The sequence below is a fragment of the Pseudarthrobacter sp. SL88 genome, assembly GCF_026672455.1.
Taxonomy (GTDB): Bacteria; Actinomycetota; Actinomycetes; order Actinomycetales; family Micrococcaceae; genus Arthrobacter.
In genome coordinates, this window is record NZ_JAPPRD010000002.1 from 1 (window position 1) to 55816 (window position 55816).

The window sequence follows — 55816 nt, forward strand, 5'->3', positions numbered from 1 at the left end:
AGGCCGATGAACATGCGCCGGACGACTGTGGACTTCCCGAGTCCAGGTTTTCCCAGGATGAAGGCCGAGGGATTGGAAATGAGCCGCGCGCGTTGGAACCAGCTGATCGGGTCACAGCAGACCGTGGCTTGGGTTTCTTCGTGGCGTCCCAGCGGGACCCCGATCATGGGTGAGGACGCACCGGAGGAGAACGGCCACAGGCCGCAGACCTGAACGGTGGTTCCGCGGTATTCCTTCACGGAGGGGACGAGCTGGGCCATGCCACCGCCGCGGCCGGGCCAGCCACGGGCGCCGGGGCCGGCCTCACGGGGCTGCTTCTCAGCCTTCTTTGGTGCAGCCTTCACCGCAGTAGTGCTGTGCTTGGAGGAACGGGCGAAGAGCTTCATCTGGGCCATTACAGAGCATCCTTAATCTCGGACGGGACCATGCTGTGCTTCGGCAGCACCAGACCCAAGGGCAGGGACGCGGCGAACGCGGTGTCCTGGGAGCCATAGGCCCGGCGCAACAGCACTCTGGCGGTGCCGGAGGTCTGCTCCACAGCGGCGACGGCATCAGCGAGCCGTTCCCGATCCGTCACGGTGGCCGTGACGACCAGACCGAAGTTCACCAAGCCGGCACCTTGCGCTTCTTCCTGCGCGGTTTGGGCCGCCGAGCGGGCATCGACCAAGGCCCGGGCTGAGGGGCGGTTGCCTGAGGTGATGCGGACGTTGGCGTTGTTCTGATCCCGTTCGACCACAGCAGCAGCCCGGGCCGAATCCATCGGACGGTACAGCAACGAGACTCGTTTGCGGTCAATGTCCCCGTGAGGGGCCAGCAGCCGGGACAGGACCGAGGAGTTCACCGAGCCACGCGGGGCACCGGTCATGGTCCAGGAGGCCGAGAACGCGGAATCATGCCGGTAGTCATCCCAGCTAGCCTGCGTCGCGGTGGGGCCAACCTCGCCCCAGCTCAGGGACACCGGAGAGCCAGCGGCATGGGCTTCATCAATGATCAGCGCGGCGGGCGGATCATAAGCGATCCTCACGACCTCGCACAGCTCCTGTGCGGACATAGGCCGGGCAATCCCGGCCCCGGTGGACTGCAGCCGTGCGGACAGACCCGGGATCCTGGAGGCGAGGTCGCGGGCAACATCCTCCGGGGTCCGCTTCTTCGCCCCGGTGCGGATGGCTGAGTTGAACGTCAAGGACACCCAAGCCCGGACCGTTGCCGAGCCTTCCGGGTAGGTCTCCACCACCTCGTCCATTACATTCCTTGCGAACTCGGGTGCATCCGGATCAATGTTCATGAGCACTTCGTTCCGCAGCCGGTACCCCGAATCAGGGGCGGTCTCTACCGTCACCGCTGCGGCGTCCAGGCCAGCTTCATCGGCCAGCCCGGCGAGCCAGCCGCCCCAGTTCGCGACCCACGCATCAACCTGCTCGGGGTCAACCAAGGATGCCCCGTCAGGTTCGGTGGAGAAGATCACGGTGAAGTGGCTCGTCGTTGGGACGTGGAGCATGGCGAACGGGCGCTTGTAGGAGTCGGTGAACTCGTACAGGGTGGACTTCGCAGCCAAACCCGGGAGCTGGTACATGCCCCACTCTGTTACTCCCAGTGGACCGGAACGGTACAGGTTCGTGCCGGAGGACCGGGAGACCTTGAAGGCCATTCGGGTTCCGAAGCGGTCAACGATGGACTGGCCATGCTTGTCCTTGACTGTCAGCAGCAGAGCGCTGACACCGGCAAAGGCAAGAACGCCCAGGCCGACGAACAGGCCCCAAATAGCGAAGCTCACGATGCCGGCCAACAGCCCGGCGAACACGATAGCCGTGCCGATTGCTCCGAGGTTAGCCAGGCCGGCTGAGCGCGGTACGCGCCAGTTGCCATAGGACGGTTCTTTGTATTCGGTGCTAATTGCTGCCACTGGGTCCCTCCCCGGTTGAATCCTGCGCTGTCTTTTCGATTGCCTGTGACGTCCTGGACGCCAGCTGGGCTCCTGTAGCTACAGCCACGCCGGCCGGGCCAGCTGCTGCTGATCCCCCGCTAGCCGCTGCCCCTCCTGCGGTTCCTGCGCCGGCAGTACCTGCCTTGGCTGCTGCAACCGTGCCAGCAGCTCCACCCGGACCTGTAGTGCCTGGGGTGGGCTGTCCTCCTCCGCCTCGCGGACCGGACGTTCCATCGCTGCCCTTAGGAACATTGGTGGTCTGTGTGCTCTGGTTATTCGATGTGCTTGTTGAGGATGCGGGAGTGGGTGAAGCGTTACCCCTTCCGCTGCCCCCACGACCAAGGGACACCGCGCCTGTGGCAAGGGCCCCAACAGCTGCCCCAGCCCCGGCACCGCCTCCGGAGGCAACCGCACCAACCATTGGGGTTACGAATCGCATCAACGCCGGGAGCGCGAAGAGTGCCACAACCATCAAGGTGAAACCCGTGATCGAAGAAATCAGTGCGTCTTTATTTCCGCTCTTGCCCATGAGTAGAAAAGCAACGGAGTAGACGATGGCGGCGGCTGGCTTGTAGAGGATGAAAGCGATGGTCCAACCCACAGCTTTTTGAAACCACTGCCGGCCCATCTCGGTATTAGTGAACGCTGCCGTGGTGGGCAGAATGCCCGCCAGAATCACCAACATGCCGCTACGGACCACCATGAGCACGACTTGGACGAGGGACGCAATTAGACCGATTAGCCCCAGAACGATGAGGATAAAGACCCCTACGCCGGTCTGGTTCGCCACTACTAGAAGTTTGAGGGATTCTGCGAATCCCTTCCCGTCAGTGGATCGCTTGATGATCGCCTCTGAGAAGGCATCGGCTGCGATTACCAGAATGGAGATGACGCCCAGCCCTAAGCCCGACACCAAGGTCAGTGTCAGCAGTGAGCGGAGCAGGTCTTTCAGCGGTGCCCCGCGCTGCTCCCAGATCAGTCGGATACCGCCAATAATGACGGCCAGGACGGCCAGAGCTAGTGTCCACGGCATCAACTCGCTGTTGAGCGCGGAAACGACGGGGCTTGCCTTCGACCCGTCTGAGGTAGTCAGGTTTGCCGTGGGCATGGAGACCCAGAAGGTCGACAGCGTGGTCACCATCTGGCTCATGCCCTCCATGATGGCCTTGGCGAGGTTGTTGATGGCGTCATCCGTTATCCCGGCAACAACTTCACCGGCCCCTTCCTTGGCCTGGCAGGCTAGGTCCCATATTTCGCATGCCATGTCAGACCCCAGCCCAAGGGATGAATGAACTCAGGTCACTGACCTGTCGGACCGTTCCTCCGCCAGCAGCCGGCATGTCCAGTTTCCAATCGCCGTCCTCCCAGAGCAGTGATGTTGAGAGAGCGCCGTATCCGCCATCGGCGGTCTTGAAAGCCAACTCCACGACTGCGGCTGTTGGTGTGTACGAGTGCATGACGAACCCGGCGATTTGGAGCTTGGGCGAGCTTCCCCCGCCGACGTCCTTGCCTTCATTGATGGCTTTTACCGCTTTGTCCCGAGTTGGGCTGTCGGCAGCAAGATCCAGATAAACCTGTTTTGCGGAGCCGTTGAATGAAGCAGCCCAGATGTTCGCGGTGGCGTAGAGGGCCCCTGTAGGGGACTGCGCGAAGCACGACCTCAGGCCGTCCTTGCCCACAGTTCCCGGCCCGGCAGTTGTTGGATCAGTCGGAACGGCCATGGTTCCCACCAGCTCCCACTTGGACTTCGGCGCGGCGCCGAGCGCTGTTTCGTTGCTGGCAGGCAGCCCGCACACGCTCTTGCCAGTCCCGGCGGAGAGACTGGGACTGGCCGAGGCGAAAGTGTCCGGATTTGACGGGGCTGGTTGGGCATTTTCCTGTCCTTTGGGGATCAGGAAAATCACGACGGCTGCTGCGATCAACGCGACCACCAGCGCGGCCGCAATGATGAAACCGGGTTTGGTGAACGGATTGGCCTCGGTGGTGGTGCTATCTGTTGACTGGCTCAAGGTGAACCTCCCGTTGTTGGTGCTGGCTTAGACGAAAGCGCGGACGATACCGGCAGCGCCGGTGATGATGATGCAGCCGAGCAGGACCCAACCGAGCTTGGCGATTGACTGGGCGCCTTCGCCGCGCTGGAGCTGGATGACCATAGTGATGCCGACGATGATCACGCCCAAGACTCCGAGGACAAGGCCGATACCGGAAGCCCAGTTGAGGACGGTGAGCAGCCCCCCTGCTTGCGGGGGAACGACGGGCGTGGGGTTGGGGATGACGCTGGTAGTGATTGCGGTGATCGAGTTCATGGTGAGAGACCTTTCAGTGGGTGGTGCTTGGGTTGGTTTCGGTAGCCAGGGCGGCTACGTCGGTGATGAAGCGCTGGTATTCGCGGGCCGTAGGTGTCGTGGTTGAGTCTCCGTGACGCCATGCGTCGACCCAGGGAAGGGTCCAGAGCCGGGGCGCTCCCCCGCCGACGATGGTGGTGAAGTCGCGGAGTGCTTTGGGTGTCTTTCCCGGCGCGTCCGCGAGGATGGCGAGGCCAAGCAGATCGACAGCAGGTGCGGCTCCTGACGCCCATTGCGTCAGGGCGCTTTGAGCGGTGGTGAGCCCGCGCATGTCAGCCCGGCAGACCAGCAGTACGCGGGGTTTACTGCCGTCCCGCAGAACGGGCCAGCAGTGACCGGTGGGGCGTGCCCCGTCAAGCAGGTCAGCGGTGCGGCTTTCGCCGGCTCCACCATGGCTACCGACAACCCACAACGCTGCGGTGCCCGTCATGGTGCGGTTGGCCAGACGGTCTGCGGTGTCGGGTTCGACCATGCCCTTGAGCGGTGTGCTGATCACGGCCGCCGGCGGGACATGCACCTCGAGCGCTTCTTCTTCGGTGCTCTCGTCCGGGGTAGTGATCCAAGGGTTCAGGGACAGTTGCATGGTTCCTCCTTTCTTCGGTTCGGTGTGGATGGGTTAGAAGCCTTTGGCGACGGCGGCCGCCGCCGCGAGCCAGTCCCGCTGGGTAGCGGGCTGGAGGGCTTCGTAGCGGATGGGCCCGTTCACCAGGGCGGGGTCGTAAGGGATGCGGACGACGGCGCGGACAAACGGCTCGAAGCCGTCCGCGATCCGTTGCGCCTCGGCTTTGGCCCGTTTCAGGGCGTCGCCGGTCATGCTGCGCTTGGCGTCGGTGGATTCGGAGACGATCACGACGGCGTTGCGTGCCAGCTCGGCGTCGTGACCGCCACGGGATTCGAGGGTCTGCAGGGTCAGCCGGGCGGCTTCCGCGCGGTCTTCAATGGCGGTGACAGGGACGACGAGCTGGTTGGTGTGGTCGATCATCCGCCGCCAGTTGGCGGCCCGGGCGGTGTTGCCGGAGTCCATGACCACCAGCCGGTAGTACCGAGTGAGGACCTGGTGGGCGATGTCCACTTCCTCTGCGGTGACTTCGTGGTCGCCTTCTTCGTTTTCGTCCGAGCGCAGCACGTCGAACTTGTCGGCGGTCTGGTGGTGGACGAACTTGGCGATCTCGGCCGCGTTCGTGGATGGGGACAGCAGCTCGGTGGAGGAATCGATCAGGTCCAGGACGCTGCGGTCGTGGGCGCCCTTTTCGGTCCGCCATCCCAGGGTGCCCTGGGATTCGTTGTTGTCCCAGGCCACCGTTGCTGCCCCGCTGTAGCGGGCAAGGATCGCCGAGAGCATCACCACCGTGGGCGTCTTGTTGGCCCCGCCCTTGCGGTTGACCACCGCGATGGTCCGCGGGCCGGGCCAGTGCTGGCTGACGGTGCGGATGTCTTCACGCTCGGACAGTTCCTCTTCTGAGGGGTTCATCCGGAAGCCCAGGCGGGTAAGCGCCCCCCGCCAGCCCTGCGTAGCCGGCTCCAGCATCGGGGCGCTGACCAGGAAGGAGGTCTCCTTCAAACTGCGTCGGGTGGCCGGCGCATCGGCTGCAACAGCCTGCGGTGCCTCATCGTCGGCCGGAGCCACATCCTCTGCCAACGCCGTCTCCACGGCAAGGGGCGGCCAGGGCTGACGTTCCACCGCCGGCTGGGCGGCTTCAGGCTTCACCGCAGGCGTTGGCGCGGGAGTGGTGTCGCTGGCTACGACGACGGCCGCAGCAGGTGTGCTGGCGGGTGCGGCAGTTCTGCGGCGGGCGGGCCGGGGCTCGTAGGAGACGGATTCGACTTTGCCGTCCGGGTGGACGATCAATTCACCGTGGCCTTCGGGATCCTCGATGCGGACTCGAACGGGGCGCTGCAGCGTCTTGGCTTCTGCCACGACAAGTGCCAGGGCGTTGTCGCGCAGGTCCTGCAGCGTCTCCCCTGCCGGGACGACGCGGGAGTTGCCGGCAACGCTGACCTCGGCGGTGCCGTTCTCGCTGATGATGGCCTGGATGTTCGGGAAGGCCAGGACCTCTGTTGATGTGGTGCTCATGAAACCTGATTCCTTACGTTGACGGGGTTAGTGAGGCGCGCTTAGGACGCGGGCGGGGTGACCCGGTTGACCTTCCACGGGGCCTCCGGGCCGGTGCGTAGCAGTTGCAAGGTGTAAGTGCCGGCGTCGGTGGGCACGGCTGCCACGACGCCGTAGCCGTTGGCTTCATCGACCGTCAGCGTCGCGGGGCCGGTGACGCGGGTGGCGGGGATATTGGCGGGATCTACGGCTGAGTAATCGGCGGTGGCCTGGGGCGTGAGCCAGCGGGCGAGGTCGTTGGCCCACTGTTTGTCCTCCACGCCCGGGCGGGCGAAGTCCGCCATGGCCGTCTGGGCGGTGTCTACGGCGGCGTCCTTGCTGGCCTGGTCCCAGCTGATGCCAATGGTGGGCGGCACGGTGCCGTCGGGGGCCTGCGGGCCGCTGCCCGCGCTCAGGGAGACTGGTGCAGAGGCTGTGGCGGCCGTGCTGGTCGCCGGGGCCGGAGTGGTGTTCGCTGCCGGTGCGCACGCCGTGCACAGCAGGACCATCGCGGCCAGTGGCAGGGATTTTTTCACTTCTTCTCCTCTTGGGTGGGCAGGTACAGGAAGGCTGACGGCGCCGTGTTGCTGACCGTCCGGGTGTAGTAGTTGTGGTCATCTGGTGGCGGGTTGCCGTTGTAGCCCTCTTCGACGTAGGTCCCGTTGTCCTTGACTTCCTTGACGACGGCGACATGTCCAAAGGTCGGGTCCGCTCCCCCGGCACCGGGTGCGTACCAAACGACCGCACCAGCCCGGGGCGTGGTGCCGGTGGCCCAGCCCTTGGCATCCCAGCCGGCCTTCCAAGTCAGAGCGGACCCGAGTCCCTGTCCGTCGGGGCGGAAGGTGCCGTTGAGGAACTTGAACGGGGCGCTGGTGGACCCCATCTGCTGGTTGACCCGCCAGAGAGCGAAGTCCACGCATTCGCGGTAGAACATGCCCAACGGCGACGCCGCCGCCGGGCCCGTTCCTGCCTGCATCCAGGTCGGTGAGTTCTTCCATGGGTAGTCATCCCCGGCACCGGGCTGCCCAGGAATCGCGCAGCCGCTGCCCTCCAACGAGAACTTGCCGTCAGAGAGTGCCTGAACGAGCCTCACTGCCTCGGGCCAATACTTCTGATAGTGGTACGGGTCTGCGTTGCGCTGGACCTTGTTGCCGGCAATGGTCGGCTCCAGCAGTTCCCAGCCATCCACCTTCTGCAGGGCCTTGATGAAGTTGGTCGCGCTGATGGTCGGGTCCATCCGGTCCGAGTAGGAGCCCCAGGCGCCATTCCCGCGCTGCTGGAAGAGTCCCCGGGAATCCGGCCCGGCGGCGTCGCCGCGGTCGAGAACACGCAGCCCAGACTCTCCCAAGGCGACCATGACGCTGATCATCTGACCCTTCGCGGGCAACTTCAGTGCCTTGCCAGCACCCATGATCGCGGCAGCGTTCTTCAACTGATCCTGGGAGTAACCAGCGACCTTGGTGTTGGCATCAGCCGACACCGAAACTGCCGGGCCGCAATCGGCCGCGGCAGGTTTGGCCGGAGTGAGGAGCAACAGGATCGAGAAGACCGGGCCAAGGACGAGCGTAGGAACGATGACGGCCGCTCCAACCGTGGCGGTGTTTCGCTGCACCAGCCTGTCCCCCGTCCCCCAAGAAAGTGGGACGTCGATCCGTGTCCCGAAAGCATTACGGATCAAATTTACCACGGTACGGTGCAGATGCACCGCAATTAAAAAGATGCAGTGCGCTAGCATCCGTGCCATATTGATGCAAGTCACGAGCCGCACACAGGTTTTGGTCCGGAGGACGTGAAATCAGTGCGCGATAGAATGGCGCGAGGTCCAACGTCGATGCTAGGGAGCTATGTCCGAAGAAAAAGTGGCCCCCTCGGAGCTGCGATACCTGTTTCTCGCCCTCTCAAAGGAGTGGGAGCGGTCGATTTTGGAGCACGCTGAGGCTCATGATCTGACCAGTGCACAGGTAGAGATACTTCTGGTGCTCAACGAATCCGGCCCTTACTCCATGCAGGACTTGGGCCAGATGCTGCTCCTCAACCGAGACCCATTCAGGTCAGTCGATTCATTAGTCGCCAAGGGTTTGGTTGAGCGTGGATCGGGTGAAGACAAGCGGAAGGTACTTTGGTCCCTCACGGCCGCCGGCGCCGAAGCCGCGGCAGACATCGTCGCGGCGGATCTGTCCCTTCTGCAGAATTTCGTAGGAGACCTCCCTACGGAGAGCACTGCCAAATTGGTAAACCTACTCCGGTCACTCCAGGGAAAGGTGCCCACCTTGGGAGTCCTGGAACAACGTTTCTCTGCGCAGCAGAGCTCCATGCAAGAGGTCCTCGCTGCAGCATCCTCTACCGACCTTCAGATCAATCGTTCTCCTATTGTCGCTTCGCGCCTCCGCCAAACCCTCGAGCTGAAAAACGCAGGAGAGGCCAGTGCCGCCTTTGCTAAATACAGCCCGCATCTGGCCGAACGGGGCATCGAATTGCCGTTCCGGAACTGGGTTGGGCTCCTCGAAAATGGTGGTCCTGTAAGCCTTCACGTGCTCGGTGAACTTTCGGATGTCCTGACTGGTAATCGCGACTATTTGTCCACTGATGACGAGAAAGTGCTGAAGGACGTGGAGAACCATATGCGGGCTGAAAATGCCTTGCTTTTGGCTGGCGTTACGGGTTTTGGGGGACGAGGTGCTTTGGACGCCGGCGCACTGCACGCACTTGCCGAACTAGTCCAAAAAAGACTGAACGACGGTGCTTGAGCGAAGCTACGAGGGCATTCCAGTGCCCCTTTCCCGCAAATCCAGGGCGCTGACGACTCGGGCTTTGTCGGAACTTCAGCTGGAACCGGGAATGCTTGCCCAGGACGTGGTCGATGCCGTTGCGACCGTCCTAGGAAAACCTATCTTTCTTGAACAAACCGTAGACGAGAGGTTCAAGAAGACCACCGGAAGCTTCGCGCTGACTCCGGATTTTGCGCTCATTGTCTTCCGTGGGATCGACCCTCAGGCCTACCAGATGCACAGTCTCTTCCACGAGCTGGGTCACCTCCTTTGCCGCCATAGAGAGTGCAGCCGGCCCGGCACGCAGCTCGAAACAGAGACCCTGGAGTTAGTGCTCTGGAGCGACGCGGAACGAGAAGCGGAGTTCCTCGCTTTCAAAATCGCTTCTCTTATCAGCCGTAAGTCCCGGAGCCTTCAGGCCTTCGGATGATGAGGGAACTCGCAACTCTCATGCTCTACTTGACCGGGTTGATTCTCGTGCTCCGGGCGCCATACGCGCTAGGTGTCAGAGCATCCCGTCCTGGATGGCTTGCAGGTACGTGTGGACTGATCGCCATAATTTGCCTGGGATTCGTTGTTCCCGTCCCGACGCTTGATGCGGTCATGGGATCAATGGGCTACTGGAACCTGCTGGGGGCAACGTCTACGACACTGGCCTTCCACTTCATGTATCGAGCCATTCTCATCCACACGTCCAAGGATTCGCCACCCTACTATCGCAGGGTTCTCGGGCTTGGCATCATCACCTACTCCGTCGCGTTCACCATGATCGCAGGCGAGCAGAAACGCTTCACCTCCGTAGAGGCGTTCATCTCAGCGCTCATAAGGCAGCCGTGGACGGCCCTCTACCTGTCCGCATACCTATCGCTTGTGGCGATCATTGCTGCTCTTTCGCTCGCTGCAATTCTGAACTCTGCCAATCGATCGAAGATCTTCGTAATTGGCTTTTCTCTGGTCGTACTGGGGAACGCTGTAGACGTCGTCCTGCTCTGGATGCAGCATTTCAATGTTGTCAGCGTGGCACTCTCGACCCTGCTCTATTCGGTGTACGTGGGCGCCTTCTTCTCGGGCGCAATCCTGCTCTGCGTGGGCTTTCTAAGGGGCTCTGTGCGGTCTCTCCGTGAATTCTGCACATTCCTTGTTTACGCGCTGCGTCTCCGCCGGATCCTCGGACGAGCGGGTCAGGACAAACGTCCGCTCCTGGACGTGGCTAGACAGCCAAAAATTGCCTGCTACCAGATGCTCATCCACTTGCGGGATCTAGTGACACTCAAAGGCTTTGTACTGAACACCCTTGAGGTAAGCCTGACCCACAAGGCCGACGCACTTCTAATTGACTCCACGATCAAGTCTTCGACGTAAGGATCTCTGTACATGACTCCCAACCCTTGGCTGGTCTCTGCGGCATCCCTCGCCGCCCTTCTGCTTCCGATCGCCGCGACGGCAGCGCTTGGAAAAAAGATGACGGCATGGAAAGACCCGAAGGTACTAGACCTACGGATATCGGAGGACCGCAGCACCGTCGTGTTGAACGCGGATTCAAAAACGCTAGCGCCGGGCACCTATGGGATCGTCATGCCAGACACGCACCTCGTCGTCGGCGAGGTTTTGCGGCATGATGCAGGCCTTGGTGAGGTAACTAGGGAGATATTGCGCTGGACTGGCACCCTGGATACTGGAGCTGCTCGGGGAAGCTGGACCGGCCAGACATTCTCATCCCCCGAAGAACTGCACCTCAACTTTGAAGAAGTGCAGCTCGTTCCGCGGGGACTCCCCGCGTGGGTCTTCCATCCTGCCAACCCATCGCCTGACGCATGGGCTATTCACGTCCACGGCCTGCGATCATCCCGACAATCCATGCTTCGGAGCGTAGAGTCCGCCACGCGGCTGGGCCTAACCTCGATTGTCCCGTCCTACTACGGAGACGCAGAGAACCACGCCGAGGGCCAGGTGAGCCACTACGGTCGCATGGAGGCGGAAGATGTGGAAAAGGCACTCACCTACGCGGTGGAACGTGGGGCAAAAGCGGTCTATCTTTTTGGCTGGTCAATGGGAGCAACCATCTCGTTGCTACTTTCAGAAACGTCCGCCAACCAGCAGGTCATAGCCGGGTTGGTGCTGGTATCGCCGGGCCCGAACACAGAAGCTGTCATTTTCGAGAATGCCCGCACGGCAGGTCTCCCCCGGGCCGTCGCAAAGGTGGTGCCGCGCATCCTTTCAACACCCGCCGTCAGCCGGCTCGCCTCCCTGAACAAGCCGGTTAACTTCGAGACGCTTAACTGGACCAACCCCGTTGGACGCCTGCACGTCCCTGCCCTGGTACTCCACTCGCGAGGCGATACAGAGGTCCCCTTCGAGCTATCGGCCCAATTCGCCAAGAGCAACCCTGAAACCGTCACGCTCATAGAATTTCCACCAGTCCCCCACCAATGCGAGTGGAATTCAGCTCCGGCGCGATTCGAGGAGGAAATCGCCACGTGGATTATGGATCGCGAGGCGCAGCGTGCTGAGAGACTCAGAGAAGCATCGAGTGGGATGCAAGCGCACCCTACCGAATGTCGATAAAGTGCAGATGCACTACTATTGGCAATGTGCTGTACGTCATCGATCCAAGCTCTCGGAATCCAGCTAAAGGCCTAAGAGCGACACGCCGCAGAGGTTCCCACTTAATTCAATCTGATTCATGTTGGGTATGAGAAGTAACTTCGGTCCTGGGGAGGGAAAATGGCACAGCGAAGCAAGGGCGAACGCCACGTGATCACAGCACGGCTGCCTATCTCCGATGCAGAGAAACTCGCGGCCGTTGTGGACGCGACCAAGGAAAGTCGGAGCGATCTAATCGCAAGGCTTGTCCACGCTCATCTGAAGACCGTAGATCTCGACCAGCTTCGCCACCACCAGGAGGCTTTGCCTATCGCGAAGGCCAGTTAAGAGTTGAAGGCCCGCACAAGGCGGGCCTTCACTAAGAATCCGTTCAGATCTGCGTTTCCTGGCAGTTACTCGATCTGAACTTTTGAAGCTCCCTCTCGCGAGGAGGCTCCCTTTGTCACACCCTCCCAAAGAAAGGTATTGCCCCAATGGTACAGCCCTACCCATGGGCGTCAACAACGACGCGGCCGGAACGTGTTGGTGAACCGTCGCCGGTTGAGGCATGGGCGCTGGCACCCCTGATCGCTGGGCAGCCCACTTACCGGACTGGTCGGTGGATCGCTTCCAGGTTCCAGTACCCGCGGCCGGCAACTCCTCCCGCCATCACGAAATCGCTGCCCGAGCGGCCTGCAGCAGTGATGATTCACGGTGCGGATGGGTCGGTGGCCACGCTTTGCATCGACCTGGATACCTCCAAAGCACTGAAGAGCGTCGTGGACTCAGACGCCGCACGGCTCAGGAAGCTTCTTGACGACGCCAACGTCGTTTACGTGGAGGACTTCTCCCCCAGCGGCGGCAGGCACCTCTACATTCCCCTCCAACAACGGCTCACGGCCGGCAAGGCCCGCGAGCTCATCGAAGCCCTCGGCCTTCTCGCCGCAAGCCTTGACCCGAGCCCCCACCAGAACATCACCGACGGATGCATCCGCGTCCCTGGCTCACGGCATAAGACTGGCGGCCACCAGACCCTCGCCACTCCCCTGGCTAACGCCTACGCCACACTCCGCGTCCGCAACTCGCCAGGCGCCATAACAGCACTTCGCGCCGCCCTTGCCCCCGAATTGGCTCGCAACAAGGCCATCCACCGGCGCCAGGCCAAAGCAGCAACGATAGCCAGGACTACTGGCGCCCAAATCTCCATGACCGGCGGCAGCGAGAGCCCCCTGCGCCGGATTGCACGCACCGGGCTCTACGACACTGCCAAGTACGCGAGCCCCTCAGAGGCCCGCCTGGGCGTACTGAACCACTTCGCTGCCTGCGGCTGGTCACTGCAAGACGTAGAAAACGAACTCAGCGGCCAGTTCCCCGGCCTGGCAGCCCTGTACGGCACGCAAGCCAACCAAGCGAGGCTCCTCTCCTTCGAATGGGCCAAAGCCCAGGCCTACACCAACGCCGGCAGCACCCAAAAACGCAGGTCCCGAGAAACCGGGAAAAACAATGCCCTTATTAACAACACAAGCCCCACTAAACCCACAGGGGGGGGCACCGACCGCAGCTCTGCTTCAATCCATCAACTCGTGAACGACTTGGAAAACGTCCTGCACGCCGTACTGGACCACCGCCTATCAGCCAGGGGTCGCGAAGGACTCAGCCTCAGACTCTTGATCCGCGGTCTGCTGGGCTACTTGCGGGCGAAAGAAACAGATTTCCTCGACGTTGGTTGCCGGACGCTTGCGGTCGCCATGGGAAAACACCACGTCACCATTGCCCGGTTGTTGCCGGTGCTGGCCCAGGCTTCAGACGGGATCCTCACCAAGGTCGCTCACGCCCGCCACAAGACCGCAGACGTCTACCTCATCCAGTTGCCCCAGCACTACCAACAACTAGCGAGGGAGCTGACATGGCGCAAAGGACGCATTCATGCTGTGCGCCCCGTCTTCCGCCACCTGGGGGATGTTGCTGCTCTCGTATACGAGGCCATTGAACGGGGCCGCCACTCCCCCACAACCGCAGACATTGTGCGCGCCACAAGCATCAGCCGAAACGCTGTGTCAACGGCACTGGCTGCTATGGAAGCTCTCGGCATGATCCGGCGCGACCACGGACAGTGGAAGACCGTGGCGGTCAACCTCACCAATTTGGCCGCCCGGCTGGGGGTCCTGGAGGACTACCAGAGCCAGATCAGCCGCAACCGGTTTGAACGCGCCGCCTGGCATGCTTACCTCGACCGGTTCCTTACGAAGCACCTCGAGGAACAAGACCTGTACGACCCTGAGCGGGACGAGTACTGGCTGCCGCCTGGCGAGTCGCACATTTGGGACGCTGCATAGGCACCAGAGAGCCGCACCAAGCACTTGGAAAGGCATTATAAGGGGCCTGCGGCGGCGGCCACGCTAGTCCGCTACACGCCCGGGGAAACCTACGGCCTGGGTGTGGCCGGGGGCAGTGTTCTGAGGGCGCAGAAACAAGTCGCTATGGCCGAACTTCAAGGGCATACGGGGACGCATGATTCCACTTGCAGAGATTGTTTGTGTTCCGAAACAAGTAAAGCTTGCTTCGCAATACATTACAGCGAAGCAAGCCAAGCAAGCCAAGCAAGCGGAGCTTGTTTGACTGTCTCTACTTTTTAAAGAAGTGAAAAAAGTAGAGACACGGTAGCCAGCTTCACAAGTGAAACAAGTAATGCTGTTTACGCTTGGAACACTTGTGAAAGGGAGGATCGATGAAACACGATGTGGACCGTGGAGCGCTCAGCAGGGTTATCGCGGTAATCAACGGTAAGGGCGGCGTCTTCAAGACAAGCCTTGTGGCCAATGTGGGTGGGCTCCTCGCGGAGGCTGGCTCCCGCGTGCTCCTCGTGGATCTTGATCCCCAGGGCAACCTTGCGGAGGACCTGGGCTACTCCGACCAAGGGGACGGCGGCAGGAGCCTGGCAGCCGCACTCTGCTTCGGTGCCGAGCCAACCCTACTGACGAGCATCCGACCCAACCTGGACGTTATCTCCGGCGGACCCGAGCTCGACGATGCAGCGGCATTTCTTGGAGCGAAGGCTCAAAAGGACCGCGACGCGGCCCACCTGGCCCTGGCAAAAATGCTTGCAGCCGTGGCGGGGGAGTACGACCTCGTCCTACTTGATTGCCCGCCCGGCAACGAGCCTCTGCAGGCAGCGGCTGTCGCTGCCGCACGCTACGCACTGGTCCCGCTAAAAACAGATATGTCCAGCCGTAAAGGTGTCGCCGCAGTGGCAGCACGCATGGACAGCGTGGTGGGACTTAACCCATCACTCGACCTCCTGGGTGTTGTCCTGGTAGGAACCGGAACCAACTCCAAACAGGTCCACAAGGTCACCCGTGATCACCTCATTGCAGACTTCGGCACCGACGAAGTGCTATTCCCAATGACCATCCGCCACGCAGAAGCAACTGCCCAGGCCTGCAGAGAACGCGGCATACTGGCCCACGAACTTGAACGGGAGCTCAGCAAAGCTCCGAAATGGTGGGAGGTTCTTCGCGGAGAAGCCAAGGCCACGCACGCAGGCCCCAAATCTGCGTCCAGCGTCGCAGAAGACCTGCATGCCGTCGCCATGGAAGTAACGCGGCGCGTAGCCGCCACGGAATCACAGGAGGTCAGCGCATGAGCGCCGCCCAAAGCTCCAGCCGTCCAGCACTCGGCCTACCGCCTCGCCCGACGGCAGCACCCCCCACGACCGATGCACCGCTAGCCAGAATGCTGCCGGGCCGCCGGCAAGACTCGGCCGCGAAGAAGGAAGAAGCCAGGGACGCTGAGACGGCGCCCATGACCGTAAGCATCCCCACCGCCATTCGCAACCGCGCCAAAGCCGCCTACAAGGCGACCAGCTACGTCGAGGGGGATAACACCTGGGCCCATTTCGTTGCGAAAGCCATCGAAGCGGAAACCCTGCGGCGGGAAGCCGAACACAACCAGGGCAAGATGTATCCGGCGTGGGGAGAGAAGCTGCCAGGAGGCAGGAAGCTCAAAGACAGCTAACTGAAACCGTAATGACGCGGTTTGAATGAGTGAAGGATGGCGGAGTGAGTAAGTACCCGAACAATCCGTACTGGGATCATGAGTGGGATGTGCCCGTCACGCTGTACACCCAAGGCAATTGGGACGAAGCCGAGGAAGGCGGGTTCATCACGGTTGAGCACGTGCTCGAACGCGCCGAACGAATGCTCCTACATGCGCTGGGAACAAAGGGGCCCGCGGCATATGACGAAGAAGGCTTCTTCCTCTCTCTGGTATCCGACAGCACCCCCGAGGAGTTTGGGGTCAAGCTTGTGGTTCATTCGAATGACCACGACCCTCCGCATTGCCATGTCAAGTTCCAGGGCATCCTGTATGACAAGCTGCGGATCGACCTCACCACAGGGGAATTTTTGGATAACCCGCCCTCCGAAATTCGCGGGAAAGACATGAAGCAGATGAAGGCCGTTTTTATGAAGTACGAGGAAAAACTGACTGAATTTTGGGAGAAGCGCGCCCACGAAGGGGCGACGAACGCCGAGCCGTAATCGGTGGACATTGAGCATCTCCGGGAACCAGGGCCTCGGAAGAGTTCCTTGTGCTGGTTTGGGAGGGCAAGGCCCGTTGTGGACGTCAGGAGTCTCTGGGCGTCGGCAGGGTGCCTTTGTCGAACGCTCCAGTGCGTCGGGCAGCGAAGGAGATCATTTCCCGCACGTGAGAAATCATCGATAAAAGCTCGTCGGGCGTCAACGACAACTGACCGTCCCCGTATCGTGCCGCAGCTCTTTCCTTGTGCAACTGATCCAGGATGGTCGGGTGGTTAGCCGGGACATTTTTGAGCTCCGCCCATGCGTCTAGCCATTTAGCCCGTCTCCAGTGTTGCTTGGTTGTGGAGTTGGTGCCAAACATCTGTGCATGGACAGAGAGCTCGGCAGCCGAGTACAGGTTGTCGACCGCGGGCCGGGGTGACAACTTCAAACATGCCTCAGCTGCAGTGACGTATTCGCTTGCCAATCCGAGAACCTGACTGGCGCGTTCTTTGTTGTAGCGCAAATCGAATTGGATGAATCCTTGGCCGCGGAGGACGGCATAGGCGATCCATCCGTTGTTTGGATCGATGTTGGCGGGCTCGAGTCCTTCAATCTCGGCGACATCGTCCTCGGTGACAGGCTCCCCAGCTTGGATGTCCCTTGTAGCTCGAATTGAGCCGATAAGTTCTGCTTCCTCGTTGATGGCTACCACCGGAACTTGAGCCTGATCTGGGCTGAACGTCACCAAGGCCTTGCGTATTGATGATCGATCCACAGGGAGCCCCCGGCGCTCCAGCTCAGGCTCGACCCACAGACAGAAAATCTGTTCGAGCAAATTAGCAGCGAAGTCAGGGTGGGCTTCTAATTCTCGATCCTCCATACCTCCAAGAATGCCTGAAGAAGCCAACTAACTCTCACATGCCTTTGCCGTCGGCCCGGCACGAACCTCCGTCATGGCAGAGCTAAGGCCGAAGGTCCAGGATGACTAAGTACGGCTTCAATAACGACCGTTTCTGACCTAGGCTCGGCAAGCCTTCAAGAAATCCGGAAAAGCGCCCCTATTGTTGGTCAAAACTTGTTTTCGAAATGAATGCTGGTCAAAACTGTAGACGGAGGATTTTTGACGTGTCTGGCAACGTGATTGGGTACGCCAGGGTAAGCACTCGGGGGCAGTCACTGGATTCTCAGGTGGATGCACTCGTGGCTGCCGGGGCCGTGCGCGTGTTTCAGGAGTACGCGTCCGGGGCTACCCAGGCAAGGACGCGATGGAGGGAATGCTTGGACTACCTGCAGCCGGGGAACGTTCTGACTGTTGCTGACCTGACCAGGTTGGGCCGCAGCACTGCGGACTTGGCCGACATTGTGACCGTGCTCGGACAGCGGGGGATAGGGTTCCGTTCTCTCGCGGAACCGTGGTTAGACACGACAAGCGCGCATGGAAAGCTCATCTTCGATATGTTCGCTTCGCTTGCCGAGTATGAACGATCGCGGCTGTCTGAACGGACAAAGGCCGGCCTAGCGGCAGCGAAGGCTCGCGGACGGAGCGGTGGCCGCCCTCGAACCATGACCCCGGCCAAGACAGAGGCGGCAAGGCTGCTGCGCAGCCAGGGGAAGACCTTAAAGGAGACAGCTCAGACCCTCAGCGTCAGCGTTTCTTCACTGACCCGTGCTCTTAGTCGCAGTGATGTACCGAAAGTCGTCGGCGTAGCTGTCTAGATCTCTTCGAGTTGTGGATTAGCTTCTGGGACATCCACATTACGAAGGACGGCGCCTACTCGAGCTGCAGGGCCCGATGGTTCAAGATCACGAGAAGAAGTTAGCGAGCGTACTGCTGGTGCACCTCGTGTACCAAGCGCACAAGCGCCTCTAATTTATCGTCTTCCGTTGGCTTCTTGGGCATCTTCCCGAGTTCGGCCGCTAGCTTATAGAAACCCGCACCTTCATCGTTTGATCCCTGATGAGTCACGAGAGCAGAGAGCATAACGCCATGCTCCTTGTTGGTCTTAAGTGATATTTCCCCGAGCAGCCGCCCAATGGCCGCACGCTCCGACACGTGGGCATAGTCGAATGTCCGGTATCCCGTCTGCTCGAAGATCGCATGGTTCAAGGAGCTGTAGTCCGTCATGCTGCGCTGCTCGGCGACAGAGATCAGAAAGCGCTCTCCTGCTTCGCGCATCTCTTCCCACTCGTCGCTGGTACGACCATAGATACTGCCGGCATTCGTCATGTAGACCCCAATTCAGTTCAATGACCCATCCATCCTGTCGCGCCGACCGAGCGTTCCACAACTAAGGAAGTGGGACGGCCACTCACTGTGAGCGTTTAATCAGAATGAGTAGCGGTGCTGCATCTTGCAAAGGCAGGGAGCGAGTCGGACGGAGTTTCTAAAGTCATGACTGTGCTCCGACAACGCTTGGGCTGGCTGGCTCTGCGTGTGCTGGCCGTATCTTCCGCGAACGGCATAGGGCCGAGTCCGCGCGGCTCACCTTGTTGTTTTTCGCCCTGCAGGTCAACTGCCTGTAACGACCCGGGAAGCCGCGAACCTTGGATCACTTGCTGGCGTTGGTCTCTGTCCTTGGAGTAAGGCGCCGCGCTTTGTAGTAGTGCTTTCGGTGGTCCAGTACTGGGAAAGGTTTGGCCTTCGGCCCCAGGCGCTGGAGCTGATTGAAGATTTGGAGTACTGCGCTGTGATGCAAGAGTGGCGGGTCAGTAAGGTGCACCAGGTCACTGGATGGGTCCTCGAGCAGCTGCTTCAGGTGTTCCTCGAACTTGGTGTAGTTCCAGTTCGGGTCGGCGGTGTCCTCCACGGTCACTGCGTATTGGTCCATGTAATTGATGGCTGCTAGCTCGCGTGAGTTGGACCGGAGGAATTCAGCGAGGATGATGTTCCGTGGCCGGCGAATGGTGTGTCCGCCGACCGCGCTGACAAAGTCTCGTTGGATTCTCCAGTACCCATGGTGCTTCGAGTCGAACGGGTTGCTATGTCCTGCGACAGTGACCTCTGCATGGATCGTCAGCTCTCGGAGTGATGGATCCTTGTCGAACTCTGCATCGAGGATGGACCAGTAGTCGAACAGCAGTGTCCTTCGATCATAGGGTTCGAGTCGGAAGTAGTCCTCTGGCCGCGCGTCCGATCCCCCATATCCTTCGAGAAGGAAGGATCGCGGCGTGATGATCGAGTGATTCGCCCGGTTAAGCCCCTCGATACGTAGGCCGACGCCTGTTACCGTCACGCCCGTACGGCCTGGATTTTCGATGATGATCTGCGCGAGCTCTACTGACGGTTCCGGGGATTCGTTGAGGAAGAACTTGCCCTTTTCGCTCCGTTCCAACCTGCCGGTGCCAGCGTAGGGAAAATAGGCGGCAGCGTTCATCTGGACTTGGACTCTGCCACCCGAGTCCTTGTGTATGCGCCACGTGGTCCACGCCGCAACGCATGCCACCAGGAGTGCTAAGCCGGCGATCATGTCAGTGGGGGAGAGGTCCATGCCCTTTATCCTTCCATCCAGCCGGTGCTTGGCCACTCACTCCCCTTCCGCCACTGCCTGTCCCATATTCCAAGGAAGTGGAACACCCCGGGGCCAGGCCGGAAGTCGCTGCTCGGAACGTTGCCTCAGTGATGGTGCGTGTGACGCCAAGCCGGTGTCAGCCCTTACTGAGATGCTTGGTGGGTGAGCTCACATCAGCAGGAACCCTACCCTTCGGCCGGTAGCTTTCAGGAAGTTTTTTCCTCGCTTTTCCAAGAGGCTGCAGCACCGGAGGCTGCTATTCGACTTACGCATAAAAACCTCCAGGAAGCGATTGCAGGGGCGCTGTCTGGTGCCAAGGCATACAACCTAGCGGATGAGTGCGTTCGCTTCGGCCTTGAACCTCAGACTGCTGAGGAAATTGATCCCATGTCCGGCAAGTTCCGCTATGTACAACGACGGCTGGGCTCCCAAACAATGGAGCAGCTCGTTGACTTGGGCTACGTCGTGAATGAGGACTATCCGAGTGTCGATCTAGAGCAGCTTCTCGCCTTGGCCGGGGTGCGCGGAGTGGCGGGCGAAATGAGGAACTTGATCTTCGCAGCCAACGGACCGAAGCCGAAGCTAGTGCTGCGCGACGCGGTGAGCAACGTAATTGAGATCACCAAAAATGGGGAGTACTGCCTGGTCTACGACAGGCCCCTGTCCACAGCCGGTTTGACGTGGCGGGAGCTCGTGGCTTGGAGGGCCCAGTCTGATTCATTGGACGAAGAGGCGGAACTGATCGCTGCTAGAGAACTTTACTGGCGCCTCAAAGAGTCCCTGGACGGAAACGAGGCCGAACAATTCCTCTTCGATGAGTACTGCAAGCTGTACAAAAGCGAAGGCTTCGGTACGGCGGCCCTTATTCCACAGGTTTACCTCCACTACGACCCGTACACAAAGTCGTTCGGCGGCACACTGCCCCGGCAGCGAATGGATTTTCTTTTGCTCCTACCTAATCGACGCAGGGTGGTCATCGAACTTGATGGGATTCAACACTATGCAGACCAGGCTCGGCGCGCGAGTCCGGAGTTATACGCACGAATGGTGGCCGAGGACCGCAAACTGAAACTCGCCGGCTACGAGGTTTACCGGTTCGGTGGTCAGGAGTTTGTAGATAGGAAGCGGGCGGCCACCCTACTCAGGGAGTTTTTCACGGAGTTACTGCACCGGAATGCCTAGCACCTGTGATTATCGGACTAAGTCCAGGGCCGCGTCATTTTTAGAGCGCGCAGGCTCCACGTGGGGTTTAATGCTCATGGGAATTATCGGCCCTCTGGGAGGCATCATGAATGGCAAGGTGGCCGCATTGGCTGTCGTGGCAGCAACTGCGTTTATGCTAGGCGGCTGCTCCTCGGCGCAGCCGGACGCACCGGCAAGCACTGAGCCTCTGAGTTCACCTGCGACCACTATGGACGGTACTCCCACCGCCGAGGCCCCGCAGGACGCGGTGGTATATACACCACCGCCCCTCCCGTCTTCCCCGGAGGCGTACGCGGTGGCTCCGGGGGTTAGCCCTGCCGCCATAAAAGCTTGCGCAGCCCTAGACGTTGCCGCGGAGGTTTACGCTGCAATTGGGAAGTCGACACTGTCCGCAGACAGCACAACAGGGCATTCAGCAGGCGGGCTGCTCTGCTCTTTCACCACCGATGGGCACGCGCCAGGCACACCCAACTTCCTTGCGCTCTCCACCAGTAAGAAACCGACCTACAGCTACGAGATGCTGGCCAAGGATTCGCAGCCAGGGTGGGTGAGACAGGACATTTCCGGCCTCGGTGATGCGGCGCGCTTCTACGAATCCGGACCAACGGGGGAGCAGGCAAGCCACATGCTGTATTCCCGGAAGGGGACGCAGCTGGTCAGCGTCCTAGCGAAGTTCACCAGCGTCCCAGCCACGGCCGATCTTTCCGTTCATCGATACGGCGCTATCGTCACCAAGGCCTATTCGTCAAAGTAAGCGTCCCACTCCCAAGGAAGTGGGACGGCACCCAAACCGATCAGGCTGGAGCCGTCCCACTGTAGCGAGGCCTTAGCTTCTGATTACAGCTTCGGGCCCGACCGCCGAACCAACAACACACTTACAGCTGTGCCAAGACCTAGACTCAACCAGCCGAATTCCGGCGTCAGAGTGTTTCCAAGTGCAGCAAGTGCAGCACCGGGCAACAGCTGGAGAATCAGGGTGACGTAGTCCTTGGGCCTCAATTTGTAAAAAATCCGACCAGATTTCTGCGTTCTGCGGATGTAAATCCCGAGGCCAATGAGAGTAACCCCCACGATCGCAATGAACGCCGTCAGCCTGATCAGTAGGCCTATCTCATTGGGTCCGACCGGGCCGGTGGTCTGATAGACGTAGATCGCACTACCTACTGCGACAGCCGAAATGAAGATGCCCATGAAAAAGGGTGGCCAGGGACTAACCGTGTCCTCTTTTTCGATTGGATGCGCTCTCTCTGCACTGTCCGCTGGCGTATTCATTTTGATGCTCCATTCCGGGCGCACTTTGCTCCCCCAGAGTAGAGAGTAGCGGCGAGGCGAAGCCCCAGAGCAAAGCCGTGCCGATTCCAAGGAAGTGAGACACCTTCAGCGGCTCCTGAAGTGCGCGTCTCGATATTGTTTGTGAGTGAACATTTTCAACGTGCAGCCCCGCCCTCGTGTGCTCTTTGAGACCCCGCCCCAAGAGGTGCTGACAAAAGAATTGTTGGAGCTCGTACCAACGTTCAAGGTCATAACCACCACCGAGAAGGTGGATGAAGACGAATACGACATTTTGGTAACGTTCGCGTCCAGCGCCCGCCGTCGTGCAGAGCATCTGCACGTACTCTCGTTTGGAGCGGTCGTAGCGGGAGGCTTCGTTGAGGACTCAAAGGATTACTCATTCAGTCGGGACGTTTCCACCCTGGCTAATGAGTTGGCCATCCCAAAGGATGTCCCGCCGACTCTGGCGACGCTCTTGAAAACAACAGTGATTCCCAACGTGCCTGAGGGAAAAAAAGAGGCGTGGCGCCTTGTAGAGATGATGCCTTCTTATCGGGCAACAATCGCAGAGGGTGGCAACCTTGCGTCACGGTGCGTTCCCCTTGTTCACGTAGGAGCCAAACAATCCGTCTATGCGCTGCTTACCCACCGCGGCGGAAAGCTGAATTTGGTTTTGCCCGCAGAAACGCAGCAGCACATCGCTTGGCTGAGGCTCTTTCTAGACCTGGTTGGCGATGTTGATTCGGATAGTGTGCCCCCAGACCTTGAATGGAAAACAAGCGATCGATGGTCCCCTCCCGAAGTCAGTAAGCATGTAGGTGACCTGCAGGCAGTGAGGCAGGCTCATGATGAAGCTCTTAGGGAGTTCGAGCGGCGTGAGCAGGAGATACAAGCCCGGCTAGAGGAATCGACGCGCTTGGCGGACGAAGGAACCCGCCGGATTCTCACTAGTGACGGCGACGAACTAGTCAAGGCTGTAACCACAGTTCTGGAAGACCTTGGGTTCAAAGTCAGAGACATGGACGATCACCACGACGAACGAACCGGAGCGAAGCTTGAAGACCTTCGCGTCGAAGACCCGTCGGAAGCTGACTGGCTGACTCTCGTGGAAGTGAAGGGGTACGCGAAGGGTGCGAAGGTGAATGACGTCCCTCAAATCACAGGCCGGCCGGCAGTGGCCTATACCAAGGAAACCGGACAGGAGCCCCCTGCCGTCTGGCATATCGTCAATGCCTGGCGGGGCACTAACCCCTCGACTCGTGTCCAGGCCATTCCCAACGATGACGATCTGCGGCCGCTCACCGAGGCCGGAGGAGCACTCATAGATACACGGGACCTCTATGAAGCGTGGAGGGATGTATCCGCGGGTAAAGCGGACGCTGAGACAGTCCGAACAAGCCTCAGAGACGCGAGGAACCGTTGGCGATGGGCGCCTGAGAGCTGAACGCGTGCCACATCCAAGGAACTGGTACAGCGTGGGGCCCTAAGTCGTGGAGGACGTCAAGGCCGACCCTGTGAAAGGCCCAAGTAGCGACGCAGTCGGGTACGACGGCGAGGTGTCCGCGGTGGATGGCTGTCCAGATGAAATTGAAGTTGAACCCGGTCAACTCCGTCGGCACACTGGCGATGCGCCAGTCAGCCTTGGGTAGAACAATGGATTGCGAGGTTCTAGCGGCTGCCGATATCTCCGGCCGGGATGGTGTTGAAGTGTGAGTAGTAGCCCGTGATCTGCCAATGGCCCGTGACTTCATTGGTCACCGTATAGCTGATGGTGGCGGTGGTGGTTTCCGGGACTTGTTCACCATTGTGGTTGGCGGCCAGATTATACGAAGCATCGAAGTTAATGCCGACCACTTTCAAACCGTTGACTTCGCCTCCCTTTACTGATGTGGGAGTCAGTGTCCGGTCGATGACGTGCGGTTGGCTTGCTCCGTACATGAGGTCGTACTTACCGTCCCGGAAGAAGCCTCTCATTACCAGTGGTTTATTCTCATCCGCTGAATGGACGTCCGCGTAGAACTCGTCGAGGTTAGAGGGCTCAACTTTGTCTTTGTTACGCGACCACCAAGCGTCGATGGTTGTCCGGTCCGTGGGGTTCGCATTAAGGATTGAGTCGATGGTTTCTTCGGCAATGAATGTGGCGATGAAGCGCTGGGCGTCCTGGATTTCGTCAGCGGTGAAGCGTTCGCTGGCTGACGGATCAACGGTTTCTGGGATGACTTTCATGGCCGGGTCATCAGCAGAAATGGTTGTCTGCAGATACTCTCCCTTGCCATCGTTTGTGAGGCCCTTGATCGGCAATGCTGTGTTGGACGACGAAACGGGCTGGCCGGTGGTTGGCGTGGTTTTTGGTGTTTCCGGTGTCGACGACGGAGTTGATGACGACCTGGGTTTTTCTTCCCTGGCTGTGGGTGCTGCACAACCTGACGCAGCTAGGACGATCGCCGTCAGACCGAGGGCCGCAACCCGTAATCCAGATTTATGCGCAGCAATGTTAACCATGTTTCCCCCGGCCGCTGATGTGCTGGCCGTTGCCAACTCGATAGAAATATACACCAGCACTCCCACCCCTTAAGGGCCTATCAAACGTCCCTGTATTGGTGTTCCAAAAAAGCTCAACATTTGGAGCTCTAAGCGGGGCAGAGGACCATCCTGACGCAAGGAAGTGAGGCTCGCCGGCTGTCCCACTTCCAAGGTTGTGGGACTGCCCGCAGACCTTGAGTCCGCAACGGTCCCGGACTGGTCGCTGAGTCTTCTGGAAAATGTCAGTGCTCCCGTGCAGACTGTGTGTCAGGAAACCCTGACAGGAAGGCGTAAGGCTATGGGCTGGACCTCCACCGACAACAATCATGAGGGCTATGTGGCGGCTATCGCACCGGATGGGCGCCTCGCTTCGGGCGGCGTTGCGGAAGGGATGCTTGTCCACGGAATCACGGGAGAGTACAAACCGGGCGGGGAATCCGATGAGGAAATCGTTCCCGATGACCTCATCATGAGTTGGCGTGGAGCCTGCACTTGCGGCTGGCAGGGAGAGGTGTGGCAACGGGTCCTCACACCGTCTGAGGCTGACTTCGCCTCCCGCAAAGCGTATTGCCGGCCCGGGGACGCGGCATATGTTTCCCTACCTGTGGAGGACGCCGTTCAGGACGAATGGATGATCCACATTGCACCGTCAGAAGCCATTCTGGGGGTTGAAGCGGCCGTAAAGGAACACCGTCAGTCAACGCGCCGCCTGGATAAGACTGTCGCGGCCGCCAAAGCTGCCGGCGCTTCCTGGGCAGACATTGGCCGTGCCGCAGGGATCAGCCGCCAGGCCGCACACGAGCGCTGGGCCGATAAATAGCGAGGCCAAAGCTAACCGATTCGGATCACAATCGCTGTGGCGCCTTCCGGAATCAATGCCTCGACCGCTGCTTTGGCTTCCTCATACGTCTGGCCTTCGGCCTCGACGTGACTGAGTTCGCCGTTGCCGGCCTCTACGGTCAGGGTAATTTTCACCCCCATATCCTAGGCCGCCAGCTCGTCGCGGATCTGGCCCAACGCCCCCAGCAGCGGTGACGGATCGCCGGCGTTCCGCAGGTCTACGGGACGCCGGCCGTGCAGGTCGGGGGAACGGACCATCATCCAGAGGGCGAAATAGTTGTGCGGGATCCGCAGCTCCATCGCCCGTTCAAATACCCTGACCACCACGGGGTTGAGGGACAGGTCGGGGTGGAACTGGAAGCCGGGACAGTAAGTCTCCTCATCGATGAACACGCGGATCAGCTGCCTTGTCGCCGGTTCGGGATCCTCGTGTACGGCTGCAAAGCGTTCACGGACTTGTTCCAGGGTGGGGAGCGTGAACTCGTCGCGGATCCTGTTCCATAGTTGCTCCGGGACGGGGGAGCGGTAGAGGTGGGTGGGCACTAGTTGATGGACTCCAGGTCCCACTGTGTGGCCAGGGGTTCGCGGCGCAGCGTGAACGTGCGCAGTTCCGCGCCGGCCGTCGGGAGTTTCGCCTGGACCTGCCAGTGCTCGACGCTGACAACATCGCCGGTGCCGATCGCTGCCCGGGTCCGGTGTTCCCACCATGCGTCCCTGGTGAACCAGTGCGCGGTGTGCACGTCGGGATCGACCATCCAGATCCGGCCATCGTGCCGGACCGCCAACGGGGTGCCATCGAGGCTGAACCGGACATCGATTCCGTGCCCGGTGGTGGGGTGTTCGGGAGCGAGAGTCATGGTGGACTCCTTTCTGTTGCAGCGCCGGTCAGGCGGCCTTGACTAGGGGAAGCTCGTCCCAGTGGGTCGTGTACCTGGGGGAGAGCATGTCGCGTTTCATGGACCAGTCCGGGCCGCCTTTGACCCCTGCGTGGCCGAGGCCGATGGATCCGCGGCCGTACCGTTTGGTCACTTCTTCGAGCAGGGTTCCGATGCCGCGTTCTTCGTGAGGGTTTTCGAACAGTTCCAAGGGTTTCTGGTTCCCGGTCGGGCGCAGATCGGTGACCATGATCCCGGCCCGGACATACTTCACGCCTTCGTGGACCTGGGGGAGCAGGGCGTGGGCTGCTTTTGTCAGCAGTACCGGATCCGCGGTGGGCATGGGCAGTGTCAGGCAGACCGAGGGGAACGACTTTTCGTTCGGGTTGAAGTGCGACGTCGCCGCGAACGCCGTCAACACTTTCGCTTGCAGGCCGTGTTTGGCTAACCGGGCCGATGCCATTTGCGCGTACACGCTCATGACTTGCCGCAGTCCCGCAGCAGTGGTGATCGGTGTGGAGAAGGACCGGGAGAAGATGAGCTGGTCACGTCCTACCCGTTCCTCTTCCATGGGGATGCAGGGTGTGCCCTGCAGCTCCAGGACAGTGCGCATCATGACGATGGAGAACTTGTCCCGGATCGCGACCGGGTTGGCCCGGGCTAGGTCGGCGATGGTGAAGATCCCCATCGCGTTCAACCGTTTGGTCAACCGGGTGGCCACGCCCCAGATTTCGATCACGGACAACCGGGACATGAGCGCTTCGCGCTGCTCTTTCGGCACTGATCCCCACCGGCACACCCCACCGAAGGCGGGGTTGTTCTTCGCCCACTTATTGCACAGCTTCGCCAGGGTCTTCGTCGGGGCGATACCGACGCAGACCGGCACGCCGACGTGCCGCCGGCATGCGGCCTTCATCTCCCGGCCCAGTGCCAGCAGCTCGTCCGATTCACCCTTGACGCCCAGGAACGCCTCGTCAACGGAATACACCTCCAACCAGGCCGAATAGCGGCCCAGCAGCTCCATCACCCGGGAGCTGATGTCCCCGTAAAGTTCGTAGTTGCTCGACAGGGCCACCAGGCCCCATTCCTTCGCCCGTGGCCGGAGTTTGAACCACGGCTCACCCATGGCAATGCCGAGGCGTTTAGCTTCCGGGGAGCGGGTGACAGCGCAGCCGTCATTGTTGGAGAGCACAATGACCGGTTTGCCTTCCAAAGACGGGTTGAAGGCACGTTCGGCCGAGGCGTAAAAGCAGTTCACGTCCACGTGCGCGATTTCCTGCATCCGGCGCATCACCGCGGGCCTAGACATAATGTAAACACCGCTCAACGACCCCCCACACCGAAAGTTCCGCCAAGGCCGGAACTTCGATATCGGGGAACCGGGGATTGTCGGCCTGGAGGACCACCCCGGCGGGCGTGATCCTCAGGCGTTTGATCGTCAGCTCGCCGTCCAGGACCGCCACAACCACCGAACCGTCCTTGGGTTCAAGTGCCCGGTTAACCACGAGCTCATCGCCGTCGCTGATCCCGGCCTGCTCCATGGAATGCCCGGCGACCCGGACGATGAACGTGCTGGTCACATCCTTGACCAGATGGGCGTTGAGGTCGATCCGGCCGTCAAAGTAGTCCTGGGCGGGCGATGGATAACCGGCGGCCACCGCTACCGGCGCCACCAGCACCGTCACCAAAGACAGTCCCGCATCTATCACACGGGGGCCAACTATCACGCCCACAACACACCTTTTATTCGAATCTATGTTCGATTAACTGTACTCCAGGGCTCGGACAATAGAGGCCTCCCGAGGGGCGGCCTGGACGGCTTGCGCACAATGGGGACAGCTTTGAGCTGCGCGGAGGGCTCCACCTGCCCGCCAATGTGCACAACCCGTCCACCGCGGCTTATCAGCTCTGCCGGGTGTGAAGCTGCGGAGGCAGTTCGACGTCGGCGGGGTCCAGGCCCGTTAGGGCAGGCTCGCGGGGCTCGCCCTGGTTTCCGCTGCGCTCCAACCAGTTGACGGGCGTCCGCTGGCGCGGCCGGCTGTTGGGTCCAGGGCGTGCCGTCGCAGAGCTCCGGACCCCCTGAACCTGTCGTGTCTACGACGTTTTCTGGTTGCTGTCCTTCGGATTCTAGGCGTCCGCTCCACCCCGTCTAGCCCTCCGCTTCGCTCCGGGGCCTGCGGTGCAGGAAATGTCCCTACGGCGCTCCTGCGTCGCTTATTTCCTCCGGGAATTTCCCGCCCCTTGCCCTTTGGGTAGACAGGGCTCCGTCGGCCGCCGAGCAAGCAAGCTTGCCAGCAACCAAAAAACAACGGGGGGAGACGGGGAGCTGGCCGGTCACCATTGATCGCCCCACCACCCCCACGTCTCTGCAAAGGCAAAAACCATGAACGCAGTAAGCAAAAAGACCGTGATCCTCGCGGACACGGAGGAAACCATCGACGGCCTGACCGTGCTGGGTGACTACCACGTGAACGGAGGCTACGACTGGATGGAACTCATCGAAGAACACGGCTGGGCCGTGCTCTCCAGCTGGGGCTGTGACGGCTGGGACCTTGGCCAATGGCCCTACGTCATGGTCGCCGTCACCCGCACCGCTGACAGCATCGGCAACCTGTTCGGCATCGCCACCTATTGCGAGGGTGACGTGACCTGCACCTACTACCGGACCAAGGCCCGCCTGTGGGACGCGATCACCGAACAGGCGTTCTCCAGCTGGAAGAACGGGCAGGCACAAGGCCCGGCCGACCTGCCCGAGGCCGCCGCCGAACTGCCAAGCCGGTACCGGATGCCCTACGCCGTGCGGGACGCCGCGTAACCAGCACTGAGAACCGCTGTACTGCCTGGCTCTGGCCGGGCAGTACAGCACCCATCATCTTTTGAAGGAGCCACCATGAGCAACGACACCACAGGCCCGAAGGGCATCACCGCCTTGATCTACCGCGACGCCCTGGGTACCGACTTCTCAAACCGGGGAATCTTCTCCCGCGTCATGGAAGTAACCGTTATTGGCGAGGGCATCGACCCAGTTTTCGAAGCCACGCCAGAGCGGCCCGCCGTTCGACTGGTCAGAAACGAGCACTTCCACCGCGAGACCGTGGTCCACGCCCAGCCGGTCACCCCGGAAGGCGAACCCACCCCGTGGTACATGTTCGGAGGCACGTTCATCTTCAGCAGTGACGCCCGTTTCCGCCGTGCAGCCGGACACTACGGAGCCGTTCCGCTCCACGACCGCCGCGAGTAGGGCAGGAGGTGACCGGCTCCTTTTGAAGCCGGTCACCATTGATCGCCCCACCACCCCCACGTCTCTGCAAAGGAGTAAGAACCATGACCGACCCCCACCGCATCACGGAGAACACCGCCCAGACCGTCGTTTTCCTCGAAACGCTGGCCGCACTCGTGCAGAAGTCCCCCGAGTCCTACAGCGCGGACGCGTCCAACGACCTCGCCGCCCACATCCGGGGCATGGCAGAGGCAGTGACCACGAATGCCCGCGTTGACCCCGGCCTGCTGGACACCACCCGCCGGTACGCAGCGCTGGACTGGCACAACGAGCTAGTCGCGGTCCTGTTCGCACCGGAACACCGGGCAAAAATGCACTAAGCCCAGCACCCCGAAGGCACCCACTTACTCAGGCGAGTAGGTGGGTGCTTTCCTATGTGGCCCCAGGACTTTTGAGGTGCTGGCGGTCCGCCGCACGTGGCCGGCTTTAGGTGGTGGTCGTCGGCGGCGGACCGCCGTTTTCGCGCAGGAAAGGAAACCCCTGGGTGGCTCCGGCGGCAAGCCCTGGCTGCCGGCAACCCCGGCGCAATTCACGGTCCAGGCCCGTTAGGGCAGGCTCGCGGGGCTCGCCCTGGTTTCCGCTGCGCTCCAACCAGTTGACGGGCGTCCGCTGGCGCGGCCGGCTGTTGGGTCCAGGGCGTGCCGTCGCAGAGCTCCGGACCCCCTGAACCTGTCGTGTCTACGACGTTTTCTGGTTGCTGTCCTTCGGATTCTAGGCGTCCGCTCCACCCCGTCTAGCCCTCCGCTTCGCTCCGGGGCCTGCGGTGCAGGAAATGTCCCTACGGCGCTCCTGCGTCGCTTATTTCCTCCGGGAATTTCCCGCCCCTTGCCCTTTGGGTAGACAGGGCTCCGTCGGCAGCCGAGCAAGCAAGCTTGCCAGCAACCAAAAAACAACGGGGGGAGACGGGGAGCTGGCCGGTCACCTAAGCCGCCCCGCCCACCCACGTCTCTGCAAGGACAAAAACCATGACTGAAAAACTGACCATCACCAGCACCGCTGACCTTCTCGCCGCCGTTCCGCACCTGCTGGGCAACCAGCCCAAGGAATCGTTCGTCGTGCTGACAGCACGCCTCGGCGCACTCGGGGCGACCCTCCGCATGGATGCCCCGGCAGAGTCCGCCCCGCTGGATTACGCGCAGATGATGGCCACCTACGCGGCCCACGACGAGAAAGCCACAGGCAGCTACGTGATCGTCTACACCGACGAAAAGCCCGCCTACGGGTTTCCTTACGCCGCCCACGTCCTGGCGCTCAGCAACGAGCTGGCCACCGCCCGGATGCCCGTCAAAACGGTCTTCCTGGTGACCGGCACCTACTGGGCCACCTACGGCACGTCAGAACGGAACCCGCTTGACGAGATCCGCGACAGCAACGCCAACGCCACCTTGACCTACTTCGGATCAGCCCCGGATATCGACGTCTACCACCCCGAGCTGCTGGGCGGGTGGGCGCTTCCGGTGGAAGCACCCGAAGGCAACCTTGAGGATTTCGAGGCAGCATGCACGGCATGGAAGGCGGCGCTGGACGCCAAGGGGATGCCGAACACCGCGACCGCCCGGGAGCTTGCCGCAGCGTTCCAGCACAAGCACATCCGCGACTACCTGTTCCGGGACACGATCAGCACCCACAACGGCGCCTTCGGAGACACGCTGACCGGAAAGTTCACCGGCCGCCCGGACTGGGAGCGCGTGGACCACGCCGAAGCTATAGCTTTCGAGCTTATGAAAGCTGTCCCGGCCGGGCAGCGCGCGCCCATGCTCTCCCTGATGGGGTGGCTGGAATGGCTCAAAGGTCACGGCACCCAGGCTGACCGGTACCTGAAACTCGCCGCCGAAGACGTTTCGGACTTCCGGCTCGCGGTGCTGCTGCGGGAACTCATCAACCGCGGCGCAATCGCCGACGTCGCCCGCGACGAGGGAACCGCCTACAAGCGCCGTCTGATCTAGGACAGTCAGGCCGGGCCGGATCACCGACGAGGTATCCGGCCCGGCCTTTTCCGATGGCGGGGCGGCCTCCCCCGCTGGCGCTCCGCCGGCCGCCGAGTCACGCTGACGCGGGCGGAGCCAGAACCCAGAAAACGTGCAGGATTCCGGACTACAGTGGGCCCGAGGACCACAACCGGAAGGCACACGCCATGGGAACCGAATACACGATGACCGACGACGACAAGCCGGCCGAAGACGCGAGCCTGGCCGAAGACATCATCGAGCTGCAGCTGCTCACGGCCGGCGAGGAAATCGGCCCCGTGGACACGGCCCACGCCCAGGAACACCACAACTTCTAAAACCCGCGCAGCGAAGCCGCTGCCCCACAGATTCCCTTGCAGAGGAAACACTAAGAGCCGGCATCAACGTGCCGGCTCTTAGTGTTTGGGGTAAACATCCTGCTGTTTACGTCCTCGAGCATGCCACATTGAGTCCCTGGTAGGGCAGGCTCGCGGGGCTCGCCCTGGTTTCCGCTGCGCTCCAACCAGTTGACGGGCGTCCGCTGGCGCGGCCGGCTGTTGGGTCCAGGGCGTGCCGTCGCAGAGCTCCGGACCCCCTGAACCTGTCGTGTCTACGACGTTTTCTGGTTGCTGTCCTTCGGATTCTAGGCGTCCGCTCCACCCCGTCTAGCCCTCCGCTTCGCTCCGGGGCCTGCGGTGCAGGAAATGTCCCTACGGCGCTCCTGCGTCGCTTATTTCCTCCGGGAATTTCCCGCCCCTTGCCCTTTGGGTAGACAGGGCTCCGTCGGCCGCCGAGCAAGCAAGCTTGCCAGCAACCAAAAAACAACGGGGGGAGACGGGGAGCTGGCCGGTCACCATTGATCGCCCCACCACCCCCACGTCTCTGCAAAGGCAAAAACCATGAACGCAACGCCCACACTGGAAATGCTCGACCCGGCCACCCTGACCGTTGATATCAACGTCCGGAAAGACGCCGCCCTGACCTCCGACTTCATTGCCAGCATCAAGGAACACGGCGTGATGGAACCGGTCATTGCCCACCGCAAGGACGACGGCACCGTGCACGTCCTGATGGGCCAGCGCCGCACCCGCGCCGCCGTCGAAGCCGAACGGCCCCTGATCCCGGTCATGATCATCGAAAGCCCGGAAGAAGCTGAACGCATCGTCACGCAGGTAGTTGAAAATATCCAGCGCGCCGAACTGACCGAAGCGGACGAAGCGGATGCCTACCACCAGCTGTCCCTGATCGGTGTTTCGGCGGCCGCGATTGCCAAGAAGACCGGGCGGACCAAGACCACCGTGGAAAATGCCCTCAAAGCCAAGTCCACCGAGACCGGAGCCGCCGCCCTGGGCAAGGGCTACACCATCGAAGAGGCGCTTGTCCTCGCGGAATTTGAGTCGGACGAGGACGCCACCGCCGAACTCGAATCGGTCATCATGGACGAACCCGACATGCTCCTGCACGTCACCCAGCAGCTGCGCGATAAGCGCGACCGCGCCGCCGCTCTCGCCGCATTCACCGCCGAACTCGAAAAGGACGGGATCACCATTGTTGAAGCCCCCGGCTACAACGACGAGAGCGAAACCCTCCGCGTCAGCTCGCTGAACCGCGCTGACGGAGAACCGGCAACCGAAGAAGACGGCAACGCCGTCTACATCAACCAGAACTACCACGGCGAACACACCACCGTCCCCGTCATCGTCGGATGGAAGGAACTGGGCTTCACCCCGCGGAACACTTACTACTCGTCCTCATCGGCCAACAAAGGGCCGATGACCGACGAACAGAAAGCCGAGCGGAAAACCCTGATCGAGAACAACAAACTGATGCAGTCCGCAACTGTTGTAAGGCGCGAATGGGTCAAGAACCTGCTGGCCAAGAAGCAGGCCCCGAAAGGCTGGCAGTACTTCACCGTCCACGCGATCACCCACCACGCCGAAACCGCCAGCGGCTACGAGGGCAAGGTAGCCGCAGAAATGGTCGGGGCGAAGATCGAAGAATCCAACCAGTGGGCATGGAACCCGCTCAGGGACCACGTCGCCAAGACCACCGCCCGCCCGGAATTCGCACTGATTGCGCTGGTCTGCGCAGGGTACGAAAAGACCATCCAAAAGGACTCGTGGCGCTCACCGGGCCAAGCCCACCGGGCCTACCTGAACCAGCTGGTCGCTTGGGGATACACCGCATCCGAAACGGAGCAGATCATCATCGACAGCGGCAAACCCGCCGAGGCCGAACCGGCTGAATAAAACCCCTTGCCGGGCGGAACCCCACCGCCCGGCAAGGCCCCAGCCAATCACCACAGGAAGGCCAGGAACCTTCCAGAAGTCGGGCGGTCCGCCGCCCAGGGCGAACCATAGCAACCACTCACCAGCGGCGGACCGCCGTTTTCCGCGCCACCCAGGAACAAAGCAAGAGCCGCGCCGCAGCAACGACGCTGGCGGGAACGGCCCTCACTTCAGCTAGACTGACTACAGATTTCTTTGCAGAGAAACCCGAAAGGAGCCGGCACATGCCGGCTCCTTTCCGGGTTAACCGGGAACTTGAGTCCTCACGACGATTCAGCCCGGGACGTTGCGTGGATCGTTGCCATAACTGTTCTTGGAACCGATCTGGCCGTCCTGGTTCTTAACGACGTGCTCCACCTTGTCAGCCTGGGCCGCTTCCCGGCCCGCAGCCACCGCTTCGTCCTTCGTGCCGTAGCCGGCACCAAACGCGCGGCCGGTACCCTCGCGCTTGTTCTTCCACTGGCCATCTTCGTAGTACGTCTCGACGTCGCCCTGAGCCACTGCACACTCCCTCTACCGTTCGATTTCCGGACATCTGCCGCGCGACCGCGGATAGCGAAAAACCCCGCAGCACTGGGAGCAAGCGGGGTCTTCCTAACCCCTCCGCAGAATGGGGGACCGGCGGAGAAGCTGACACCAACCTAATAGCAAGCATGCTTACCTTTCAAGCTCGGCACGCCGCCCGCCGGTCACCGCGGAGTGTCCCGTTATCCTCCTGCTGCCCGGCGCGGGGTGTCCCAGCCCCGTATCTCATCCAAGGCTTCCTTCAAAGTGGGGGAGAGGGTGCCGTTCCCAAACTCCTGCCGCCGGCGGACAAGCCACGTGTACAGGGTCCGTTCCCGCCGTGAGGACGCCTTGCTGCGTGGCAGCCGTTGTTCTGCCCGGTAGAGGGCCAGGACATCGTGAAGGTTCTGCCGACTGCGGATCTCCAGTCGCGGGGCGGGATCGCGCGCCGCGGCTCGATGGTCATCCCTCAAAGACGGTTCGGCGCGGGCAGCGATCTGAAGGTGGTACCGGACGGTGGTCTGCGCGGCCCCGCACAGGGCCGCGATCCTGCCCGTGGTCAGACCCTGCCGGTACATCTGCACCCACTCCGGATACGGCGCCGAACGCTTCACCCCTGCCATGCCCCCTCAAGCCCTTCCGCCGTTATGGCTCTTCCTGCTTCACCGTAGGATACCGACCCCTATGCCCGGAGAGCGTGTGATGAGCCGTACCGGGTCAGGCGGAATGGGCTCATGTGCGGCCGATACGTGATGTCCAAAGCCCCCGGTGACCTGCTCAGCGCCTTCGAAGCCAAGGAAGTTGAAGGGAACCCGCCGCCTCCGAGCTGGAACGTCGCCCCAACCCAGGCCGTTCCAATCGTGGCCGAACGCCTCGACGAGGGCGCGATCGACCGGCACCTCCTCGTCGCCCACCATCCACCATGACCGCTGCCCAAGTGAGCGCAGCACACACCATGCACGCGAAGAAAACATCCATTACAGAAATAGCCCAGGTCCTCGGCGTCGGGCGAATGAGCGTGAGCCGGGCCCTGCGGAAGCAACAGGCCGAAAAAACCACCTGAACTGGTCCCCTCCAGATAGCGGCGAGAATTATGGAGACATTCATTGAAGGGGATTCTCACCATGGACATACTTGCAGCGGCAATCGCCATTGTCGGCGGTGTCACAGGCTTGTCCGGTTTCATCATTTCCGTTCGGGCGGACCGCCGCGCAACGCGGGCCGACAAACGCGCGGCCGCAGCCGATCAACGTGCGATCAGAGCTGAAGAAGAAGGCGCACGTGCAAGGCAGCGAGAGCTGTGGAGCGAAGTCATTAGTGCCATGCAGGACGTTGTTGGCGCCAATGTCCTAGCCCAGGACCTCAGGCCAGTTCTCGTGCGTGTTCGTTCGTCGATGATGGAGTTGGTCGACGGCGTAACCAGTGACCACTACAAGCGACTCGACAGATGGATGAGCGTCGAGCACAAAGTTATAAACGGATTGCTTGAACAGACCACGGTTCAACTGGCCGGCAGCGGACACACCATGAAGCAGATACAGGACGCCCACCATGCGCCGAACGAGTGGGCCGCATCGTTCATCAACAACCTCCGAGTGGCAAGAAAACTCGAGCCAAGCCCAGAGGTAGAAGCCGGTATCGAGGACATGATTGCTGCCGGGGAAAAAGCCCTGCGCCAACTGCCGGAGCAAAAACCACCGCAGCATAGCCGCAGCAATCCTGCCGAGAGAATCGTTTAAAGCCCCTCGTCCACATGGGCACGGCAAAGGCTGAAAACCTCCGGGCTTTTCCCGCACACATGTGGATGACGGGACCCAGCTGACCGCCTGCACACAACCACCACGTCACCACCGGGACGGCCTCACCAGAGCGAGCGGTGGTCGTGCACAGACTCGAAAGTGGTGCTTACCTTCTACGCTTTCGTTGTTGACCTCTTTGTGGCTGACGTGGAGCTGGTTTCAGCAGAGGCTGAACGACAGCCCGGGGAGGCTTGGTTGTAGCCTCGAACAGTTCGTTCGGCATCGGGGAGTAGTCGTATTCGTAATTCCGTGCAGTATTCGGAAAAGCGACCACCTGAGACATTTGCCAGAGTGAACGCACGATGGTGATACCCACCTGTGCGATCGCCAGGTTCGTAGCCGGGTCAGAGTTGTCGGTCCGTAGGTTGAGACCTGGGACTGTATCTTTGGCACCTCGTTCCTGAACCACATAGCTAACCGATTCGGCGTTCACTATCGCAGCGGCAGCTTCCCAGTCGTCCTCGCTAAAGTTCTGAGGAGGTTCATCGGCGATGTGCAGGACAACGCCTAGATCAGCTCGGGGTGAAGCGGTTGCTCCGTGTTTGAGTTGGTTGTTTCCTTGTGCTCCGTTGAACTTGTCATCGGAATAGAACCGGGCGAAAAATGAGAGCCATTCTGTTAGAAAGGCTAGGTGTTGCTTCATCTCCTGTTTTGTTTCGGCCGATTCATCACCACGGAGCTGGGGCGGAAACATAACCGTCTGAACCTTGTGTCGTGCTGCCGGGCCCAGAAGAGGTCTTAGCGCGTTGCGGAACTCTGTCGCATTGCGCATGTTCACCAGCTTCAGCATGAGACTGCTGCCGGTAACTCGTTCCTCGCTGGCCACGAAAAGGCGCAGCGCCGTTTCGATCACGTGCTGCATCAATGTGTAGGACTCGATGGAGGCCATCGTGCGGCTACTCAGGGTTTCACCTGGTGGAACATCGAGGGCGATGCGCTTGTTTTTTAGGACTCCCTTGAATTGGGCGAAGAGCGAATCGCCATCGGCGCTGTCCCAGTTTACGGCGCCAGATTTCATATCGGCTAAGGCGACTATTCCCCAAAGTCGCCGCTCGAAATACTCGGCTGGGTCCACTCGGTAGTAGTGCTCCTTGAGTAGCTCCTCCATCGCCTCGGTAGTGCGAGGGAGCGCCTGTGGGCCAATCGTTTGGATACTCAAAGGGCCATTTGGTGTCATCAGGCAAAGCTATCCCAGGATTGATCCTCATAACTGGTCCACTGCGCTTTGACGTTTCTGGTGTGGGCTGGGTGGTGGGTTTTGGGTGATTGCTGGGAGTACCCCGACGGGAATCCCCCCTGCCGTCTGAGATGGTTCCCCGCGCTGGTGGTTCCTGTGCCCACGCGGCCCTTGCCGGCGTCACCAGTGCGTGTCGTCACGGCTGAAAGAACCCAGCCCCGCCCCCACGATGCGACGGCAACTCTGCGTCTTAGACCATGGGAAACGGGGCCGCGAGTGGTCAGAGACTGAGGCTATAAGCCCTCTTCGATTTCTTGGCTTCCTTCGCGGATGATGTTCTTCCATGAGTCCTCTTTGAGGACTGCGCGGCCGCCGATGATTTCTTGTGCGGACTGCGTTTTGAAGTACTGGCGGGCCTGCTCATAGTACGGAACTTGGAAGCGGTGGAGAAGGTCGAGAGCGGGGTAAAGGTTGGCATTGGCGCCGACCTGGAAGGGGCGCTGAGCGGGCCCGTTCCACAACAGTTCTGACCACAGCTGCAGACCTTCAACGCCGAGTAGTGTGTCGAGTTGGTATGAGGCGTCCGTGTCGTTGGGGTTGTCACAAGAGACGTTGTGACGGACCTTGTATTCCGTGGGTGGCTTCCGAAGAGTGAGTTCACTGGGATCTTCGGAGTACTGATTGTCTGTTTGTCGCCACGAGATGACCCCGGTTTGCTCTACAGGGGTTCCTGGGGTGTGCCGGATGATCGGCCCGCCGCAGTCGTCGCAGTACCAGGTGGTGAGTGGGGCGTCTAGCTCTGCTGGCATTGTTGCATTTTCTCTTTCTCTACATGGTTGCTGGACATACTTCGGATGGAGTCTGTGCACGACCACCGCTCGCTCTGGTGAGGCCGTCCCGGCGGTGACGTGGTGGTTGTGTGCAGGCGGTCAGGTGGGTCCCGTCGTCCACATGTGTGCGGGAAAAGCCCGGAGGGTTTTAGCTTTTGCCGTGCCCATGTGGACGAGGGGTTACTGGTCGGTCCCCGAGGTTGTAATGGACGTTTCACGCGCTGTTTTTTTGCCGCGTGGGCGGCCGCCGGTTTTCCTGCCGGGTGTATCGAGGCCGAAGCCACGAAGGTCTGATTCGGTCCATTCAGCTCTCAGTGCCGCTTGATAGTCCTTGGCGTATTTTTGTTCGGCTGCTGCGAGCAGTTGCGCGGCTTCTTGAAGTTCGACGCTGCTGGCCGCTGCGTTCTTCACGGCGTTGACCTTGGCGTCCCTGGCAGCGTCAATTTTCGCGGCCGCTTTGGCGGCAATGTCGTTGATGTCCATGCAGAGAGTCTACTGTGCTGGACCGACACCGTCAGGAGCAGTTTCAGGGCGGAGCCCAACGGCTTTGAAAACCAGAAAACAAGACCGTGCGGAGCAAGCTATACATTTACACGGGTGTAAGTGGCTTGTCGTCCTCGACACTGGCGGTCGAGTACGGCACACTTGTCAGTGTGGTCCCCGGTTCGGGGTCGCTGCGCTGGGCCTTTGAAGGAGGGATTGGAATGTCGGACGAGGAGAACACTCACCGCCCCAATCTGTCCCGCCGCCGTCGTCCGAACACTCCGGCAGGGGCGAAGAAGCGCCGTGATGTGTGGATCACGGTGGAAGAGGAAGCGGCTCTCGTTGCGAGGGCCGAGCGGGAGAAAGTGACCGTGCCGAATCTTCTGGTTTCAGCGGCCCTGGCGGAACATACTGATTCACCGACTGAGCGCCGTGCCATCGGCGCTGAGCTGATGCAGTTGCATAACCTGCTTGCTCGTTCTTCGAACAACATCAACCAGCTCGCGCGGCAGGCGAATGCGACGAGCGAGTTCCCTGTGGAGGCCCGTGAAGCGCTGAAGCATCTACGCTCCGTCGCCATGCGAATTGACCGCGCCATTGAAGGATTGATGTAGGTAGTGATTCCGAACATCACTCGCGGTTCGCGCATGGCAGGCCTGATGGTTTACCTGGCATCCACCGACTCCGATAAGACGAAGAACGCACACACCGAACCTCACCTCGTAGCTGGCGATGCGGCCATTATGAGCTGGTACGACGACGGTGTGATTGACCGTGACGATGCTCTTGCTATTGCCAAGCACCTTGACCAGCCACGGAAACTCTTCGGGGTCTCGGTGCAGATCAAAGACATGCAGTGGGACGCCGCTAAAAAGCAACGTGTCCACGTCGGCTACAAGGACGCCAGTGTTTGGCATTGCTCGTTGAGTCTCCGCGCTGAGGAGGGCGCCTTGACGGACCAGCAATGGGGTGACATCGCCAATGATTTTGTTGATGCCATGGGCTTCACGGAAGCCAGCGGGAAGGCCCGATGCCGTTGGGCGGCCGTGAACCACGGCACCAGCGAGAATGGGAACCACCACATCCACATCGCTGTGTCCCTGGTGCGTGAGGATGGCACCAAGGCCTCCACTCACGGAGACTACAAGAAGGCCCAGAACACCTGCCGGGAACTGGAAGTTAAGTACGGGCTGGAACAGCTCTCTACCGTGCACGCCACACGCGGTTACGACCGCGCCGAGAAGGCCACAGCTGTTCGGGACGAACGCGAAATGCACCGCTCATCGCTGGCACGAAAAGTACGTGCCAGTGCCAGTGCCTCAGCAACAGAGGGTGAGTTTGTTCGACGGGCCCGTGAGACCGGGATGCTGTTGAGGCCGCGGTACGCAAAGAACACTACCGATGTCATTGTCGGCTACAACGTGGCCGAACGACCCAAGGCCGGGGAACGTCCTATTTGGTTCGGCGGTGGCACGCTCGCCTCGGACTTGTCGCTGGGTGCCCTGCGCAAGGAGTGGATGGACTCACCGCAGCTGGCCACAGAAGCAGCGGCTGAGTGGAATGCTGCTGCGCGTAACAAGCGCACTGTATCTAGGACCGGACCGGAGAAAGCTGTGCCGTCGCCCCAGGTGTGGGTGGAGTACACCCGCAACGCCACGGCCCTGGCTGAGCAGTTGCGGTCCATTCCGCGTGATGATCACGCCACCTGGGCGAAAGCCGCACGGGATGTTTCCGGCGCCTTTGCCGCATGGTCACACCGCCTCGAAGCCACACCAGGACCGTTGGCCGAAACCGCTGCGGAGCTGTCCCGCACCGCCCAGCTGCGTGCACCACGTGAGCACGGCAACCCTGTGGCCCTCCCGTCCATTGCCGGCACCGCGATGTTGTTTCTGGCGGCATCGAGCAAGAACAAGACGGCAGCCCAAGCGGCACTGATGGTGCAGCTGGCAAACATGGCCGCCGCCATCTACGACATGCATCTGCAGTCCGGGCGGACACGGGAAGCGGAGAGAATTCGGGCTGTCGTTGCAACCCAGCTCAAACCGTTCGCGGCCACGATGCCCCGGCCCGTTAGTGTCGGGGCGGCTGAGCAACCTGTAGAGGGCAAAACTGCCCGGAACCCTGTCGAGCTGGGACTGCGCGGTATGGCACCTATCCGGCCGGGCTCGGTTGTTCCGGGAACAGCTACGCCGGCCAAGACGCCGACGCGAACCGGACGCGAATCCGGGCCCGTACTCGACCGCTAAGAATCACACCACTAGTGCAAGGGGAACCCGATGAGTGAAGCAGACGGCATGGACGATGTTGTGGATGGCGGACTGCGCCAGTCACTGATGATCGCCTCCCGCATTGCCGAGACCTTGGCCCGCAAGCGTCAGGAATCCCAGCGCCAACAGGAACACGCGGATTCACAAGCAGCGCACGAAGCAGCAGCTCGCTTGGCAGCTGACCGCAGCGCCGCCCACGCCGCGCTTGCCCCGGTGGAGAAGGACCAATGGTGGGACAAAGCCCAACCCTCCGATATCGCTACGGCCTACGCCGTTGCGGAGGGGTGGAAAGACCACGATCCGACAGCCCTCGCAGCCTCAGAGAAGATCAGTCAGGAAGTCCTGACACGGTACAGCATCGACACCCATGACGTCGGCGCAGACACCGCGTACCTTGAGTCAGGCATCCAGACCATCACCATCGAGAAGGCACGGCAAGAGGCAGAAGCAAAAGCCCGGGAAGCGGCCGTGGAGCACGAGAAGGCGATGCAGCTCCTTGCAGCCGCCCGCGCCGAAGAACTCCGTGCCCAAGCGGCAAAAATCGCGCCGGAGATGGAACGCCACCAGGTACCGGTGGAGTACCTTGCCAACCCCGACCTTGCAGAAGCATTGCAGCGGGCACACAACGCGAAAACCCCCAAAGCGTTGGAGGTAGCGGACGCCGCCGTGAAGGAACGCATGTACCTGATTGGAAAGGACGGCATCAACGGACCCGACATTGACCAGCTCCGGAAGGAAACCACTGCGAACGTCAACGGTGCTGGTGCGGAACACTTCAAAGACCCCGCCTTCGTGGAAGCCGCCAAGAACCTGCACGAAGCCAAACTTTTGGCAGAAGGCGGATTCACAGGTGACAAATGGTCAACCCAGGAACATCGATACGAGAGGGCCGAGAAGGAACTCTTCGCCCGCATGGAAGGCGTCGGCCGAGAAATCGAAAACCGAGTCACCGGCAACGACAGCAGCCGGCTAAAGGACCAAGGCCTGAAAGCTGAAACGGCCTCGGCCGAGGACTACGGCTCAGCCGAACAGCAAAAGGCGTTTGCCGCCTCGCTGACGAACAGCGGTGCAAGTGATTCCCAGATCAGGGGACGGGTCGCAGCGGAACGCAGCGAGGCCACCCACCCCCGCGCAGGGCTGTCTATGGGGAAGAGGGCAACCAAAGCGCGAAAGGCCCCTACTGGGGCCTCCAGGGGCACTGAGCGCTCGAAGGCCGGTCCTTCGAAGTAGTTGCTGGGAACAAAGAACCAGGGCCCACCGGACGTGTTCGGTGGGCCCTGGTGCAGGTGAGAGATCGGCTTCCGGGCGTTGGGCGACAAGAGTATCCAACTCTATTCAGTCATCTCCGGCTGCTTCTCTGAAGCTTCACGAAACCACCGACTACAAAGACCAGGCTCCCTATCAGCCACGCATAGGCGCCGCTTTGCAGGTCTTGGATAGTAAGCCACCAAATCCCCAGGACCAGAAATAGAAGGCCTCCCACGAGGATGACGATTGCTTGGTTGCGGGGGTTCATCGATCACCATTTCACTGTGGCAGAGCCGAAAGTTATCCGGAGTCTACCCCTGAGACAAACGGCAAAGGGTGGGCATCGTCCGAAAGACCTGTCCGTTAGCCACCGGCTCAGTGGAGCCGCTTGTGCCCGGTGACAAATCACCTAACGAACACGAACACGGAGATACCTCTCGGGTAGGGTGCGTATGGACGAAAATCATTGGGGGAATAATGAAGCTTCTTCGATCAACCCTGCTCGCGAGCCTGCTGGTTTCAAGCCTCGCCGGCTGCACCTATGCTGAGCCGGCGCCGGACAAAGTGAGCGAGCCGGGCCGGCCGTCACCGACCTCTATCGCAACGGGTGCGGCCGTTCCCGTCACCCTCCAAGGGCAGTTTCAGTCCCAACGAGCGACCACCACCGGGACTGCAACCATTCATGTCACAGAGGCCAGTGCATTCGTGCAGCTCGAAGACTTTGCCACCGGTCCCGGAGACGGGGTCCGTCTCGTGCTGAGCCCTGGGACTGTGCGTCCAGGACCCAGTGGTGAACTAGAGCTGTCATCGTCGACACTCATTGAGCTGGGGCCGCTACCGCTCGGCCGATCGAGTAGTCAGCGCATCGACATAGACCCCAGGATGTGGGAAGCGATGCCCGAACCCGTTCGCAGCGTCGTGATTTATAACTTTGCTGAAAAGGCGGCTTACGGCACGGCCAACCTTGTGGAGACACCGCACTCCTAAGGTTCCGCGGCCAGGGCCAGCGTGAGTGGGCAGTCACGTTAGTTCGACTGCTCGCTCAGCCCGGTAAAGGATCCCTTACCGGGCCACCCTCGCCGGAACAGTAAGCCGAATCCTCAAAGTCGATCCTGGCGACAGAGACAATGATTTCATGAGTGATCAGCCTTTCGAGTCCGAGGTTTCTTCAGCCGACCCAGCATGGAAGGCTCCTGACATTGAATTGATTGCGGTTGCTAGAGAAAACGCGGTTACTCTGCAGGCCCTCCTGCTAGCCGCGCAAGACCATGCCCGCAAACTAGATGAGGCCCTGCGAGCCATTAAAGACTCAGGCGTATCTCCAGTCGCGATCGCGGCTGACGCCGGCTTGGGTGAAGCGCATGTCTCGGCTGTACTCGCCGGCCAAACTACCCTGGACTTTCTTATGGAACACTCACGAACCGACTAACCCTTATGGTCGCGGTCGTCCCAGTGGGCCACCGGCGCACCGTGCCCCAAGACGATCCTTCAACGGGCAGACGCGTGACGTAAGGCGGCCTCACGTAGTGGAGAATGTCAATTGTGGGCGTTCTTTTTGACTACTTCTCTGCTGCCTCCGACGAGGAAGCCGCTGCGGTGATCGATCGTGTCGGCGGTCCCGGATCGCAAGCCGCGATCGGTGCGCCGGCCGAGCCTCGGCGAGGCATCTTCGGCCGCAAACGCCAACCGGCCGCACCGGCGACCGGGACTTTTCAGGAGGCGGGAGTATTCGACACGGTAGCCGGCAACGGAATTGATCCCGTTGTGCAGCTGGGAACGCTGGAAGAGCTGCTCACCGGGCGGTCCTTCGACGATGTCATGGACGATCCAAGAAGCGGGCAAGCACTCGCGGATCGGGATGGTGGGGAGCGTCTTGTTCTGACCCTCACGGAGCCCCTTTCCACAGCGTTGGCCACCGCTTCCGACGAGGCTCTTGAGCGGGTGGCGATCCCATGGTCGGAGACTGAGGAGTTCTGGAACGCAGCTGACCCGGCGCTTCTTGCTGGCTTCCTAAAGGATTTGGCTGGCCTGGCCCGACGATCCAAAGCTTCCGGGCAAGGGCTGTACTGCTGGGTGTGCGTGTAGGCAGGGCGGCTCATTCTTTCTCCGGGCAGGGAGGACACTGCAGGGCTGGCGGACTTCCGCCCTCCGCCCAGAGATGAACGTGAGGGATCGTTTACCGGACGTGTGCGCCCTATCGACTTCTGGTCTCCGACGGCTAGAGCAGGTCTACCAGTTCAAGGACTTCAAGGCCCACCCCATAGCCGTAGGGGCTCTGGGCGGCACATTAGAGATTCCACCGCGGAATCAGGGGACGAAAAACGATGCTGCTGCCCCCCTGGCCCTTTGTGGTGGCCCTTTGTGCCCGCGATACACTCGCAGCAAGGGGGCAGTAGATGAATCGGAAAATTGATGAGTGGCCATGGAATCGTCCTTGGCCTTGGGTACTCTTCATTGCCCCATTCATCGTGTTCATGGGGTTGATATGGATTCCTACAGGGAGTTGTGCCATGTACACGGGGGACGTTCAAGGGGACACCTCGTGTTATGTGGGGCCAGTTGCTGGCTACGGTGCGACGTGGGCAATGACGACCGTTGCCCTCATATTAGTGGTGGGCTTCGCCGCAGGCTTAGTTAGAGCTCTTACCCGCGGCCGCCGGGGATACAGAAAAGCCCAATGACATCTGCCGACGATTTCGGCGAGGCCAGGATGTTGCTTGCGCCAGCGCCTCCTGTTGGGATGGTGTCCGGTAGGGATCCTCAAGCGAACGCATTGCAGCCTGTTGAGCTCAGAAGCCGCTCGCTCACCCAATATCTTCACAGACGAATACTCAGATGCCATTCTGATGGCGAGTAGCTTCTATAGACGATGCATAAATTGGGGGAATATCGTGCAAGGCAACAAGTGGAAGTTCACAAAACAATCAGTTTCGCACGGGCTTGCTTTCCCTGTGCCCGCGTTGATCGCGGGTGCGGTTTCCCTGTTGCTCTGTGGTTGCTCAGCGTCCGCTCCCCAAGCGACCTCCGAGCCCTCGACGCCGACCCAGATTGCCAGTCAGGCCGCAGCAGCGCCTAGCTCCATCCCCAGCACGACCTACAGCCGCGACAAGACAGCTGACTTCAAGACAGCTAAAAAGACCGCGCCGTGGTTGAACGCGATCAAGTCAGTGGCAGAAACTGAGCCGGGCAGGATTCGCGTCGAAACCAACTTCGTGGACCCTCGCGGTGGCACCGGTAGCGTGGAGGCGAAGAGCGCGGTTGCTATCTGCGAGTCCGTCGTAACGCTCTTCGGCCCAAGATATGTCTCGGTCTTGGAAGATGACGGCACAACCTTCGTCCTTTTTGGACACCCTTCAGTACCCAGCGGAGCTTGCGCCGAGGTCTGACGGGGGTGCCCCGTTGAGGGATCGGCTTGCGGGCGGGTAACAGATAGGGTGGCCGCAAAGGGGGCCACCGAATGCATTCTCTAAGCCAACAACCCGACAACCAGACGGCTGTGCCATTAGCGCGATCACTCGACACCGCCGGCAACAGAGTCACATCACTAATCCCGCCTGGCTACGAGCGATATATCCGCATCCTCAATCCGATCGAAGTCCATGAAGGCGTCTTCCTCAGATGGTCTGACGTCGCAAGCCGCGCAGGCCTAACGACGAGCCCATGGATGCAATGGAACGAAGTCTCTAGCCACCCCGCCGCAGGGCCAGGCAATAACGCACAGCCGAACATGGGCAATCCACACCCCGCAGTCGCAGAAGCTTTAGTCCGCGTGCTCGGCGTCGGGCCCGGCCGGTATAACTTCGCCAGCTGGGAGGGCTATTGGGGCGAAGACGGCGCGGCCGTGATCCATTTCTCGCCGGTCAATCGCGGCATGGTGCTGTACTCGGGACGGCTCCTCGATGAAGCGGGCCACCCAATCATCCCGATAACAGCTAGTGGACGAATTCCCATGTACTGGTGGCCAGACGACCTGAGCTGGTGCATAGGCCAGGACATATACGCCCGAAGCCTCATCGTCGGTTGTGATCTCGCCACCGCCGGGAGGGTCCTGAGCGACCCAGAATTGGACGCGCACCTCATCCGAGAAACCGATAGCGTGCCGCCGGAGGACTTCTGACTAGGTCGCGCTCCTACGCCCGGTAAGGGATCCTTGGGTTCTTGCGGTGATTGCAACACTTAGCGGATGGGTGTTGTCATGGCGGGGTATTCAATTCATGTGAGGCCTGATCTTTTGCAGGTTTTTTGGGCCAGGATGCAGGCTGGTGATTTCATCACTGATGCCGTTGTTCCGATCGATACGAGCCGGCGTACCGGGCGCAGGGTCTTGCTTGAGGCCGGGGGTGTCAGGCCTCGGCGGGGCCGTGATCTGAAGGGTCGGTGCCTGACTTTCGCCCAGCGTGAAGAGATCGCCATACTGCGCGCCCAGGGACAATCGTTGCGGCAGATCGGAACGGCGGTCGGCAGAGCGGCCTCCACGATTTCGCGGGAGTTAAGGCGTAACTCGGTGGCAGGGCTGCCCTACCGGGCAACCTCAGCGCACGCACTGGCCTATGAGCGGGCCTCGCGCCCGAAACCAGCGAAACTGCACACGAACACGGTGCTGCGTGCGAAGGTTGAAGAAGACCTGAACAAGAGGTACTCACCCGAGCAGATCGCAGGCCGACTCCGGGTTGAGTTCCCTGATAAGCCGGAGATGAGGGTGTCACCCGAGACGATTTACCAATCCCTTTACGTCCAGTCCCGCGGGGCGCTGAAGCGTGATCTGACCGTGTGTCTGCGCACCGGGCGGGCTATCAGGCAGCCCTGCCGTCGGGCTGGCCAGCGCAAGAACCGGATCCCTGGAATGATCAATATTTCCGAACGTCCCGCTGAGGTTCAGGACCGGGCCGTGCCAGGGCATTGGGAGGGCGATCTCATCATCGGGAAAGGGAATCAGTCCGCGATTGGGACGCTGGTCGAGCGGAGCACCAATTACACGATGCTGGTGTACCTGCCGGACGGGTACAAGGCTGAGCAGATGCGTGATGCACTGACGGCGAAGATCAAGACGCTCCCCGAGTCGCTGCGGCATTCCCTGACCTGGGACCAGGGCATCGAGATGCAGGACTGGAAAACCGTGAAGATCGACACCGGCGTCGAGATCTACTTCTGTGACCCTCACTCGCCCTGGCAGCGCGGCATCAACGAAAACACCAATGGCCTGCTGCGCCAGTATTTTCCCAAGGGCACCGATCTGAGCATCCATAGCGCCGCAGACCTCGACTGGGTCGCCCAGGAACTCAACGACCGACCACGCAAAAGACTAGAGTTCAAGAAACCGATCGAACTGATCGAAAATCTCCTGTTGCAATGACCGCTGGAATCCGCCGATCCTCATCCGGACACCTAGGACGTCCGTTGGGCCACTGGCTTACGGGCGTGCCATTCGGATTCATGAATCATTAGCTGACCGCTCAGGAGTCAATAGGAGTAGCGCTGCCTGCTCCTTGACCCGCAGGAATAGGCTTTGAACAATAACCGACTGTGCGAATCGAGATACCCAGCACCAGGGCGTTACGGGAGACAACATGAAAAGAATGGAAGCACCCCGTTTTTCGGCCGTCTACGCAGGATTGGGGATCGTGTTGTGGCTCGTGTTGGCGGGGATCGATATCGCCGACAACGGCGCTTCTTGGCGAACGGCAGCGTATGCCCTGCTTCTGGCCGGTTCCATTTTCCTCTTCGTGAGGGCGATCAACACTCTGCGTGGCCAGAAAAGTGAGAGGCGGTAGACGGCCCGGTGACCGATCCTTCACCGAACGGCTGTGGGACTGCCAGGAAAACTGGGATGTTCAATAATCAAGGTTGAAGCTAGGCTTCAGCACATGAACGAGCACGCGGTTCCCTGTCCTGCCGGCGGGTACTTGTTTGAGTTCAAGGGAAAGCACCCGCTTCGTGAGACGGCCCGCTGGGTCTCTGGCGTCGGTTTGGTTTGCGCGGGAGTAGCCACCGCGATCATAGGGACCGCCTTTCATTCCTACTTATCCGTGCCGCTTGGGATTGCCGTAGCGGTTCTTGGCGCCACCATGCTCGTCTTGTACGCACTGACAAAGAGCCGGACGAAGGCCGTGGCTGCTGCTTCTGGCCGGGCTGGCAAGCGCCATGTGAAGAATGGAAGCACCGGACGGGATTCGGTTGCAGCGGATCTTGCCCTTCTGGCAGACCTCTATTCGCGGGGTGCCCTCAGCGCAGAAGAATTTTCCGCAGCCAAACGTCGCATACTCGAAAGCTAAGCGTCCACGGCTAAAGCCGTCCGGTAGAGGTCCCTCAGCGGGCGAATTTCGGTCGTCGTGACCGAATGTGCCCTTGACCGGACGATCAACGGAGATTCGCCGCGCCCGTGCTTTCGACAGAGTTTTCCAGCGGGATCATCGGATCGGACCACTAGCCAGGCTTGTCGAATACGCCCTGGATGAACACCGTGCGCCCGGCGTCGATGTTGCGCCCGGAGTTACTCATCTTGACGGCTGCCTGTTCTCCCAGCACGAGATGCATTCCAAGCGGAGGAGGGGCGCTGGAGCCGCTCGCCCCCGACACTTGCGCCTTCGCCTGCTGTGCCTTGCGCGCCGCCACGACGTCGGCGGTAATGTCGCGCCAGGTGCGCTCGAGGAGACCTGCACCGCGGATCAACCCGCGGAGGGATTCCGCATCGGCCAGGTGGCTCTGGTTGGGGCGGCTCGCCCATGGGACCGGAAGCTCGATCGGCTCACCGTTCCCCGCGCAGATTTCCTGGCAGACGAACAGCCCGCCCGGCCTGAGTACCCGGGCGATTCCGGAATACAGGCGGCGCTTGTCCCGGATGTTCATCTGCATTTGTATCGTCCACACCACGTCGAAGCTGGACGCGGCGAACGGAAGCTCCAGGGCATCACCCGCCTGAAAGCGGGTGCGATCGGACAACCGCGTCATCCGAGAAAGGGTGCTGGCCACCCCGCAGAATTCAGGCGAGAGGTCGATGCCTGTCACGTCGCAACCCAAAGTTGCGGCGAGGTAACGCGCCGGGCCGCCCAACCCGCTGCCCACGTCGAGCACTTGCGATCCTGGCGGAATCTTTGCAAGCTCCACCAATGCGCGCGTGGCCAAACGTCCCGCGGAGTGAAACTCGTCGGCCGGCGCGAGATCTTCGTGCGTGACCGAGTCCAGGTCCTTGCCGAGAGCTTGCAACCCCGCCACGATTCGCGGCAGAAGTCCGCCCGGCTCGTAGTGGCGAAGCATTTCCTCGTGCGAGTCGCCCATGGACGCAATCTTGAGCGGATTTCGGGGAGCCGTCAAGTAAGCGCTTGCTCCCACCACCCTGTCACCCGTGGCCCCGTTTTCAGTTGGCAAAACTGGCCCTAATTTCGGTTGGCGTTAACAACGTTAAACCTCGATGCTTCCACGCGGTTCTCCGAGTCTCTTAGAGTTCCAATCGGTTATAGGGGTCGATCCAGACACTAAAGGACGGTGGTACAACGAGCAACGGTCCGTTGATTTGGTGCCCCGGCCGCTTGTCTGCTGACGAGCCCGGTGAAGGATCCCCCAACCGGGCGCTAGCTCGCGTGCTGTCAGTTCGGTGATTTGAGCGGCATCGCTCTGGCCATGAGAGCCATTCGCTCGTCAGGGCTTGTTGGGGTGCGAGTCACTTGCACGGAGGTGAAGACGATGTCGAACTCTCCGCAGGGATCGGTGATCATGCTGTGCAGGAAGCTACCATCGGCGGCGGCAGTTAGTTCATCTCTCAGCAGTTCGAAGGGGCCGGCCATTTCTGCAAAGCCCGATTCGATGATTGTCAGTGTGGCGCCCCGATAGCGGACATGAAGCCACTCGTACCCGGATTCGTTGTCACCGATCAGTGCGCGGAGTTCGACCGTCTCAGTGTCGACCTGGTGAAGTCTTTCGATGACTCCGTCATGGACGTTGATCTCAATAAGTTGCTCTGCACCGGAGTGAAGCCGAGTTCGGACTAACTGACGAGCATCCCTCCACTGCTGATCCCTCTTCTCTTCTTCCCTGACAGAGAGACTTCCTGCAAACACTTCCCGGGTAAGCCACTGCATAGGCATAGACCCCAGCCTATGCTCAGCAGCAGGTGGGTTTGTTTGCAGCGGCCCGCTGAGGGATCGGCATACGGGCGCTTCTTTGAACTGCGATCGGGCATGAAAGACTCCAGTTATGGTGACCGCTGTTCATTACTTCGCGACTCTTGAAGATCAGATGCTGTTGCTCGAATACTTGGGTGAGCCCGCTAAGGTGACCTTGCATCCATGGCCACTCATCAAAACGCCACTGACGGCATTGAGCCGGGAAGAAGCGCTTGAACAATCACGCGTGATGGTAATGAATCACCAGCTCGGCTCACCCGTTCCAGTCCGTCCCGGTGATGCAGCGATGCAAGGCGGCTCTGTCCACGCCGTATTCAACAGATTGAACTGGGAGAAGTTAGCTCCCGCAGAGAATGAAGCCCTGATGGATTCGAACGCTTCGCCCACCATCTTGTGGTCTCCTGCTCGTCTGCATGCAGAAGCGATCTTTCCCAGTTCGCTGGGCTCACAAGCAGATTCGATGGCGGAAGTTTCCAAGGACTATGAAAGATGGGTCAATCGCAGCATGTCGTGGATTCGGCGCAACGGAACTCGGGTCTGGGGGCTGGAAGGGCGCCAGGCGCGGCCAGACTTGGACATCGAGCTCAGCTTCATCAGCACCGTCTTTGCACTCCCAGACGCCTTGCAGGCGATGGAATCCGGCACACCCGGCCGCGACCCTAAAGCAAAGAGAACTGAAGCAGCAACCGGAAACTGATCCAAGAAAGCTGGGACCTCGTCCGGTAGAGGATCCTTCACGATGCACCTTCCTACTGCCTCGTTGTGTAATGTTTTCCGGGCTTCGATGAAGTCCGCGATCAACTTTTGCCAACCCGACGCTCCTCGCAGCAGAAGCCTTTAGATCCACCGGCCCTCTGCCAGATCAGACCAGAACTCGATGCGATGCGTGGATGATTTTCGGTCAGGATTGTTGAAGAACTCGCTTTGGAAGTAGGAGGCGAGATCGCTGCCGTAGTAGATCACATCAGTTTGATACACGGAAAAAACCGGGCTGCCGGCGGGTGCAGGAGCTGCGGGCATGAAACGGTGCGAATAAATCGGGATGAGGACAGGCACGGTGCGCAATCGCTCACGTGCCGCTGGGAGGACTTCCTCAACTTGGGTGGGCCGCTCGCCCCATTCCTCAGGCCAGAAACCATGCTCCCCAACATCAAACAACACGCCATCGCGCGGCCAGTCGAGCCTCTTCTGAATTCCGACGGGGTCGCCTAGCCAATCAACCCAGCCAGGGCCTATAGGCATCGCCAGACTCAAAAACCGCGCATGATCAGGACTGAACCCGAACGAGAACTGCTCTTCAACATCCTCGAGCTGCCGTGGCGATAAGCCCGGAGCCAGAGGAACCTTGGCCGCATAAAGCACCTCCAGGGCTTCTTCAACAAGAGAACTCACGCAATAAATCTAACCGTAGGGTTACTCGTTCCAGTTCAACACCCCACGCTGCCAGTCCGGGTCCTAGTGCTGTCATGAATCTAGAAATTACTGCCAAGGACTTCCGGAATATCCACGGCAGTAATGCGCCCGTAGGCCGATCCCTTTACGGCCGCTTGGTGTTCGGTGGGCCAGCCCCTATTGGCATACGGCGGCGGGTTGCCAACTTTTCGGACGGTAGGCGCCACCGGCTTAATGGTCACCTGCCTGGTCTCCGCTAGAAGCTGTCGAAGTTCCGCAACAGCCCTGTTATCTTTAGGCATGAATCGTGAAAAGATTCGTCGATCGTCAATTGCTCAATTGAGTTCTTTGAGATTGAGCAGCTTTCTCAGTGGTACTAGCCTCCTTCTCGGCAGCGTCCTGTTGTTCGAATGGAACACCTCGCTGAAAACATGGATGGCTGTGGCAATTTTTGCCTGTGCCCTTATCTGCTTCTACCAAGCGACGCTTGCTTGGATGGAACTGAAACGTCGTGAGCGAAGCGGTTCAACGGGGGCCCGTTAGCCGATCCTTCACCGGACGCCCCAGGATGCCACGCATTTAAGAATGCAGTTATAGACGACTTCAGCGTGACTGCCGAGTGTACGCGACAGCCCGGGCCAGCCCTATGGCAAATCTAATGAGTAACCCGAGAGCGATTATGGCGACAACCCAGGTCAGTTCATATCCGAGCAATGGCTGCATGGTGCACGCGGTTTCGGTGTCATTTCCGCTCAAGTATCGTCCGCAGCCCCGGATACGGAATAAAAGAATCGGCGCGGAAACAAGACCGGTGGCAACGATGAATGTTATCCACGGCCACGGCCGGTTCCAGGGCCACTTAATTTCTTTGTCAGTCATCTATCCCCCCTGGCCTCAGTGTAGGGGTCTCAAGGCTGTAGCCATCTCAACCGCCTTCCGATGCGGCTATTCCAGCCGCGATGCAGCGCGGAGAGGATCCTGTCTCGCTGCCTGGATCCCAATGCCCCGGGCCTGCCTCTGTGCGTCCGGCTAGATCTACACGCTTAGCGCCGGCAGACCGAAGAGGCCAAGGCATATTGCTGAAGCAATTAAGACGCCCGCCAGAATCCAGTTCCGGCTTGGTATGTGCTTCTTGTCAAACTCTCTCGCCCGAAACACAGGAACAAATACCAGGGCCAATGCGCCGAACGCTAGCGCGATTAAGAGCAGTGTGGCGAGTATAAACAAGACAACTCCTTGATCAGATCTACTTTTGAAGGACTTTGCCAAGCAAGCCGCCAAGGCCCCCTGTCAACCGCTCCAAACTATGCCATCCCCTGCTTCTAAAAGCTGTCAGATTGTCCCGTAAGGGCCCGCCCGCATAACGTCCCGTTAGCCGGTCCCTCAGCGCCCATCTTCAATGCGCGTCACGCCGCCGACCGCCCAGGCCATGGGCGATGTACGTTTACCCCGCGCGATGAGAATGCGCGCACAGGTGCTCTATACGTGCGTAGGTAAGTCATTGCCCGCAGTGACGGGGAAGATTTCTCCAGGCACTACTGATATTGCTGCGGAGAAGTACGCCCAGTGTTACCTAGATGCCGTCGCACTCCCTGTTCTAGGTTCTAGGCTGACTGGTCTCGAACGTCCTGGAACCAGCCGGCAGGTGCCATCTTGGGTTCCAGATGCTCCGGTTCTCGGTGTTCTTTCATGTCGCAGTTGTAGAAGGGTCCTTGTGGGTCGAGGAGGACTCGCATGTGGTGGTCTGCGTGGTCCTTCCACCAGACACTCATGCCGGTCGCAGGATCCAGTCGCAGGTGCTCCCATGAACGCCATAGGGCCGCTACACGTGAGACGGCCTCCGGGTGGAAGTACCACTCAATGCACCACTTCGCTGACTTACCGGTGACACTGCGGACATACGTGGGCAGCAGCTGCTCATGGAGAAACTCTTCGGCCGAGCCGTAGACGAGCTCCGGTTCTTTCTCCGCACCCTGGTCAGCTTGAGCTGGTGCCGGTGCGTCCGTGTCGTAGAGGTCAAAATCAGTTGCCATGAGGGGCATGCCTTCCTATTTCGTGACCCAGGGATTGGCTGCCGGTGCAGCGGGCACCGGGACAGCGGGTTCCTCGGGGCGGGGGCTGTACTCCTTGATGGACGCTTCCACCGCCTCTTTGTGGGGGCCGGTGTACCAAGGCATGGTGCGGACTAGCGTGGCGGGAGCGCCGGAAGCGAGGACGACGGCGCGGCCACGGTCCAGTTCGGCCAAGTTGGAAACGTCGAAGATGCGTTCCTTGCCCTCTTGGCGTGAGCGGCTGGAGCCGGACTTCCCGGAGGAGACGGAGACGTTGATGTAGCTGTAGTCTCCGATCAGGTCCGAGAGCGCCCGGAGAAAGCCTTCTTCTGCCACACCGCCGCCGTAGACCTTCACGTTTGCCGCTGACCAGATCTTCCGCATGTTCGCTTCGCCCCACAGCTCCACGCCCTGGGACCAGGACTGCAGGATCCCCATGACAATCAATCCCTTGGAGCCGTAGTGGCTGAACTGGTCCGGCAGGGCTGCCCATCGGACGACGTTGGCCAGCTCATCGAGAGCGAACAGTGCAGGCTTGGGCAGCCGGCCACCGCTGCGCTCGGCACGTTCTTCCATGGCCTCAGCGATGGCCACCGTCAAGGCGGTGGTGAGCGGCGCGGCTGAGCCGGCACCTTCCTTGGAGAGGATGTAGATCGTCTCCTGCGAAGCGGCGAAAGCATGTGGATTGAACTGTCGGCGTGTGTCGGTAACGACCGTGGCGCCACCTGTGGGGGCAACCCACCGCAGGGTATTCCGGCTCTTGAGGCACTGGATCATCTTCTCGGCCGTGCCGAAGATACCGTCCCGCTGCTTATCGGCCAGCTCCAGCGTGGATTCCAGTCCCTTGTACTGCAGCTCGTAGTCATGTTGGCGGAGAATGTTGATGGGTTCCCGGTTTACCTGCTCGGTGACCCAGATGTAGACCTGCGTGATGGGCAAGTTCCCGAGCGCGGCCGCGAGGAAGTATGAGGAGAGGATGTCTTCTGCTTTGGGGTCGAAGTAGGCGTCCGGTTTAGACCCGGGAACGCGGGAGCCGACGGAGAAGTGCTGGGTGAGTTTGTAGGCCTTCTCTTCGTCGGTGACGTAGGAGAGCGGGTTCCACCACCAGTCCGGTTCTTCCTGGGCGATCTTCTGCGGGTCGAATACCCACACCGGGGCCGTGCTCTCGCGGACTCCACGGGTGCCGTCCACGACGTCGCGCTTGTTCGAGGTCGAGACCACGGCACCTGGTGCGTCCAGGATGGCGGGCATGACCCGTGAGGTCGACTTACCGGTTCGGGGGCCCCAGATGTCGAGGCTGAGGTCTTCCCAGGACTGAATGAACTTCTGCCCCGTGGAGACGACTTTGCCGACCACGATGCCCGGGGTGTCTTTGACGCCCAGGCGCTCGGCGGTCGCTTTCGCTCCCTTCTCGGAGAAGGCGGCCAGTGACTTTCCGCGACCAAGGTAGCGGGCGGCCTTATCGACCCGGGCACGTTTGGACGCACCCTTCCTCCACGCGACGAGGACAACGATAGCCAGGGCCAGGACAATGCCCGCCATCAGGCAGGCGGCGACCGTGGCTTCGGTCGGCCACGGCACCCGGCCCTTGATCAGGCCGGCGATCAGATCAATCGGATGGGCGGGCGGAGCGTCAATCCCTGCCATCCACGATCCAAGGTGCAGGGCGGCATAGGTTCCACCGCCGAAGACGACGATAAAGCCGATGGCCAGCCAGACCAGCAGAGCATCGCCCAGGCCCATTCCTTTACGGTTTGGTGCACTCACTGTGAGCCTCCTTCAATCGGCAGAACCGGAGCTGCAGCCTCCAACAGGGTTTCCGGAACTGCATGCCATTTGCCCTCGGTGTCGTTGACGCCCTCAGGGCCCTTCTCCAAGGACGTGAGCCCGACCTGGACTGGGATCCCGGGACGGCCGCCGACCTTGATCAGGAACTTTCCACGTCCTGGAGGTTCAACGTCGACGCCGCGTGAGTCC

The 55816-nt window shown here is 60.7% G+C and carries 62 protein-coding genes and 1 pseudogene (1 of these 63 cut by a window edge); 33 read left to right on the forward strand and 30 right to left on the reverse strand.

Translation table 11 applies throughout. The features are described 5' to 3' along the window. The 9 genes and pseudogenes from OVA06_RS19335 to OVA06_RS19375 all read right to left on the reverse strand — a co-directional run. Window positions 1–395 (reverse strand): annotated as a pseudogene (locus tag OVA06_RS19335) (ATP/GTP-binding protein); the annotation flags it as partial. Then, window positions 395–1903, reverse strand: a complete 1509-nt coding sequence (locus OVA06_RS19340) for an SCO6880 family protein (protein ID WP_268160903.1) — start codon at window positions 1901–1903, stop codon at window positions 395–397. The gene OVA06_RS19340 and the pseudogene OVA06_RS19335, both read right to left, overlap by 1 nt. Continuing rightward, a complete protein-coding gene (locus OVA06_RS19345; RefSeq protein WP_268160904.1) occupies window positions 1890–3188 on the reverse strand; it encodes a hypothetical protein in 1299 nt (432 codons plus the stop codon). Before OVA06_RS19345 ends, OVA06_RS19340 begins: the two co-directional genes overlap by 14 nt. Before the next feature lies 1 nt (window position 3189). Next, window positions 3190–3933: a hypothetical protein gene (locus OVA06_RS19350; protein ID WP_268160905.1), complete on the reverse strand. Its 744-nt coding sequence runs from the start codon at window positions 3931–3933 to the stop codon at window positions 3190–3192. Window positions 3934–3960: 27 nt separating this feature from the next. Further along, window positions 3961–4230 (reverse strand): hypothetical protein, encoded by a 270-nt coding sequence (locus tag OVA06_RS19355; RefSeq protein WP_231456049.1) that lies wholly within the window; start codon window positions 4228–4230, stop codon window positions 3961–3963. A 13-nt stretch (window positions 4231–4243) separates the two neighbouring features. Beyond that, window positions 4244–4852, reverse strand: coding sequence for a DUF6668 family protein (locus tag OVA06_RS19360; protein ID WP_268160908.1), 609 nt, complete (start codon window positions 4850–4852; stop codon window positions 4244–4246). 33 nt (window positions 4853–4885) lie between these two features. Next, complete coding sequence (locus tag OVA06_RS19365; protein ID WP_268160910.1) at window positions 4886–6343, reverse strand: chromosome partitioning protein ParA; 1458 nt, start codon at window positions 6341–6343, stop codon at window positions 4886–4888. A gap of 41 nt (window positions 6344–6384) precedes the next feature. Then, window positions 6385–6897: a hypothetical protein gene (locus OVA06_RS19370; protein ID WP_268160912.1), complete on the reverse strand. Its 513-nt coding sequence runs from the start codon at window positions 6895–6897 to the stop codon at window positions 6385–6387. Continuing rightward, a complete protein-coding gene (locus OVA06_RS19375; protein ID WP_268160914.1) occupies window positions 6894–7973 on the reverse strand; it encodes a CHAP domain-containing protein in 1080 nt (359 codons plus the stop codon). Before OVA06_RS19375 ends, OVA06_RS19370 begins: the two co-directional genes overlap by 4 nt. A 232-nt stretch (window positions 7974–8205) precedes the next feature. Between OVA06_RS19375 and OVA06_RS19380 the strand changes: the two genes are divergently transcribed. From OVA06_RS19380 to OVA06_RS19415, 8 genes are all read left to right on the forward strand, one after another. Next, window positions 8206–9108 carry a MarR family winged helix-turn-helix transcriptional regulator gene (locus OVA06_RS19380; protein WP_268160916.1) on the forward strand — a complete coding sequence of 301 codons (903 nt, stop codon included), beginning with the start codon at window positions 8206–8208 and terminating at the stop codon, window positions 9106–9108. 91 nt (window positions 9109–9199) lie between these two features. Further along, window positions 9200–9559 carry a hypothetical protein gene (locus OVA06_RS19385; RefSeq protein ID WP_268160918.1) on the forward strand — a complete coding sequence of 120 codons (360 nt, stop codon included), beginning with the start codon at window positions 9200–9202 and terminating at the stop codon, window positions 9557–9559. Beyond that, entirely contained in the window at window positions 9556–10491 is a 936-nt protein-coding gene (locus tag OVA06_RS19390) for a hypothetical protein (RefSeq protein ID WP_268160920.1), read from the forward strand. Before OVA06_RS19385 ends, OVA06_RS19390 begins: the two co-directional genes overlap by 4 nt. 12 nt (window positions 10492–10503) lie before the next feature. Further along, window positions 10504–11694 (forward strand): alpha/beta hydrolase, encoded by a 1191-nt coding sequence (locus OVA06_RS19395; protein WP_268160922.1) that lies wholly within the window; start codon window positions 10504–10506, stop codon window positions 11692–11694. 746 nt (window positions 11695–12440) lie between these two features. Beyond that, a complete protein-coding gene (locus OVA06_RS19400) occupies window positions 12441–14048 on the forward strand; it encodes a hypothetical protein (RefSeq protein WP_268160924.1) in 1608 nt (535 codons plus the stop codon). Window positions 14049–14440: 392 nt separating this feature from the next. After that, window positions 14441–15355, forward strand: coding sequence for a ParA family protein (locus OVA06_RS19405; protein ID WP_268160926.1), 915 nt, complete (start codon window positions 14441–14443; stop codon window positions 15353–15355). A 158-nt stretch (window positions 15356–15513) separates the two neighbouring features. Beyond that, complete coding sequence (locus OVA06_RS19410) at window positions 15514–15726, forward strand: ParB family protein (protein ID WP_268160928.1); 213 nt, start codon at window positions 15514–15516, stop codon at window positions 15724–15726. Between the two features lie 44 nt (window positions 15727–15770). After that, the gene (locus tag OVA06_RS19415; RefSeq protein WP_268160930.1) at window positions 15771–16250 is read left to right on the forward strand and encodes a DUF4160 domain-containing protein; all 480 of its coding nucleotides are present in this window, start codon (window positions 15771–15773) and stop codon (window positions 16248–16250) included. A gap of 85 nt (window positions 16251–16335) precedes the next feature. Here OVA06_RS19415 and OVA06_RS19420 read toward each other — a convergent pair whose 3' ends face one another. Beyond that, entirely contained in the window at window positions 16336–17112 is a 777-nt protein-coding gene (locus OVA06_RS19420) for a hypothetical protein (RefSeq protein ID WP_268160932.1), read from the reverse strand. Window positions 17113–17357: 245 nt separating this feature from the next. On the opposite strand from OVA06_RS19420, the gene OVA06_RS19425 reads away from it, so the two are divergent. Then, window positions 17358–17948 carry a recombinase family protein gene (locus OVA06_RS19425; RefSeq protein WP_268160934.1) on the forward strand — a complete coding sequence of 197 codons (591 nt, stop codon included), beginning with the start codon at window positions 17358–17360 and terminating at the stop codon, window positions 17946–17948. A gap of 100 nt (window positions 17949–18048) precedes the next feature. Here OVA06_RS19425 and OVA06_RS19430 read toward each other — a convergent pair whose 3' ends face one another. Both OVA06_RS19430 and OVA06_RS19435 read right to left on the reverse strand, forming a co-directional pair. Then, window positions 18049–18459, reverse strand: coding sequence for a hypothetical protein (locus OVA06_RS19430; RefSeq protein ID WP_268160936.1), 411 nt, complete (start codon window positions 18457–18459; stop codon window positions 18049–18051). Between the two features lie 322 nt (window positions 18460–18781). Further along, window positions 18782–19756 carry a hypothetical protein gene (locus OVA06_RS19435; protein ID WP_268160938.1) on the reverse strand — a complete coding sequence of 325 codons (975 nt, stop codon included), beginning with the start codon at window positions 19754–19756 and terminating at the stop codon, window positions 18782–18784. A 147-nt stretch (window positions 19757–19903) separates the two neighbouring features. Between OVA06_RS19435 and OVA06_RS19440 the strand changes: the two genes are divergently transcribed. Then, on the forward strand, window positions 19904–20923 hold the full coding sequence (locus tag OVA06_RS19440) for a hypothetical protein (RefSeq protein WP_268160940.1): 1020 nt from the start codon (window positions 19904–19906) through the stop codon (window positions 20921–20923). A 538-nt stretch (window positions 20924–21461) separates the two neighbouring features. Further along, window positions 21462–21698 (forward strand): hypothetical protein, encoded by a 237-nt coding sequence (locus OVA06_RS19445; RefSeq protein WP_268160942.1) that lies wholly within the window; start codon window positions 21462–21464, stop codon window positions 21696–21698. Between the two features lie 83 nt (window positions 21699–21781). Here the strand turns inward: OVA06_RS19445 and OVA06_RS19450 are convergent, their stop codons facing one another. Next, window positions 21782–22216 (reverse strand): hypothetical protein, encoded by a 435-nt coding sequence (locus OVA06_RS19450; RefSeq protein ID WP_268160944.1) that lies wholly within the window; start codon window positions 22214–22216, stop codon window positions 21782–21784. Window positions 22217–22361: 145 nt separating this feature from the next. On the opposite strand from OVA06_RS19450, the gene OVA06_RS19455 reads away from it, so the two are divergent. Continuing rightward, window positions 22362–23660, forward strand: a complete 1299-nt coding sequence (locus OVA06_RS19455) for a hypothetical protein (protein ID WP_268160945.1) — start codon at window positions 22362–22364, stop codon at window positions 23658–23660. A gap of 224 nt (window positions 23661–23884) precedes the next feature. On the opposite strand, the gene OVA06_RS19460 is transcribed toward OVA06_RS19455, so the two are convergent. Continuing rightward, window positions 23885–24778 carry a hypothetical protein gene (locus OVA06_RS19460; protein WP_268160947.1) on the reverse strand — a complete coding sequence of 298 codons (894 nt, stop codon included), beginning with the start codon at window positions 24776–24778 and terminating at the stop codon, window positions 23885–23887. A gap of 259 nt (window positions 24779–25037) precedes the next feature. Between OVA06_RS19460 and OVA06_RS19465 the strand changes: the two genes are divergently transcribed. Beyond that, entirely contained in the window at window positions 25038–25559 is a 522-nt protein-coding gene (locus tag OVA06_RS19465; RefSeq protein WP_268160949.1) for a hypothetical protein, read from the forward strand. An 11-nt stretch (window positions 25560–25570) separates the two neighbouring features. Here OVA06_RS19465 and OVA06_RS19470 read toward each other — a convergent pair whose 3' ends face one another. The 5 genes from OVA06_RS19470 to OVA06_RS19490 are packed head-to-tail and all read right to left on the reverse strand — an operon-like array spanning window position 25571 to window position 28187. Then, complete coding sequence (locus OVA06_RS19470; RefSeq protein WP_268160951.1) at window positions 25571–25714, reverse strand: hypothetical protein; 144 nt, start codon at window positions 25712–25714, stop codon at window positions 25571–25573. Window positions 25715–25723: 9 nt separating this feature from the next. Further along, complete coding sequence (locus OVA06_RS19475; RefSeq protein ID WP_268160953.1) at window positions 25724–26122, reverse strand: hypothetical protein; 399 nt, start codon at window positions 26120–26122, stop codon at window positions 25724–25726. Beyond that, window positions 26122–26436, reverse strand: coding sequence for a hypothetical protein (locus OVA06_RS19480; RefSeq protein ID WP_268160955.1), 315 nt, complete (start codon window positions 26434–26436; stop codon window positions 26122–26124). The genes OVA06_RS19475 and OVA06_RS19480 overlap by 1 nt, the downstream gene beginning before the upstream one ends. Before the next feature lie 28 nt (window positions 26437–26464). Next, a complete protein-coding gene (locus OVA06_RS19485; RefSeq protein WP_268160957.1) occupies window positions 26465–27763 on the reverse strand; it encodes a Y-family DNA polymerase in 1299 nt (432 codons plus the stop codon). Next, entirely contained in the window at window positions 27756–28187 is a 432-nt protein-coding gene (locus OVA06_RS19490) for a LexA family protein (RefSeq protein WP_268160959.1), read from the reverse strand. The genes OVA06_RS19485 and OVA06_RS19490 overlap by 8 nt, the downstream gene beginning before the upstream one ends. Before the next feature lie 650 nt (window positions 28188–28837). Between OVA06_RS19490 and OVA06_RS19495 the strand changes: the two genes are divergently transcribed. The 6 genes from OVA06_RS19495 to OVA06_RS19520 all read left to right on the forward strand — a co-directional run bounded on the left by OVA06_RS19495 (window position 28838) and on the right by OVA06_RS19520 (window position 33929). After that, window positions 28838–29269: a hypothetical protein gene (locus tag OVA06_RS19495; protein ID WP_268160961.1), complete on the forward strand. Its 432-nt coding sequence runs from the start codon at window positions 28838–28840 to the stop codon at window positions 29267–29269. Between the two features lie 75 nt (window positions 29270–29344). Next, on the forward strand, window positions 29345–29695 hold the full coding sequence (locus OVA06_RS19500; protein ID WP_268160963.1) for a hypothetical protein: 351 nt from the start codon (window positions 29345–29347) through the stop codon (window positions 29693–29695). Window positions 29696–29778: 83 nt separating this feature from the next. Beyond that, window positions 29779–30054 (forward strand): hypothetical protein, encoded by a 276-nt coding sequence (locus OVA06_RS19505; RefSeq protein ID WP_268160965.1) that lies wholly within the window; start codon window positions 29779–29781, stop codon window positions 30052–30054. A 645-nt stretch (window positions 30055–30699) separates the two neighbouring features. Continuing rightward, window positions 30700–31680, forward strand: a complete 981-nt coding sequence (locus OVA06_RS19510) for a DUF4192 family protein (RefSeq protein WP_268160967.1) — start codon at window positions 30700–30702, stop codon at window positions 31678–31680. A 188-nt stretch (window positions 31681–31868) separates the two neighbouring features. Beyond that, window positions 31869–32018 carry a hypothetical protein gene (locus OVA06_RS19515; RefSeq protein WP_268160969.1) on the forward strand — a complete coding sequence of 50 codons (150 nt, stop codon included), beginning with the start codon at window positions 31869–31871 and terminating at the stop codon, window positions 32016–32018. A 561-nt stretch (window positions 32019–32579) separates the two neighbouring features. Then, complete coding sequence (locus tag OVA06_RS19520; protein ID WP_268160971.1) at window positions 32580–33929, forward strand: ParB/RepB/Spo0J family partition protein; 1350 nt, start codon at window positions 32580–32582, stop codon at window positions 33927–33929. A gap of 312 nt (window positions 33930–34241) precedes the next feature. On the opposite strand, the gene OVA06_RS19525 is transcribed toward OVA06_RS19520, so the two are convergent. Then, window positions 34242–34469, reverse strand: a complete 228-nt coding sequence (locus OVA06_RS19525; protein WP_268160973.1) for a DUF2188 domain-containing protein — start codon at window positions 34467–34469, stop codon at window positions 34242–34244. Between the two features lie 206 nt (window positions 34470–34675). Beyond that, a complete protein-coding gene (locus OVA06_RS19530) occupies window positions 34676–35095 on the reverse strand; it encodes a hypothetical protein (protein ID WP_268160975.1) in 420 nt (139 codons plus the stop codon). Window positions 35096–35206: 111 nt separating this feature from the next. Here OVA06_RS19530 and OVA06_RS19535 point away from each other — a divergent pair, with 111 nt between their 5' ends. Next, entirely contained in the window at window positions 35207–35398 is a 192-nt protein-coding gene (locus tag OVA06_RS19535; protein WP_268160977.1) for an SOS response-associated peptidase family protein, read from the forward strand. A 198-nt stretch (window positions 35399–35596) separates the two neighbouring features. After that, entirely contained in the window at window positions 35597–36211 is a 615-nt protein-coding gene (locus OVA06_RS19540) for a hypothetical protein (protein WP_268160979.1), read from the forward strand. 166 nt (window positions 36212–36377) lie between these two features. Here the strand turns inward: OVA06_RS19540 and OVA06_RS19545 are convergent, their stop codons facing one another. From OVA06_RS19545 to OVA06_RS19555, 3 genes are all read right to left on the reverse strand, one after another. Beyond that, window positions 36378–37448 carry a hypothetical protein gene (locus tag OVA06_RS19545; RefSeq protein ID WP_268160981.1) on the reverse strand — a complete coding sequence of 357 codons (1071 nt, stop codon included), beginning with the start codon at window positions 37446–37448 and terminating at the stop codon, window positions 36378–36380. Between the two features lie 293 nt (window positions 37449–37741). Beyond that, window positions 37742–38257, reverse strand: coding sequence for a hypothetical protein (locus OVA06_RS19550; RefSeq protein WP_268160983.1), 516 nt, complete (start codon window positions 38255–38257; stop codon window positions 37742–37744). 201 nt (window positions 38258–38458) lie between these two features. Beyond that, window positions 38459–38761, reverse strand: coding sequence for a hypothetical protein (locus OVA06_RS19555; RefSeq protein ID WP_268160985.1), 303 nt, complete (start codon window positions 38759–38761; stop codon window positions 38459–38461). Between the two features lie 221 nt (window positions 38762–38982). Between OVA06_RS19555 and mobC the strand changes: the two genes are divergently transcribed. From mobC to OVA06_RS19610, 11 genes are all read left to right on the forward strand, one after another. After that, complete coding sequence (gene mobC, locus OVA06_RS19560; RefSeq protein ID WP_268160987.1) at window positions 38983–39375, forward strand: plasmid mobilization relaxosome protein MobC; 393 nt, start codon at window positions 38983–38985, stop codon at window positions 39373–39375. Between the two features lie 3 nt (window positions 39376–39378). Then, window positions 39379–41007, forward strand: a complete 1629-nt coding sequence (locus OVA06_RS19565) for a relaxase/mobilization nuclease domain-containing protein (protein ID WP_268160989.1) — start codon at window positions 39379–39381, stop codon at window positions 41005–41007. A 30-nt stretch (window positions 41008–41037) separates the two neighbouring features. Further along, complete coding sequence (locus OVA06_RS19570) at window positions 41038–42258, forward strand: hypothetical protein (RefSeq protein WP_268160991.1); 1221 nt, start codon at window positions 41038–41040, stop codon at window positions 42256–42258. A 495-nt stretch (window positions 42259–42753) separates the two neighbouring features. Next, window positions 42754–43263: a DM13 domain-containing protein gene (locus OVA06_RS19575; protein WP_268160993.1), complete on the forward strand. Its 510-nt coding sequence runs from the start codon at window positions 42754–42756 to the stop codon at window positions 43261–43263. A 148-nt stretch (window positions 43264–43411) separates the two neighbouring features. Continuing rightward, entirely contained in the window at window positions 43412–43705 is a 294-nt protein-coding gene (locus OVA06_RS19580; protein WP_268159073.1) for a hypothetical protein, read from the forward strand. Window positions 43706–43809: 104 nt separating this feature from the next. Further along, window positions 43810–44361 (forward strand): hypothetical protein, encoded by a 552-nt coding sequence (locus tag OVA06_RS19585; protein ID WP_268160995.1) that lies wholly within the window; start codon window positions 43810–43812, stop codon window positions 44359–44361. 698 nt (window positions 44362–45059) lie between these two features. Beyond that, complete coding sequence (locus OVA06_RS19590; RefSeq protein WP_268160997.1) at window positions 45060–45662, forward strand: hypothetical protein; 603 nt, start codon at window positions 45060–45062, stop codon at window positions 45660–45662. 71 nt (window positions 45663–45733) lie between these two features. Further along, on the forward strand, window positions 45734–46393 hold the full coding sequence (locus OVA06_RS19595) for a hypothetical protein (RefSeq protein ID WP_268160999.1): 660 nt from the start codon (window positions 45734–45736) through the stop codon (window positions 46391–46393). Window positions 46394–46459: 66 nt separating this feature from the next. Further along, entirely contained in the window at window positions 46460–47629 is a 1170-nt protein-coding gene (locus tag OVA06_RS19600; protein WP_268161001.1) for an IS30 family transposase, read from the forward strand. A gap of 214 nt (window positions 47630–47843) precedes the next feature. After that, entirely contained in the window at window positions 47844–48047 is a 204-nt protein-coding gene (locus OVA06_RS19605; protein ID WP_268161003.1) for a hypothetical protein, read from the forward strand. A gap of 93 nt (window positions 48048–48140) precedes the next feature. Then, complete coding sequence (locus tag OVA06_RS19610) at window positions 48141–48548, forward strand: SHOCT domain-containing protein (protein WP_268161005.1); 408 nt, start codon at window positions 48141–48143, stop codon at window positions 48546–48548. 151 nt (window positions 48549–48699) lie between these two features. Here the strand turns inward: OVA06_RS19610 and OVA06_RS19615 are convergent, their stop codons facing one another. Further along, the gene (locus OVA06_RS19615; protein WP_268161007.1) at window positions 48700–49551 is read right to left on the reverse strand and encodes an SAM-dependent methyltransferase; all 852 of its coding nucleotides are present in this window, start codon (window positions 49549–49551) and stop codon (window positions 48700–48702) included. A gap of 308 nt (window positions 49552–49859) precedes the next feature. Then, a complete protein-coding gene (locus OVA06_RS19620; protein ID WP_268159077.1) occupies window positions 49860–50351 on the reverse strand; it encodes a hypothetical protein in 492 nt (163 codons plus the stop codon). A 115-nt stretch (window positions 50352–50466) separates the two neighbouring features. Between OVA06_RS19620 and OVA06_RS19625 the strand changes: the two genes are divergently transcribed. Beyond that, complete coding sequence (locus OVA06_RS19625; RefSeq protein WP_268161009.1) at window positions 50467–51093, forward strand: hypothetical protein; 627 nt, start codon at window positions 50467–50469, stop codon at window positions 51091–51093. Window positions 51094–51233: 140 nt separating this feature from the next. Here OVA06_RS19625 and OVA06_RS19630 read toward each other — a convergent pair whose 3' ends face one another. The 4 genes from OVA06_RS19630 to OVA06_RS19645 form a co-directional block, all read right to left on the reverse strand. Next, the gene (locus tag OVA06_RS19630; protein WP_268161011.1) at window positions 51234–51788 is read right to left on the reverse strand and encodes a hypothetical protein; all 555 of its coding nucleotides are present in this window, start codon (window positions 51786–51788) and stop codon (window positions 51234–51236) included. A gap of 1604 nt (window positions 51789–53392) precedes the next feature. Next, entirely contained in the window at window positions 53393–53821 is a 429-nt protein-coding gene (locus tag OVA06_RS19635; protein WP_268161013.1) for a DUF4913 domain-containing protein, read from the reverse strand. A gap of 15 nt (window positions 53822–53836) precedes the next feature. Continuing rightward, entirely contained in the window at window positions 53837–55606 is a 1770-nt protein-coding gene (locus OVA06_RS19640) for a type IV secretory system conjugative DNA transfer family protein (RefSeq protein WP_268161015.1), read from the reverse strand. Next, window positions 55603–55816 carry part of the coding region annotated (locus tag OVA06_RS19645) for an ATP/GTP-binding protein (protein WP_268161017.1) on the reverse strand (this coding region is incomplete at its 5' end). 931 nt of the annotated region lie beyond the right edge of the window, so 214 of the 1145 annotated nt are shown. The genes OVA06_RS19640 and OVA06_RS19645, both read right to left, overlap by 4 nt.

What these genes read in the sequence shown, in the direction of transcription:
- OVA06_RS19625 (WP_268161009.1), top strand. Translation starts at nt 50,467, where the DNA reads ATGGTGACCGCTGTTCATTACTTCGCGACTCTTGAAGATCAGATGCTG.
- OVA06_RS19595 (WP_268160999.1), top strand. Translation starts at nt 45,734, where the DNA reads ATGCATTCTCTAAGCCAACAACCCGACAACCAGACGGCTGTGCCATTA.
- OVA06_RS19570 (WP_268160991.1), top strand. Translation starts at nt 41,038, where the DNA reads ATGAGTGAAGCAGACGGCATGGACGATGTTGTGGATGGCGGACTGCGC.
- OVA06_RS19530 (WP_268160975.1), bottom strand. Translation starts at nt 35,095, where the DNA reads ATGGCAGGGGTGAAGCGTTCGGCGCCGTATCCGGAGTGGGTGCAGATG.
- OVA06_RS19610 (WP_268161005.1), top strand. Translation starts at nt 48,141, where the DNA reads ATGAACGAGCACGCGGTTCCCTGTCCTGCCGGCGGGTACTTGTTTGAG.
- OVA06_RS19500 (WP_268160963.1), top strand. Translation starts at nt 29,345, where the DNA reads ATGAGCAACGACACCACAGGCCCGAAGGGCATCACCGCCTTGATCTAC.
- OVA06_RS19485 (WP_268160957.1), bottom strand. Translation starts at nt 27,763, where the DNA reads ATGTCTAGGCCCGCGGTGATGCGCCGGATGCAGGAAATCGCGCACGTG.
- OVA06_RS19385 (WP_268160918.1), top strand. Translation starts at nt 9,200, where the DNA reads ATGCTTGCCCAGGACGTGGTCGATGCCGTTGCGACCGTCCTAGGAAAA.
- OVA06_RS19360 (WP_268160908.1), bottom strand. Translation starts at nt 4,852, where the DNA reads ATGCAACTGTCCCTGAACCCTTGGATCACTACCCCGGACGAGAGCACC.
- OVA06_RS19520 (WP_268160971.1), top strand. Translation starts at nt 32,580, where the DNA reads ATGAACGCAACGCCCACACTGGAAATGCTCGACCCGGCCACCCTGACC.
- OVA06_RS19380 (WP_268160916.1), top strand. Translation starts at nt 8,206, where the DNA reads ATGTCCGAAGAAAAAGTGGCCCCCTCGGAGCTGCGATACCTGTTTCTC.
- OVA06_RS19550 (WP_268160983.1), bottom strand. Translation starts at nt 38,257, where the DNA reads ATGCCAGCAGAGCTAGACGCCCCACTCACCACCTGGTACTGCGACGAC.
- OVA06_RS19445 (WP_268160942.1), top strand. Translation starts at nt 21,462, where the DNA reads ATGCTGGCCAAGGATTCGCAGCCAGGGTGGGTGAGACAGGACATTTCC.
- OVA06_RS19580 (WP_268159073.1), top strand. Translation starts at nt 43,412, where the DNA reads ATGAGTGATCAGCCTTTCGAGTCCGAGGTTTCTTCAGCCGACCCAGCA.
- OVA06_RS19480 (WP_268160955.1), bottom strand. Translation starts at nt 26,436, where the DNA reads ATGACTCTCGCTCCCGAACACCCCACCACCGGGCACGGAATCGATGTC.
- OVA06_RS19540 (WP_268160979.1), top strand. Translation starts at nt 35,597, where the DNA reads ATGGACATACTTGCAGCGGCAATCGCCATTGTCGGCGGTGTCACAGGC.
- OVA06_RS19430 (WP_268160936.1), bottom strand. Translation starts at nt 18,459, where the DNA reads ATGACGAATGCCGGCAGTATCTATGGTCGTACCAGCGACGAGTGGGAA.
- OVA06_RS19585 (WP_268160995.1), top strand. Translation starts at nt 43,810, where the DNA reads ATGTCAATTGTGGGCGTTCTTTTTGACTACTTCTCTGCTGCCTCCGAC.
- OVA06_RS19390 (WP_268160920.1), top strand. Translation starts at nt 9,556, where the DNA reads ATGATGAGGGAACTCGCAACTCTCATGCTCTACTTGACCGGGTTGATT.
- OVA06_RS19605 (WP_268161003.1), top strand. Translation starts at nt 47,844, where the DNA reads ATGAAAAGAATGGAAGCACCCCGTTTTTCGGCCGTCTACGCAGGATTG.
- OVA06_RS19615 (WP_268161007.1), bottom strand. Translation starts at nt 49,551, where the DNA reads ATGGGCGACTCGCACGAGGAAATGCTTCGCCACTACGAGCCGGGCGGA.
- OVA06_RS19355 (WP_231456049.1), bottom strand. Translation starts at nt 4,230, where the DNA reads ATGAACTCGATCACCGCAATCACTACCAGCGTCATCCCCAACCCCACG.
- OVA06_RS19365 (WP_268160910.1), bottom strand. Translation starts at nt 6,343, where the DNA reads ATGAGCACCACATCAACAGAGGTCCTGGCCTTCCCGAACATCCAGGCC.
- OVA06_RS19575 (WP_268160993.1), top strand. Translation starts at nt 42,754, where the DNA reads ATGAAGCTTCTTCGATCAACCCTGCTCGCGAGCCTGCTGGTTTCAAGC.
- OVA06_RS19635 (WP_268161013.1), bottom strand. Translation starts at nt 53,821, where the DNA reads ATGGCAACTGATTTTGACCTCTACGACACGGACGCACCGGCACCAGCT.
- OVA06_RS19345 (WP_268160904.1), bottom strand. Translation starts at nt 3,188, where the DNA reads ATGGCATGCGAAATATGGGACCTAGCCTGCCAGGCCAAGGAAGGGGCC.
- OVA06_RS19465 (WP_268160949.1), top strand. Translation starts at nt 25,038, where the DNA reads ATGGGCTGGACCTCCACCGACAACAATCATGAGGGCTATGTGGCGGCT.
- OVA06_RS19535 (WP_268160977.1), top strand. Translation starts at nt 35,207, where the DNA reads ATGTGCGGCCGATACGTGATGTCCAAAGCCCCCGGTGACCTGCTCAGC.
- OVA06_RS19450 (WP_268160944.1), bottom strand. Translation starts at nt 22,216, where the DNA reads ATGAATACGCCAGCGGACAGTGCAGAGAGAGCGCATCCAATCGAAAAA.
- OVA06_RS19420 (WP_268160932.1), bottom strand. Translation starts at nt 17,112, where the DNA reads ATGGAGGATCGAGAATTAGAAGCCCACCCTGACTTCGCTGCTAATTTG.
- OVA06_RS19510 (WP_268160967.1), top strand. Translation starts at nt 30,700, where the DNA reads ATGACTGAAAAACTGACCATCACCAGCACCGCTGACCTTCTCGCCGCC.
- OVA06_RS19620 (WP_268159077.1), bottom strand. Translation starts at nt 50,351, where the DNA reads ATGCAGTGGCTTACCCGGGAAGTGTTTGCAGGAAGTCTCTCTGTCAGG.
- mobC (WP_268160987.1), top strand. Translation starts at nt 38,983, where the DNA reads ATGTCGGACGAGGAGAACACTCACCGCCCCAATCTGTCCCGCCGCCGT.
- OVA06_RS19555 (WP_268160985.1), bottom strand. Translation starts at nt 38,761, where the DNA reads ATGGACATCAACGACATTGCCGCCAAAGCGGCCGCGAAAATTGACGCT.
- OVA06_RS19405 (WP_268160926.1), top strand. Translation starts at nt 14,441, where the DNA reads ATGAAACACGATGTGGACCGTGGAGCGCTCAGCAGGGTTATCGCGGTA.
- OVA06_RS19515 (WP_268160969.1), top strand. Translation starts at nt 31,869, where the DNA reads ATGGGAACCGAATACACGATGACCGACGACGACAAGCCGGCCGAAGAC.
- OVA06_RS19495 (WP_268160961.1), top strand. Translation starts at nt 28,838, where the DNA reads ATGAACGCAGTAAGCAAAAAGACCGTGATCCTCGCGGACACGGAGGAA.
- OVA06_RS19545 (WP_268160981.1), bottom strand. Translation starts at nt 37,448, where the DNA reads ATGACACCAAATGGCCCTTTGAGTATCCAAACGATTGGCCCACAGGCG.
- OVA06_RS19600 (WP_268161001.1), top strand. Translation starts at nt 46,460, where the DNA reads ATGGGTGTTGTCATGGCGGGGTATTCAATTCATGTGAGGCCTGATCTT.
- OVA06_RS19395 (WP_268160922.1), top strand. Translation starts at nt 10,504, where the DNA reads ATGACTCCCAACCCTTGGCTGGTCTCTGCGGCATCCCTCGCCGCCCTT.
- OVA06_RS19505 (WP_268160965.1), top strand. Translation starts at nt 29,779, where the DNA reads ATGACCGACCCCCACCGCATCACGGAGAACACCGCCCAGACCGTCGTT.
- OVA06_RS19410 (WP_268160928.1), top strand. Translation starts at nt 15,514, where the DNA reads ATGACCGTAAGCATCCCCACCGCCATTCGCAACCGCGCCAAAGCCGCC.